This is a genomic window from Flavobacterium sp., assembly GCF_035292545.1.
Lineage (GTDB): Bacteria > Bacteroidota > Bacteroidia > Flavobacteriales > Flavobacteriaceae > Flavobacterium.
In genome coordinates this window covers 1-57,671 of the sequence record NZ_DATDPV010000022.1, presented here as the reverse complement: position 1 = coordinate 57,671, position 57,671 = coordinate 1, and the positions used below count along the sequence as shown (strand labels likewise).

General features: G+C 34.1%; 46 protein-coding genes and 3 tRNA genes (1 of these 49 running past the window's edge). 28 read left to right on the top strand and 21 right to left on the bottom strand.

The window, feature by feature from the left end:
* Positions 1 to 670 carry the 3' portion of a GntG family PLP-dependent aldolase gene (locus VI621_RS03860; protein ID WP_324217059.1) on the top strand. 365 nt of this gene lie to the left of the window's left edge, so 670 of the gene's 1,035 nt are visible here — the last part of the coding sequence; its start codon lies off the left edge, out of view; it ends in the stop codon at positions 668 to 670.
* Positions 671 to 728: 58 nt separating this feature from the next.
* Here the strand turns inward: VI621_RS03860 and VI621_RS03855 are convergent, their stop codons facing one another.
* Positions 729 to 1,049: a YbaB/EbfC family nucleoid-associated protein gene (locus VI621_RS03855; RefSeq protein WP_324217058.1), complete on the bottom strand. Its 321-nt coding sequence runs from the start codon at positions 1,047 to 1,049 to the stop codon at positions 729 to 731.
* Positions 1,050 to 1,188: 139 nt separating this feature from the next.
* Here VI621_RS03855 and VI621_RS03850 point away from each other — a divergent pair, with 139 nt between their 5' ends.
* Together VI621_RS03850 and VI621_RS03845 are read left to right on the top strand one after the other, a co-directional pair.
* On the top strand, positions 1,189 to 3,249 hold the full coding sequence (locus VI621_RS03850) for a S9 family peptidase (protein WP_324217057.1): 2,061 nt from the start codon (positions 1,189 to 1,191) through the stop codon (positions 3,247 to 3,249).
* Between the two features lie 79 nt (positions 3,250 to 3,328).
* A complete protein-coding gene (locus VI621_RS03845) occupies positions 3,329 to 4,369 on the top strand; it encodes a cysteine synthase family protein (protein WP_324217056.1) in 1,041 nt (346 codons plus the stop codon).
* A 139-nt stretch (positions 4,370 to 4,508) separates the two neighbouring features.
* On the opposite strand, the gene VI621_RS03840 is transcribed toward VI621_RS03845, so the two are convergent.
* Positions 4,509 to 5,219: a YebC/PmpR family DNA-binding transcriptional regulator gene (locus VI621_RS03840; RefSeq protein ID WP_324217055.1), complete on the bottom strand. Its 711-nt coding sequence runs from the start codon at positions 5,217 to 5,219 to the stop codon at positions 4,509 to 4,511.
* 57 nt (positions 5,220 to 5,276) lie between these two features.
* Positions 5,277 to 6,359 carry a glycine cleavage system aminomethyltransferase GcvT gene (gcvT, locus tag VI621_RS03835; RefSeq protein WP_324217054.1) on the bottom strand — a complete coding sequence of 361 codons (1,083 nt, stop codon included), beginning with the start codon at positions 6,357 to 6,359 and terminating at the stop codon, positions 5,277 to 5,279.
* Positions 6,360 to 6,560: 201 nt separating this feature from the next.
* Here gcvT and VI621_RS03830 point away from each other — a divergent pair, with 201 nt between their 5' ends.
* A complete protein-coding gene (locus VI621_RS03830) occupies positions 6,561 to 7,409 on the top strand; it encodes an NAD(P)H-hydrate dehydratase (protein ID WP_324217053.1) in 849 nt (282 codons plus the stop codon).
* Positions 7,410 to 7,441: 32 nt separating this feature from the next.
* On the opposite strand, the gene VI621_RS03825 is transcribed toward VI621_RS03830, so the two are convergent.
* Positions 7,442 to 8,797 (bottom strand): TlpA disulfide reductase family protein, encoded by a 1,356-nt coding sequence (locus tag VI621_RS03825; RefSeq protein WP_324217052.1) that lies wholly within the window; start codon positions 8,795 to 8,797, stop codon positions 7,442 to 7,444.
* 127 nt (positions 8,798 to 8,924) lie between these two features.
* Here VI621_RS03825 and hutH point away from each other — a divergent pair, with 127 nt between their 5' ends.
* Complete coding sequence (hutH, locus tag VI621_RS03820) at positions 8,925 to 10,433, top strand: histidine ammonia-lyase (RefSeq protein WP_324217051.1); 1,509 nt, start codon at positions 8,925 to 8,927, stop codon at positions 10,431 to 10,433.
* A 135-nt stretch (positions 10,434 to 10,568) separates the two neighbouring features.
* Here hutH and rimK read toward each other — a convergent pair whose 3' ends face one another.
* Positions 10,569 to 11,942 carry a 30S ribosomal protein S6--L-glutamate ligase gene (rimK, locus tag VI621_RS03815; RefSeq protein WP_324217050.1) on the bottom strand — a complete coding sequence of 458 codons (1,374 nt, stop codon included), beginning with the start codon at positions 11,940 to 11,942 and terminating at the stop codon, positions 10,569 to 10,571.
* A gap of 93 nt (positions 11,943 to 12,035) precedes the next feature.
* Positions 12,036 to 14,588 (bottom strand): ATP-dependent Clp protease ATP-binding subunit, encoded by a 2,553-nt coding sequence (locus tag VI621_RS03810; protein ID WP_324217049.1) that lies wholly within the window; start codon positions 14,586 to 14,588, stop codon positions 12,036 to 12,038.
* A 261-nt stretch (positions 14,589 to 14,849) separates the two neighbouring features.
* Between VI621_RS03810 and gyrA the strand changes: the two genes are divergently transcribed.
* Complete coding sequence (gene gyrA, locus VI621_RS03805; RefSeq protein ID WP_324217048.1) at positions 14,850 to 17,468, top strand: DNA gyrase subunit A; 2,619 nt, start codon at positions 14,850 to 14,852, stop codon at positions 17,466 to 17,468.
* Positions 17,469 to 17,519: 51 nt separating this feature from the next.
* Complete coding sequence (locus VI621_RS03800; RefSeq protein ID WP_324217047.1) at positions 17,520 to 18,791, top strand: tetratricopeptide repeat protein; 1,272 nt, start codon at positions 17,520 to 17,522, stop codon at positions 18,789 to 18,791.
* A gap of 47 nt (positions 18,792 to 18,838) precedes the next feature.
* On the opposite strand, the gene VI621_RS03795 is transcribed toward VI621_RS03800, so the two are convergent.
* Both VI621_RS03795 and VI621_RS03790 read right to left on the bottom strand, forming a co-directional pair.
* Positions 18,839 to 19,600, bottom strand: a complete 762-nt coding sequence (locus VI621_RS03795; RefSeq protein WP_324217046.1) for a C40 family peptidase — start codon at positions 19,598 to 19,600, stop codon at positions 18,839 to 18,841.
* 70 nt (positions 19,601 to 19,670) lie between these two features.
* Positions 19,671 to 20,849 (bottom strand): acetyl-CoA C-acyltransferase, encoded by a 1,179-nt coding sequence (locus VI621_RS03790; RefSeq protein ID WP_324217045.1) that lies wholly within the window; start codon positions 20,847 to 20,849, stop codon positions 19,671 to 19,673.
* Positions 20,850 to 21,159: 310 nt separating this feature from the next.
* On the opposite strand from VI621_RS03790, the gene VI621_RS03785 reads away from it, so the two are divergent.
* The 4 genes from VI621_RS03785 (at position 21,160) to VI621_RS03770 (ending at position 22,220) form a co-directional block, all read left to right on the top strand.
* Positions 21,160 to 21,246 (top strand) — tRNA-Ser (locus VI621_RS03785).
* A gap of 15 nt (positions 21,247 to 21,261) precedes the next feature.
* Positions 21,262 to 21,336: transfer RNA gene (locus VI621_RS03780), tRNA-Pro, on the top strand.
* A 16-nt stretch (positions 21,337 to 21,352) separates the two neighbouring features.
* Positions 21,353 to 21,426: transfer RNA gene (locus tag VI621_RS03775), tRNA-Arg, on the top strand.
* Positions 21,427 to 21,509: 83 nt separating this feature from the next.
* Positions 21,510 to 22,220 (top strand): M15 family metallopeptidase, encoded by a 711-nt coding sequence (locus VI621_RS03770; protein WP_324217044.1) that lies wholly within the window; start codon positions 21,510 to 21,512, stop codon positions 22,218 to 22,220.
* On the opposite strand, the gene VI621_RS03765 is transcribed toward VI621_RS03770, so the two are convergent.
* The 8 genes from VI621_RS03765 to tsaD all read right to left on the bottom strand — a co-directional run bounded on the left by VI621_RS03765 (position 22,217) and on the right by tsaD (position 30,031).
* Positions 22,217 to 22,786: a hypothetical protein gene (locus tag VI621_RS03765; protein WP_324217043.1), complete on the bottom strand. Its 570-nt coding sequence runs from the start codon at positions 22,784 to 22,786 to the stop codon at positions 22,217 to 22,219. The two genes, VI621_RS03770 and VI621_RS03765, sit on opposite strands and share 4 nt — an antisense overlap.
* Positions 22,787 to 22,790: 4 nt before the next feature.
* The gene (locus VI621_RS03760; protein WP_324217042.1) at positions 22,791 to 23,975 is read right to left on the bottom strand and encodes a class I SAM-dependent methyltransferase; all 1,185 of its coding nucleotides are present in this window, start codon (positions 23,973 to 23,975) and stop codon (positions 22,791 to 22,793) included.
* A 79-nt stretch (positions 23,976 to 24,054) separates the two neighbouring features.
* Positions 24,055 to 25,002: a zinc metalloprotease gene (locus VI621_RS03755; RefSeq protein WP_324217041.1), complete on the bottom strand. Its 948-nt coding sequence runs from the start codon at positions 25,000 to 25,002 to the stop codon at positions 24,055 to 24,057.
* 229 nt (positions 25,003 to 25,231) lie between these two features.
* Positions 25,232 to 26,179: a zinc metalloprotease gene (locus tag VI621_RS03750; protein ID WP_324217040.1), complete on the bottom strand. Its 948-nt coding sequence runs from the start codon at positions 26,177 to 26,179 to the stop codon at positions 25,232 to 25,234.
* Positions 26,180 to 26,495: 316 nt separating this feature from the next.
* The gene (locus VI621_RS03745; RefSeq protein WP_324217039.1) at positions 26,496 to 27,446 is read right to left on the bottom strand and encodes a zinc metalloprotease; all 951 of its coding nucleotides are present in this window, start codon (positions 27,444 to 27,446) and stop codon (positions 26,496 to 26,498) included.
* A gap of 185 nt (positions 27,447 to 27,631) precedes the next feature.
* Positions 27,632 to 28,273, bottom strand: a complete 642-nt coding sequence (locus tag VI621_RS03740) for a DUF4159 domain-containing protein (protein ID WP_324217038.1) — start codon at positions 28,271 to 28,273, stop codon at positions 27,632 to 27,634.
* 26 nt (positions 28,274 to 28,299) lie between these two features.
* Complete coding sequence (locus VI621_RS03735; RefSeq protein WP_324217037.1) at positions 28,300 to 29,004, bottom strand: 16S rRNA (uracil(1498)-N(3))-methyltransferase; 705 nt, start codon at positions 29,002 to 29,004, stop codon at positions 28,300 to 28,302.
* Between the two features lie 4 nt (positions 29,005 to 29,008).
* Positions 29,009 to 30,031: a tRNA (adenosine(37)-N6)-threonylcarbamoyltransferase complex transferase subunit TsaD gene (gene tsaD, locus VI621_RS03730; RefSeq protein WP_324217036.1), complete on the bottom strand. Its 1,023-nt coding sequence runs from the start codon at positions 30,029 to 30,031 to the stop codon at positions 29,009 to 29,011.
* Between the two features lie 112 nt (positions 30,032 to 30,143).
* On the opposite strand from tsaD, the gene VI621_RS03725 reads away from it, so the two are divergent.
* From VI621_RS03725 to VI621_RS03705, 5 genes are all read left to right on the top strand, one after another.
* Positions 30,144 to 34,571: a translocation/assembly module TamB domain-containing protein gene (locus tag VI621_RS03725; protein WP_324217092.1), complete on the top strand. Its 4,428-nt coding sequence runs from the start codon at positions 30,144 to 30,146 to the stop codon at positions 34,569 to 34,571.
* Positions 34,572 to 34,762: 191 nt separating this feature from the next.
* Positions 34,763 to 35,749 carry a 6-phosphofructokinase gene (gene pfkA / locus VI621_RS03720; RefSeq protein WP_324217035.1) on the top strand — a complete coding sequence of 329 codons (987 nt, stop codon included), beginning with the start codon at positions 34,763 to 34,765 and terminating at the stop codon, positions 35,747 to 35,749.
* Positions 35,750 to 35,792: 43 nt separating this feature from the next.
* On the top strand, positions 35,793 to 36,797 hold the full coding sequence (gene gap, locus VI621_RS03715; RefSeq protein WP_324217034.1) for a type I glyceraldehyde-3-phosphate dehydrogenase: 1,005 nt from the start codon (positions 35,793 to 35,795) through the stop codon (positions 36,795 to 36,797).
* A gap of 214 nt (positions 36,798 to 37,011) precedes the next feature.
* Positions 37,012 to 37,863 carry a BadF/BadG/BcrA/BcrD ATPase family protein gene (locus VI621_RS03710; protein ID WP_324217033.1) on the top strand — a complete coding sequence of 284 codons (852 nt, stop codon included), beginning with the start codon at positions 37,012 to 37,014 and terminating at the stop codon, positions 37,861 to 37,863.
* Complete coding sequence (locus tag VI621_RS03705; RefSeq protein WP_324217032.1) at positions 37,863 to 38,231, top strand: methylglyoxal synthase; 369 nt, start codon at positions 37,863 to 37,865, stop codon at positions 38,229 to 38,231. Before VI621_RS03710 ends, VI621_RS03705 begins: the two co-directional genes overlap by 1 nt.
* Positions 38,232 to 38,246: 15 nt before the next feature.
* On the opposite strand, the gene VI621_RS03700 is transcribed toward VI621_RS03705, so the two are convergent.
* Together VI621_RS03700 and VI621_RS03695 are read right to left on the bottom strand one after the other, a co-directional pair.
* Positions 38,247 to 38,627 carry a RidA family protein gene (locus VI621_RS03700; RefSeq protein WP_324217031.1) on the bottom strand — a complete coding sequence of 127 codons (381 nt, stop codon included), beginning with the start codon at positions 38,625 to 38,627 and terminating at the stop codon, positions 38,247 to 38,249.
* A 27-nt stretch (positions 38,628 to 38,654) separates the two neighbouring features.
* Complete coding sequence (locus VI621_RS03695; protein WP_324217030.1) at positions 38,655 to 41,318, bottom strand: putative LPS assembly protein LptD; 2,664 nt, start codon at positions 41,316 to 41,318, stop codon at positions 38,655 to 38,657.
* A 133-nt stretch (positions 41,319 to 41,451) separates the two neighbouring features.
* On the opposite strand from VI621_RS03695, the gene VI621_RS03690 reads away from it, so the two are divergent.
* The 9 genes from VI621_RS03690 to VI621_RS03650 all read left to right on the top strand — a co-directional run bounded on the left by VI621_RS03690 (position 41,452) and on the right by VI621_RS03650 (position 51,643).
* Entirely contained in the window at positions 41,452 to 42,612 is a 1,161-nt protein-coding gene (locus VI621_RS03690; protein WP_324217029.1) for an N-acetylmuramoyl-L-alanine amidase, read from the top strand.
* A gap of 51 nt (positions 42,613 to 42,663) precedes the next feature.
* Positions 42,664 to 43,629, top strand: a complete 966-nt coding sequence (locus VI621_RS03685; protein ID WP_324217028.1) for an MlaD family protein — start codon at positions 42,664 to 42,666, stop codon at positions 43,627 to 43,629.
* A 6-nt stretch (positions 43,630 to 43,635) separates the two neighbouring features.
* Entirely contained in the window at positions 43,636 to 44,964 is a 1,329-nt protein-coding gene (locus VI621_RS03680) for a (Fe-S)-binding protein (protein WP_324217027.1), read from the top strand.
* A 12-nt stretch (positions 44,965 to 44,976) separates the two neighbouring features.
* Complete coding sequence (locus VI621_RS03675) at positions 44,977 to 45,423, top strand: LNS2 domain-containing protein (protein WP_324217026.1); 447 nt, start codon at positions 44,977 to 44,979, stop codon at positions 45,421 to 45,423.
* A 65-nt stretch (positions 45,424 to 45,488) separates the two neighbouring features.
* Entirely contained in the window at positions 45,489 to 46,280 is a 792-nt protein-coding gene (locus tag VI621_RS03670; RefSeq protein WP_324217025.1) for a (Fe-S)-binding protein, read from the top strand.
* Positions 46,281 to 46,467: 187 nt separating this feature from the next.
* Positions 46,468 to 46,950 (top strand): ABC transporter ATPase, encoded by a 483-nt coding sequence (locus VI621_RS03665; protein WP_324217024.1) that lies wholly within the window; start codon positions 46,468 to 46,470, stop codon positions 46,948 to 46,950.
* A gap of 14 nt (positions 46,951 to 46,964) precedes the next feature.
* Positions 46,965 to 49,961, top strand: a complete 2,997-nt coding sequence (locus VI621_RS03660; protein ID WP_324217023.1) for a glycoside hydrolase family 3 N-terminal domain-containing protein — start codon at positions 46,965 to 46,967, stop codon at positions 49,959 to 49,961.
* A 123-nt stretch (positions 49,962 to 50,084) separates the two neighbouring features.
* Complete coding sequence (bshA, locus tag VI621_RS03655) at positions 50,085 to 51,218, top strand: N-acetyl-alpha-D-glucosaminyl L-malate synthase BshA (protein ID WP_324217022.1); 1,134 nt, start codon at positions 50,085 to 50,087, stop codon at positions 51,216 to 51,218.
* Positions 51,215 to 51,643, top strand: a complete 429-nt coding sequence (locus VI621_RS03650) for a protease complex subunit PrcB family protein (RefSeq protein WP_324217021.1) — start codon at positions 51,215 to 51,217, stop codon at positions 51,641 to 51,643. Before bshA ends, VI621_RS03650 begins: the two co-directional genes overlap by 4 nt.
* A gap of 49 nt (positions 51,644 to 51,692) precedes the next feature.
* Here VI621_RS03650 and VI621_RS03645 read toward each other — a convergent pair whose 3' ends face one another.
* From VI621_RS03645 to VI621_RS03635, 3 genes are all read right to left on the bottom strand, one after another.
* The gene (locus VI621_RS03645; RefSeq protein WP_324217091.1) at positions 51,693 to 52,217 is read right to left on the bottom strand and encodes an outer membrane beta-barrel protein; all 525 of its coding nucleotides are present in this window, start codon (positions 52,215 to 52,217) and stop codon (positions 51,693 to 51,695) included.
* A 170-nt stretch (positions 52,218 to 52,387) separates the two neighbouring features.
* Positions 52,388 to 53,188: a hypothetical protein gene (locus VI621_RS03640; protein ID WP_324217020.1), complete on the bottom strand. Its 801-nt coding sequence runs from the start codon at positions 53,186 to 53,188 to the stop codon at positions 52,388 to 52,390.
* Positions 53,189 to 53,232: 44 nt separating this feature from the next.
* Positions 53,233 to 54,060, bottom strand: a complete 828-nt coding sequence (locus tag VI621_RS03635; RefSeq protein ID WP_324217019.1) for a UDP-2,3-diacylglucosamine diphosphatase — start codon at positions 54,058 to 54,060, stop codon at positions 53,233 to 53,235.
* Positions 54,061 to 54,246: 186 nt separating this feature from the next.
* Between VI621_RS03635 and aroC the strand changes: the two genes are divergently transcribed.
* The 3 genes from aroC to VI621_RS03620 form a co-directional block, all read left to right on the top strand.
* Entirely contained in the window at positions 54,247 to 55,308 is a 1,062-nt protein-coding gene (gene aroC / locus VI621_RS03630; protein ID WP_324217018.1) for a chorismate synthase, read from the top strand.
* Between the two features lie 23 nt (positions 55,309 to 55,331).
* Complete coding sequence (locus VI621_RS03625) at positions 55,332 to 56,612, top strand: dicarboxylate/amino acid:cation symporter (protein ID WP_324217017.1); 1,281 nt, start codon at positions 55,332 to 55,334, stop codon at positions 56,610 to 56,612.
* A 157-nt stretch (positions 56,613 to 56,769) separates the two neighbouring features.
* A partial coding sequence (locus VI621_RS03620) for a fibronectin type III domain-containing protein (protein ID WP_324217016.1) occupies positions 56,770 to 57,671 on the top strand: 902 nt, incomplete at its 3' end.

The following is a 57,671-nucleotide window of genomic DNA, read 5'->3' as shown; positions in this document are numbered from 1 at the left end:
GCCGGAATTTTATCATAGTCCGCTGACGAGTTTGGTTTGTGTAGAAAACACGACCAATAAAGGCGGTGGCGCTTGTTATGATTTTGAGGAATTTAAAAAAATCAGACAGGTTTGCGATCATCATAATTTGAAATTCCATTTGGATGGTGCCCGAATTTGGAATGCTTTGGTAGCTACCAATGATGATCCTGCGGCGTATGGAAAAGTATTTCATACCATTTCGGTTTGTTTATCCAAAGGTTTGGGTGCTCCGATTGGTTCTGTTTTACTATCGGACAAAGCTACGATTAACAGGGCTTTGAGAATCAGAAAGATTCTTGGAGGCGGCATGCGTCAGGTAGGTTATTTGGCTGCGGCAGGACTTTATGCTTTGGACCATAATATCGAAAGATTAGCGGAAGACCACAGACGTGCCAAAGAATTAGGAGCCGTTCTTGCAAAACTAAACTGGATTGAGAAAGTAGAACCGGTGGAAACCAATATTTTGATTTTTTCGGTAAAAAAAGGTTTAAATGAGCATTTGCTTATTGAAAAACTCAAAGAAAGAAACATTCATATCAGTTCTATGGGGCAGGGCAAACTAAGAATTGTGACCCATTTGGATTATAGAGAAGTGATGCATAGTTATGTTTTGGATACTTTGGAAAGAATTGTTGTCAAAACGAATTAAGCCAATAATGAAAAACCCTTTCAGAATTTTAAAAGCTGAAAGGGTTTTTATAAAATTTTTATTTGAACATGTCTTCCATTCCCGGAATACTTGGCAAATCTACTTTTGTAACCGCATCCAATTCTGCCTGATTTACAGCGGTAGCTTTTTCGATGGCTTTGTTCATCACTAAAATCAAATAATCTTCCAATTGGTCTTTGTCTTCCAATAAAGTATCGTCAATGGTGATTGATTTAATTTTGTTGTTAGCCGTCACCGTTACTTTTAATAAACTGTCACTGCTTTGTTCGTCTATTAAAACGGTATCTAATCTTTTTTTAGTTTCCTCTATTTTTTGTTGGGTCTCTCTTAGTTTACCCATCATTCCCATTAAATCCATGATCTGTATTTTTAATTATTGAAGTACAAATTTAAGGAATTACAGTTGTAAAAACTAGTAAGAAATATATTAAAAAGCAGTCATTTTGGTTTTCATTGTCTTATTTTTGTATATTCATTATCTAAAGATTAGTCCAAAAATGACAGAAAATATACAACCGCCAGTTGCTAAAACAATACTTAAAGAATTAGAGAAATTCGGTCATACGAGAATCGACAATTACTTTTGGCTGAATGATAGAGAAAATCCGGAAGTGATTGATTATCTGAATAAAGAGAATGACTATTATAAAAAAATGACTGCCCATACTAAAGATTTGCAAGCAGCATTATTTGAAGAAATGAAGAGCAGAATTAAGGAAGATGACGAATCCGTTCCTTACTTATATAATGGTTATTACTACAACACTCGTTTTGAAACCGGAAAAGATTATCCTATTTATTCCCGTAAAAAAGGAAGCCTTACTGCAAAAGAAGAAATATTATTCAATTGTAATGATTTGTCCAAAGGGCATTCTTTTTTTCAATTGGGAGGCATGAGTATTAGTCCGGATAATAAATTTGCCACTTTCTCGATAGATACGATTGGAAGAAGAATTTATACGCTAAAAGTTAAGAACTTAGAAACGGATGCTATTTTAGATGATATCATCGAAAATGTCACCGGCACTGCAGTTTGGGCTAATGATAATAAAACTATTTTTTACTCTACTCAAGATGCCGTTACGTTGCGTTCGGATAAAATTTTCAAACACCAATTGGGTTCAAATCCAACAGCCGATGTTTTGGTTTATTTTGAAAAAGACGAAACCTTTAATGTTGAAATTGCGAAATCTAAATCCAGAAAATATTTGGCAATAGAGTCGGGAAGTACGCTGACCACTGAATATAGAATACTTGAAGCTGATAATCCGGATGGGAAATTCAGAATTTTCCAAAAAAGGGTTCGAGGATTAGAATACAGCATTAATCATTACGGTGACAGTTTTTATATTATGACCAATAAGGACAAAGCCGAGAATTTTAAATTGATGAAAACGCTTGAAACAGCAACATCAAAAGAGAATTGGGTAGAAATTATTGCGCACAGAGAAGATGTTTTGTTGGAAGATATCGAAATTTTCAAAGATTTTCTGGTTGTTGAAGAACGTTCCAATGGTTTGAATAAAATTAGAATTATGCCCTGGAGTGGAAGAGGAGAATATTATTTGCCTTTTGAAAGTGAAACCTATACCGCCAGCACGGGAGCTAATGTAGATTTTGAGACCGATATTTTACGTTACAGCTACCAATCGATGACGACCCCTTCTTCTGTTATCGATTTCAATATGAGAACTAAAGAGAAAGAAATCAAAAAAGAGCAACAGGTTCTTGGAGGCAAATTTGACAAAAATAATTATACCGAAGAACGTGTTTGGGCAACGGCAGCCGATGGAACCAAAATTCCGATTTCTATGGTGTATAGAAAAGGATTAAAGAAAGACGGTAGCAATCCCTTGCTTCAATATGCTTATGGATCGTATGGCTATTCTATGGACGCCACTTTTTCTTCCACACGATTGAGTTTATTGGATAGAGGATTTATTTTTGCCATTGCCCATATTCGTGGCGGCGAAGATTTAGGAAGAAATTGGTATGAGCATGGAAAATTATTAAAAAAGAAAAACACCTTCACCGATTTTATTGATTGTTCCAAATTTTTAATTGCGGAGAAATACACATCACCGGAACATTTATATGCCGAAGGCGGTTCTGCAGGGGGATTATTAATGGGAGCTGTTGTAAATATGGCGCCTGAATTATACCATGGAATAATTGCCCAAGTTGCTTTTGTAGATGTTGTAACGACGATGTTAGACGATACAATACCATTAACGACTGGAGAATATGACGAATGGGGAAATCCAAATGTTAAAAAATATTATGAATATATGAAATCGTATTCGCCTTACGACAATGTGAAATCACAAGATTATCCTAATATGTATGTGTCAACAGGTCTACATGATTCTCAGGTACAGTACTGGGAACCAGCTAAATGGGTAGCTAAATTGCGTACTTTGAAAACCGATAATAATCTTTTATTACTGGATACGAACATGGATGCAGGACACGGTGGAGCTTCCGGAAGGTTTGAAGCACTGAAAGAATTAGCTAAGGAATTTAGTTTTTTGTTAGATTTAGAAGGAATTAAAAAGTAATTAAAAAAATTTTACTTAAATTTGCCCGTATTTGAGGTTAATAAATATTAAAATTTTTACCTTGATTAACTATTTTTTTATGAAAGAAGAAATAAAAGCCTATAATAATGTCTTGGAATTAATAGGGAATACACCACTTATTAAGCTCAATAAGGTTACCGAAAATTTAGTAGGTAATTTTTATGCAAAGGTTGAAGCCTTTAATCCCGGACATTCCACTAAAGATAGAATTGCATTATTCATAATCGAAGAAGCAGAAAAAAGAGGGATACTTACTCCCGGCGACACCATTATTGAAACAACATCTGGTAACACAGGTTTTAGTTTAGCAATGGTTAGCATTATCAAAGGATATAACTGCATTTTGGCAGTTAGTTCAAAATCATCAAAAGACAAAATTGATATGCTTCGCAGTCTTGGCGCAAAAGTTTATGTTTGCCCGGCTCACGTATCTGCTGATGATGAACGTTCCTACTATAATGTTGCCAAACGTTTGCATGAAGAAACCAAAGGTTCAGTTTATATAAATCAATATTTCAATGATTTAAATATTGAAGCTCATTATAAATCAACTGGTCCGGAAATTTGGGAACAAACGTCAGGTAAAATTACACATCTTATATGCTGTAGTGGAACAGGAGGAACCATTTCTGGAACTGCTAAGTATTTGAAAGAGCAAAATCCAAATATTAGAATTCTTGGTGTTGATGCTTTTGGTTCGGTATTAAAAAAATACCATGAAACCAAAGAATTCGATAATGATGAGATTTATCCATACCGAATCGAAGGATTAGGAAAAAATCTGATCCCAACCGCTACAGATTTTGATTTAATAGACAAATTCATCAAAGTTACTGATGAGGAAAGTGCTCACGCCACAAGAGAAATTGCTAAACGAGAAGGTTTATTTGTAGGGTATACTTCAGGAGCAGTTTTACAAGCCATCAAACAATATGCTGAAGAAGGAGAATTTGACAAAAACAGTAATGTAATTGCGATTTTTCCAGATCATGGTTCACGTTATATGAGTAAAGTATTTAGTGATGACTGGATGAATGAACAAGGTTTCTTTGATAGCATCAACGAAGAAGAAGCTCAAAAAATTGAATTTATAAAATAGATTGTTCTATTTTTGAGATATAAAAAAACTCCAGATATTCTGGAGTTTTTTGTTTTTTATGATTTTGTCATTGCGACGAAGGAGGAATCTCTCCATTGTAGGAATGACAAGTTATATTGGAGCAAAAGAATATTGTAATTTATTCTTCCATGGTATGATACACGTTCATTACGTCATCATCTTCTTCTATTTTTTCAATTAATTTCTCCACATCAGCCATTTCCGCTTCAGTCAGTTTTTTGGTAATTTGAGGAATTCTTTCAAAACCGGAAGAAAGGATTTCCAAACCTCGGTGTTCTAATTCTTTTTGAATGGTTCCAAAACTTCCAAAAGGGGCATAGATTAAAATTCCATCTTCATCTTCAAAAACTTCTTCTGCACCAAAATCGATTAATTCCAATTCTAATTCTTCGGGATCAATATTTCCTCTTGGAATTCTGAAATTACAAGTATGGTCAAACATAAATTCAACCGAACCTTGTGTTCCCATAGTTCCGTTACATTTATTAAAATAACTTCTAACATTGGCAACAGTTCTGTTGTTATTGTCGGTAGCCGTTTCGACAAGAATCGCAATTCCGTGTGGCGCGTAGCCTTCAAACAAAACTTCTTTATAGTTTGCCGTATCTTTATCAGTCGCTTTCTTAATCGCACGTTCTACGTTTTCTTTTGGCATATTCGCTGCCTTGGAATTCTGAATAACGGCTCTTAATCTGGAATTCGCTTCTGGATTTGGACCACCTTCCTTAACGGCCATTACAATATCTTTACCAATTCTGGTAAAGGCTTTGGCCATTGCCGACCAACGTTTCATTTTTCTACCTTTTCGGAACTCAAATGCTCTTCCCATTTCTAATTTTTTTTAACGGTGTAAAAATATAATTATTTTACTTTTTTTCAAATACTATTATTTCTTGTAAAATGGTAATTTTACTACTTTCGCAGGAACATCATTTTTTCTGATTCTGATGAAAATTTCACTATCAACAGTCGATAAATCTGTTGGAACATAACCTAAACCAATTCCTTTATTCATGGATGGCGACATTGTTCCTGAAGTTACAATTCCGATAACGTTTCCGTCCTTGTCAACGATTTCATAATCGTGACGAGGAACTGCACGTTCTTGCATTTCGAAAGCCACTAATTTTTTAGAAACTCCTTCTTCTTTTTGTTTTTTCAGGTTAGCTGAATTAGTAAATTCTTTGTCAAATTTCGTAATCCAACCCAAACCAGCTTCTAATGGCGAAGTAGTATCGTTAATGTCATTTCCGTATAAACAGAAGCCCATTTCTAAACGCAAAGTATCACGCGCGGCTAAACCAATTGGCTTAATTCCGAAAGAAGCACCTGCTTCAAATATTTTGTTCCAAATTAATTCGGCATCTTCATTTTTGAAATAAATCTCAAATCCTCCAGAACCAGTATATCCGGTAGCCGAAACAGTAACGTCTTTCACACCGGCAAAATCACCAATTTGAAAAGAGTAATAAGGCATATTGATTAAGTCAATTGAAGTCAATGATTGCATGGCTTCTGCTGCTTTTGGTCCTTGGATGGCCAATAAAGAATAAGCATCCGAACGATTTTCCATTTCTACACCCAAATCATTGTGAGATGAAATCCAATTCCAGTCTTTTTCGATGTTAGAAGCATTCACCACCAACATATAATTATTGTCAGCTATTTTATAAACGATTAAATCGTCCACAATTCCACCGTCATTATTTGGTAAACAAGAATATTGTGCCTTTCCGTCTACTAATTTAGAAGCATCATTTGAGGTAACTTTTTGGATTAAAGCCAAAGCATTTTCACCTTTCAAAAAGAATTCCCCCATGTGAGAAACATCAAAAACACCTACACCATTACGAACCGTTTCGTGCTCAATGTTTACTCCTTCATATAAAACAGGCATATTGTAGCCTGCAAACGGAACCATTTTTGCTCCTAAACTTTCGTGAACGTGCGTTAATGCTGTATTTTTCATTTTGTGTTGTATATAAATTTGAAGTCGCTAATATATTGATTTTTTACGGAGTGGCAAAGAGACAAAGAGGCTAAATTCTCTCGTTTATAAGGTATATGCAATGAATTTATATTTTCAATTTCTCTTTTAAATTATTGCTTTTTCAATTCTATTGTTATCTCAATAATTCGTAAATTTAGAGTTGACAAAAAAATAATTCTTATGAGTAATCATTGCCAGATTGACAAACACGAAATCATAAAAAGATACAAACCTATTGATAAGTATACACACAAAGGAATTCAGGGGCATGCGCTTATTATTGGCGGGAGTTATGGAAAAATCGGATCGGTGGTGTTGGCTTCAAAAGCATGCTTGAAATCCGGTTGCGGTTTAGTGACGGCTTTTATTCCCAAATGTGGCTATGAAATTGTGCAAATTTCAGTTCCTGAAGTGATGGTCATTACAGATGATTTTTTGGAACATATTACAGACATAAATTTTGATTTAAAATTACAAGCCATAGGAATTGGAATAGGAATGGGGCAGCATCCGGATACCCAACATGCCTTTTTTAATTTTTTAAAAATGAATGATTTACCATTAGTTATAGATGCTGATGCGCTAAATATTCTTTCTCAAAATAAAGAATGGTTATCAATATTGCCTAAAAAAACAATTCTTACACCACATTTAAAAGAATTAGAAAGATTGATTGGTAATTGGGATTCGGAGGTGGAAAAATTTGAAAAAGTAAAAGAATTATCTATTGAACATAATCTGGTTATAGTTATAAAAGGAGCGCCAACACTTATTATTGATGGTGCAACTGTTTATGAAAATACTACAGGAAATCAGGCTTTGGCAACAGCCGGAAGCGGAGATGTTTTGACAGGAATTATTACGAGTCTTGTCGCACAATCCTATGAACCGATTGATGCGGCGATATTGGGCGTTTACTTACACGGATTAACCGCCGATATTGCTTTCCCCGAAATGAGTTATCAATCCTTTATTGCTTCGGATATTATTGCGACTTTAGGAGAAGCGTATTTGCATATTATTGCATAAAAAAGCCCTTCAATTGAAGGGCTTTTAGTAAATTATATTTTCATATTATTGAATAAATCCACCAATTTTGGATCTGATGGGCGAGGTGCATCGGCGCTGATAATATCACCATTTGGGCCAATAAGAATGAATCTCGGAATTCCATCAATTGCATATTCTTTTACAAATTGTGAATTCCAGTCTTTATCAGCAAACAACTGAATTCCGCCTAATTGTTTTTCGGTGACAAATTTGTTCCATTTTTCGTGGTCTTTCAGTGCGTCAATAGAAATACTTACGAACTCGATATTTTTTCCATGATATTGTTCTTCTACTTTTTTAAGAGATGGAATTTCTTTGCGACAAGGTCCGCACCAAGTAGCCCAAACATCTACATAAACGTACTTTCCTTTGAGGCTTTCTAACGATGTTTTACCTCCTTTATGGTTTTCATAATCAAATTTTGGAGAAGGTTTTCCAATTGCTAAAGTTTTGATTTTACTAAACTTTAGAGTCAAATTTTCTTTGAATTTAGTATCAGTGGAAAGAAGGATTAACTCGTTGTATAATTTTTCGGCATCAATATTTCCGGCGCTAACTTCATAGGATAAATTTTGAACCAATGCATTTTTAATATTCTGGCTTTTAATAGTTTTAATTAATGGAAGAGCGAATTTTGCTGTCAGTTCCTCTTCATTAGCTAATTGAGCTTCAATATTTTTATTGAATTTAGCATTTACAATTTGCTTATAGGTATTCGAAAATAAATAGTCAGCATCATCATCTAGATTGATTTTGTCATCAAATTTCGGAAAACTTTCAGAGGCTTTAAAACCTTCAATTTTAGCATAATGAGTATGGTAACTCGGGTAGTTCAGAAGATAAAGCTGCTCTAAATATGTAATGTTCTTAGCTTCTTTTTCTTTAAAATTGTTATCAGAAAATTTAGTTTTATCATAAAGAGCCAAAATAGAACTTTTGATTTCATTGATCTTTTTTAAGAATTCAATTTCATCTAATTTATAGAGTGCTTCATTTGTGATTGCTGCAGTTACTTTTGTTTTTTCAACAATATATTGATTTTCAATACTTCCTTTTCCGGCAAATTTCAGTGTTGTATTAAAGTCTTTATCATCGGCTGTAAGGACTAATTTTGTTCCATTTGACAAATAAAGTGAGGTTCTGTTTTTGGCAGTTCCAATGGTATAAGTTCCTATGTAATCTATTGGGAAGGTTTCAGAGAAAGTTCCGTCGGCATTTAAAGTGATTTCTTTTTCGAAAGATTCGCCTTTAATTCTGATTTTCCCATCTTCCGTATTAGTGATTTTTCCTGAAAGTGTAATCGTTTCTTTAGGAGTTGTAAATGAAGCTAAAACAAGAACAAGTAATAGATAAATTGTGTTTTTCATGGGTTGGTTTTAATAGTTATTCAAAAGTAAGTAATTTTTCAAAGTGTTATTATTATTTTAAATATTATTAACAAACCTTGTTTATTAACTCGTATTTACGGAATTTTGGGCAACAAAAAATAAGAACATGGATAATTCCCATTATATCAGTACCGATGTACTGACTTTAGAAGTTTTACAAGAAATCATCTCCCATCATAAAGAACTGGCGCTATCAGAAGAAGCAAAAGTTAACATCCAAAAATGCCGAGAATATTTAGATAAAAAAATGCAATCGCATGGTAAACCCATTTATGGCATAAATACTGGCTTCGGGTCACTTTGTAATGTGCAAATTTCGAATGAAAATCTTTCGCAATTACAGGAAAATCTGGTAAAATCGCACGCTTGCGGAACCGGTGAAGAAGTTCCTCAGGACATTGTAAAAATGATGTTGCTATTGAAAATACAGTCGTTGAGTTATGGCTATTCAGGAGTACAACTTGTCACAGTTGAGCGGTTGATTGATTTTTATAATAATGATATTTTACCTGTAATTTATACGCAAGGTTCTCTTGGTGCTTCCGGTGATTTGGCTCCATTGGCACATTTATCCTTGCCGCTTTTAGGAGAAGGCGATGTGTATTTTAATGGTGAGAAAGTACATTCGAAAGTTGTTTTAGAGCATTTTGGATGGAAAGTTATCGTTTTGCAGTCAAAAGAAGGTTTGGCATTATTAAACGGAACCCAATTTATGAGTGCTTATGGTGCATACATTTTGATTAAAGCTTGTAAGTATTCTTATTTAGCCGATTTAATCGGAACGATTTCATTGGAAGGATTTGATGGACGTCAGGAACCCTTCAACGAATTGATTCATTTTATTCGTCCCCATAAAGGACAAATTGTGACTGCCAATCGTGTGAATGAATTCTTAGAAGGAAGTCAAATTATAGCTCAGGAAAAAGCGCATGTGCAGGATCCTTATTCTTTCCGTTGCATTCCGCAAGTACACGGAGCTTCGAAAGATGCGATTGATTATGTAAAAAAAGTATTTAAGACCGAAATTAACTCGGTAACAGATAATCCAAATATATTTATTGAAAGCGACCAAATCATTTCCGGTGGGAATTTTCACGGACAGCCTTTGGCCATTTCATTAGATTTTCTTGCGATTGCTTTGGCAGAATTAGGAAGTATTTCCGAAAGAAGAACCTATCAGTTGATTTCAGGATTGCGCAATCTTCCAGCCTTTTTGGTTGATAATCCAGGATTGAATTCTGGTTTTATGATTCCACAATATACAGCGGCAAGTATTGCCAGTCAGAATAAACAGTTAGCAACGCCTGCGAGTATAGATAGTATTGTTTCCTCAAACGGCCAGGAAGATCATGTAAGTATGGGGGCCAATGCGGCTACGAAAGCGTTACGCATCATGGATAATTTAGAACGAATTCTGGCAATTGAATTAATGAATGCTTCGCAAGCCATTGAATTTAGAAAACCTTTACAATCAAGTGAGTTTATAGAAATGTTCCTGAAATCGTATCGTGAAGAAGTTCCTTTTGTAAAAGAAGACCGAATTTTACATTATGATATTGTGAAAACTGTAGATTTTTTGAATAGTTTTCAGATAGAAGAAGATTTGTTTAATTAATTAAAACCAATTAGAAGTTAATTTTACAAAAAAAGGGTTGAAGTTTTTAAGCTTCAACCCTTTTTTGATTTAAAATTAAAATGAACCATGTAACATTAAAACAAGGTCAGAATAAGGTTCATTTTATAGTTCTATTTAAATTTTATATTTGAAATTCTTTTCGATAGCTTTAATCATTTCACCAGCAATATCTTTATTTGTAGCACCTTCAATTCCTTCTAGACCTGGAGAGGAATTCACTTCTAAGAGTAATGGTCCTTTAGAAGAACGGATAATATCTACTCCGGCGACTTTTAAATCCATCGCTTTGGTTGCTTTAATTGCAATTCTTTTTTCCTCAGCTGTTACTTTTATAACTGAAGCTGTTCCTCCTAAATGAATATTGGCCCTAAATTCTCCTGGTAAAGCTTCTCTTTGGATTGCCGCAACAACTTTTCCATCGATTACAAAACAACGGATGTCTTTCCCGTTGGCTTCTTTAATGAATTCCTGAACTAAAATATTAGCATTCAGACTTTTAAAAGCATTAATAACACTTTCTGCTGCCTTTTTTGTTTCTGCCAAAACGACACCTTTACCTTGTGTTCCTTCCAAAAGTTTTACGATTAGAGGAGATCCACCAACCATTTTTATCAAATCATCGGTATCCAAAGGAGAATTCGCAAATCCTGTTGTTGGTATTTCTACACCATGATTCAATAATAATTGTAAGGAATACAGTTTGTCACGCGATTGGGTTATAGCTGAAGCGGAATTTAAACAATATACTTTTAATGCTTCAAACTGGCGTGTCAAGGCACAGCCATAAAAAGTAATGCTTGGGCGAATTCTCGGAATGATAGCATCGAAATTATCTAAAACCCTTCCTCCACGGTAATGAATTTCAGGTTTTGTGGCATCCAATTTCATGTAACATTCCTTGATGTTCAAAAAGTGCATCTCATGACCACGAATAGCACCGGCTTCCATAATTCGTTTGTTACTGTACAATTCCGGATTACTGGCCAAGACTCCAATTCGTAACCCTTTTTTATTTTCTTCAGAATTTTGATAAAGGGTTTTCAAATTTTCTATTGATGGCTGGCCTAAAAGATATTTTTTCTCAGGATCTACAAGTACTCTTCCGCTCATGGCTTCACGACCCAATAACATTCGGAAACCCATTGAATCTCGATTGGTCAAGGTCATTTCGATGGTCCAATTCGCATTTCCAATATCTAATGTAGTCTGAATTACATAACGTTGTTCTCTAAATCCACTGGAACTTTTGACGATTCTTTTATCAACCAAAGGGGCTTCGCAATGAATAACGGTTTTTAGGTTATTTTGAATTGGATTGATATCAAATTTCACCCAATTTGCGTCATTTTTAATGAAAGGAGCTATATTAATAGCATGCAGTGCAGAAGTCTTGGCACCAGAATCTACACGGGCTTTGATGGTTGGAATTCCTAATTCAGGGAAAGAGCACCATTCTTCACTTCCGAGGATAACTTTATCTTGTAACATATAATTGTATTGATTGAAACTATGATCTAAATTACTCTTTTTTTTGAAAAGGATATAAATTTGAACGGAATTGTTTTAAGAAAGAAAAACCTACTAATTAGTAGGCTTTTCTTCTTTTTTAATAGTGACAGTTAATTCTTGCGAAGTGTCGTCTAAATCCATAAAAATTTCATCTCCTGTTGCAATTTTTGAGGTGATAATCTCTTCTGCCAAAGCATCTTCAACATATTTTTGAATCGCTCTTTTTAATGGTCTAGCACCAAATTGTTTGTCGAAACCTTTCTCGGCGATATAGGCTTTTGCTTCATCAGAAAGACTCAGATTATATCCTAATTCTTTTACACGAGCATACAATTTTTTTAATTCGATTTCGATAATTAAATCAATATCGTGTTTTTCCAAGGCATTAAATACAATTACGTCATCAATTCTGTTTAGGAATTCAGGAGCAAAGGCTTTTTTCAATGCATTTTCAATGATACTTTTTGAGTTATCATCTGCTTGAGAAATTTTTGCCGCAGTTCCAAAACCAACTCCCTGACCAAAATCTTTCAACTGACGTGCCCCAATATTGGATGTCATGATGATAATTGTATTTTTAAAATCGATTTTTCGACCTAAACTATCTGTTAAATATCCGTCATCTAAAACTTGAAGCATCATATTGAAAACATCAGGATGTGCTTTTTCTATCTCATCAAGTAGCACAACACAATAAGGTTTTCTACGAACTTTCTCTGTTAATTGTCCGCCTTCTTCGTATCCAACATATCCCGGAGGTGCTCCAACTAAACGGGAAATAGCAAATTTTTCCATATATTCACTCATGTCAATACGTACCAACGCATCTTCTGAATCGAATAATTCTTGTGCCAATACTTTTGCCAATTGCGTTTTTCCAACCCCGGTTTGTCCCAAGAAAATAAACGAACCAATTGGTCGGTTTGGATCTTTCAATCCGGCGCGATTTCTTTGAATGGAACGGGCAATTTTCATTACTGCTTCATCTTGACCAATTACCTTGCCTTGAATAAGTTCAGGTAGTTTGGCTAATTTGTTACTTTCAGTTTGAGCAATACGATTTACAGGAATTCCGGTCATCATAGAAACCACATCAGCAACGTTATCTTCGGTAACTTGAATCCTGTTGCTTTTAGCATCTTCTTCCCATTGTTCCTGAGCGATGGCTAAATCTTTTTCGATGCGTTTTTCGTCATCACGAAGTTTTGCCGCTTCTTCATATTTCTGTTTTTTGACAACAGTATTTTTCAATTCTCGCACTTCTTCCAATTGACGTTCTAAATCCAAAACCTGAATTGGAACATCAATGTTTATAATGTGAACACGAGATCCTGCCTCGTCTAAAGCATCAATAGCTTTGTCTGGAAGAAAACGTTCTGACATGTAGCGATTCGTTAATTTCACACAAGCTTCAATAGCTTCCGGAGTATAAGTTACATTGTGATGGTCTTCGTATTTGTTCTTGATGTTGTTCAAAATGGTAATCGTTTCTTCAACAGATGTTGGCTCTACAATTACTTTTTGAAAACGTCTTTCCAATGCACCGTCTTTTTCAATATATTGACGGTATTCGTCTAGCGTTGTTGCTCCAATACACTGGATTTCGCCTCTTGCCAATGCAGGTTTAAACATATTGGAAGCATCCAAAGAACCTGTTGCGCCACCGGCACCAACAATAGTGTGAATTTCATCAATAAAGAGAATAATATCGTCATTCTTTTCTAATTCGTTCATCACGGCCTTCATGCGTTCCTCAAACTGTCCGCGGTATTTTGTTCCGGCAACTAAACTCGCCAAATCAAGGGTTACGACACGTTTATTGAATAAAATTCGAGAGACTTTCTTTTGGATTATTCGCAATGCCAAACCTTCGGCAATAGCGGATTTACCAACTCCTGGTTCTCCAATTAGTAGGGGATTGTTCTTTTTACGGCGACTCAAAATTTGAGAAACCCGTTCGATTTCTTTTTCACGACCCACTACAGGATCGAGTTTTCCTTCTTCGGCCATTTCGGTTAAATCGCGTCCAAAATTATCAAGAACCGGAGTTTTTGATTTTTTGTTGGATTTATTGCCGGGACTGTTAAAATTACCTTCTTTAAGACTGTCATCTTGTCCGGAATCTTCGTTATAAGAGTCGGACGCTCTTGGTAAATTTTCCAAGAATTCTTCTTCGTTGTTATTTGGCGTCATATTTAGATATTGTTCTTTAGCTGTGTCGTAATCAATTTTTAGTTTATTTAACAGCTTGGTTGTGGGATCGTTTTCGTTTCTAAGAATGCATAACAAAAGATGGGCAGTACTGATTAAAGTACTTTGAAAAACTTTGGCTTCAAGAAAAGTGGTTTTTAGCGCTCTTTCCGCTTGACGGGTAAGATGTAAATTTTTCTTTTCGTTGTTAATTTCAATGTTTGGATTGGCTGGGCTTAGAATTTCTACTTTTCGACGTAAAAAATCCAGGTCAATAGAAAGATTATTCAATATATCTATTGCTTTACCGTTGCCATCTCTCAAAATACCGAGCATAAGATGTTCCGTTCCAATAAAGTCGTGACCTAAACGTAAGGCTTCTTCTTTGCTGTAAGTTATAACATCTTTTACTCTTGGTGAAAAATTATCATCCATAATAAATATAATTGGTATTGTAAATTTAGTGAATAAAAAAGCAAATGCAAAAATTGTACCTGATAGAAGTACTGTCAGCTAAGTGACAAAAAATATTTAAGAATATAAGTTAAATGTTAATTAATTTATCAACTGAAAAGGATTTAAAATTTGTTAATAAATCGAGTAAATTTATAGATAAATATACGCTAAAAATAATTGAGAAAGGTTATATTAGCAGGATTTTTTAAAACAATATAATTTTTAATATAACTATATAATATGTCTGACGGAGAAAAGTTAATTCCTATTAACATTGAAGATGAAATGAAATCAGCTTACATCGATTACTCGATGTCAGTAATTGTATCAAGAGCACTTCCAGATGTTAGAGACGGTTTGAAACCAGTACATCGAAGAGTACTTTATGGTATGTATGATTTAGGAGTTTTTTCTAATAAAGCCCATAAAAAATCTGCAAGAATTGTTGGAGAAGTTTTAGGTAAGTACCATCCACACGGCGATACATCAGTTTATGATGCTATGGTTCGTATGGCACAAGAATGGAGTTTACGTTATTTGTTAGTTGACGGTCAGGGTAACTTTGGTTCTGTAGATGGCGATAGTCCTGCTGCGATGCGTTATACGGAAGCCAGAATGCGTAAAATTTCTGAAGAAATAATGGCTGATATCGAAAAAGAGACTGTAGATTTTCAGTTGAATTTTGATGATACTTTATATGAGCCAAAAGTAATGCCGACCCGTGTTCCAACTTTATTAATAAATGGAGCAACCGGAATTGCCGTTGGTATGGCAACCAATATGCCGCCTCATAACCTTACCGAAGTAATCAACGGAACGTTGGCTTACATGGATAATAATGATATTGAAATTGACGAATTGATGAACCATATTAAAGCACCGGATTTTCCAACTGGTGGTATAATATATGGATATGAAGGCGTTCGTGAAGCATTTAAAACCGGTAGAGGACGTATTGTAATGCGCGCCAAAGTTGGTTTTGAAGAAGTAGATGGCAGAGAATGCATTATTGTAACCGAAATTCCATACCAGGTCAATAAAGCAGACATGATTAAGCGTACTGCGGATTTGGTTAATGATAAAAAAATAGAAGGAATAGCGAATATTCGTGACGAATCGGATAGAAATGGTATGCGTATCGTTTATATCCTGAAACGCGATGCTACACCGAATGTCGTTTTAAATACGCTTTATAAATTTACACAATTACAATCTTCATTCAGTGTAAATAATATTGCATTGGTAAAAGGTCGTCCGCAAATGTTGAATCTAAAAGAAATGATTCACTATTTTGTAGAGCACCGTCATGATGTTGTAACGCGTAGAACAAAATTCGAATTACGTAAAGCCGAAGAAAGAGCGCATATTCTTGAAGGATTAATTATTGCTTCAGATAATATTGATGAAGTAATTGCCTTAATCAAAGCTTCAAAAAGCACCGAAGAAGCAAGAGAGAAATTAATCGAAAGATTCAAATTATCAGATATTCAGTCTCGTGCCATTGTTGAAATGCGTTTGCGTCAATTGACAGGTCTTGAACAAGACAAGTTGAGGAATGAATATGATGAAATCATGAAGTTGATAGAGCATTTAAGAGCTTTATTGGCCGATGTTAACTTAAGAATTGCTTTGATTAAAGAAGAACTTACAGAAATTCGTGAAAAATATGGCGATGAACGTCGTTCTATAATTGAATATTCCGGTGGAGATGTAAGTATTGAAGATTTAATTGCCGATGAGAATGTGGTAATTACCATTTCTCACGCAGGTTACATCAAACGTACAAACCTTACTGAATACAAAACACAAAATAGAGGAGGAGTTGGACAAAAAAGTGCCGGAACAAGAGATCAGGATTTCTTGGAGCATATGTTTGTGGCAACAAATCACCAATATATGATGTTCTTCACTCAAAAAGGAAAATGTTTCTGGATGCGTGTTTATGAAATACCGGAAGGAAGCAAAACCGCAAAAGGGAGAGCAATCCAAAATTTGGTAAATATTGAAAGTGACGATAAAGTAAAAGCCTTTATTTGTACACAAGATCTAAAAGATCAAGAGTACATTAAAAGCCACAACCTTATTATGGTGACTAAAAAAGGTCAGGTGAAGAAAACATCTTTAGAGAAATATTCTAAACCAAGGGTAAATGGTGTTGCTGCAATTACCATTAAAGAAGGCGATGAACTATTGGAAGCAAAATTAACTAATGGGGAAAGTCAAATTATATTAGCCGTAAAATCAGGTAAATTGGTTCGTTTTGAAGAAACTAAAACCCGTCCGATGGGAAGAACAGCTTCCGGAGTTCGTGGAATTACCCTTAAAGATGATACCGATGAAGTAATTGGCATGGTTACTGTAAACGATATGAACAGCGAAATTTTAGTCGTTGCCGAAAATGGTTACGGAAAACGTTCAAGCCTTGACGAATACAGAATTACAAATCGTGGTGGTAAAGGAGTTAAAACTTTAAATATTACCGAGAAAACAGGTAAACTGATTTCGATAAATGCGGTTACCGATGCGGATGATTTGATGATTATCAACAAATCTGGATTAACTATCAGAATGGCTGTCGAAGACTTAAGAGTTATGGGACGCGCCACACAAGGCGTGAAACTAATCAACATCAAAGGAAATGATTCGATTGCAGCGGTTACTAAAGTAATGAAAGATGATGTAGCAGAAACTGTTGTTGATGAAGATGGAAATGTTATCGAAGACGACTCAATAGAACGAGTGAAACCAGTCTTAGAAGTACTTGAAGATGAAGGTACAGATGAAGAAGACGAAGATGATGATTCAGAAGAAGAGGAAGAGTCTGAAGACGAAGGCGACGATTCTGATGATGAAGCATAAAAAATAAGAACACAGAAATCCAAGTTAAATATTAATTAAACAGAATTTAAAATGAAAAGTAAATATGTAATCCTTGCGTCAGCAATTCTGATTTCGGTTAGCACTTTTGCTCAAAAAGATCAGCTTAAAGCAGCGGAAAAAGCCATGAAAGGCGGAAATTCAGCAGAAGCAAAAAATATTTTGCAACAAGCGGAACCTTTGATTGCAAATGCAACTGATAATGAAAAAGCACAATATTTCTTCTTAAAGGGAAATGCGTTATTAGATTTGGCAACCAAAAATATCGATGCTTCAAAAAATCAAACTGATGCCGCAAAAGCCTATCTGGATTTGATAGCTATAGAAAAAACTTCGGGAAAGTCAAAATTTACTGGCCAAGCTCAAAATGCTATTAATGATATCAAAGGAAGATTGCTTAATAGTGCTATCGAAGAAGGAACGAAAAAAAATTATTTGGTTGCTTCAAAACAATTGCGTGCAGTTTATGATTTAGATAAAAAAGATTTAGAGAAATTGTATTATGCAGCAAGTTATGCTGTAAATGGTGGTGATTTTGATACTGCTTTAGCCTATTACGATGAATTGAAAAATGCAAACTATTCTGGTGAAGGGGTTGTTTATTATGCTACTAATAAAGAAACTAAAAAAGAAGAATCTTTCAATACAAAACAAGAAAGAGACCTTTATTTGAAAGTATCACATGATAATCCACGTGATGAAAAAATTCCTTCAAAAAGAGGCGAGATCTATAAAAACATCGCTTTAATATTAGTGGAGAAAGGCAAAGTGGACGAAGCAAAATTGGCAATTCAAGAAGCAAGAAAAGCAAATCCAGAAGACGCATCATTAATTGCTACTGAGGCCAATTTGTATTTAAAAGCGGGAGACATGGCAACTTATAAAAAATTAATTTCTGAGGTATTAGAAAAAAACCCTAATAATGCAGATTTGATTTTTAACTTAGGCGTTATAAGTTATAACAACAAAGAACTTATTGATGCTGAAAAATATTATTTGAAAGCTATCGAAGTTGATCCTAAGTACAGTAATGCCTATTTGAATTTAGCTATTTTGAAATTGGATGCTGAAAAAACTTTAATTGACCAAATGAATAAATTGGGAAATACTCCAGCTGAAAATAAAAAATACGAAGTTCTTAAAAAGAAAAGAGAAGATGTGTTTAAAAGTGCAATCCCTTATTTAGAAAAAGTAGTGGAATTTGACGAAAAAAATGCAGAAGCATCAAGAACATTATTAAATGTTTATAATGCACTTGAAATGACTGACAAAGCAAAAGCTTTGAAAGCGAAAATCAACAAGTAAAAAATAGTCATATAAAAAAATCCCGTTCAGTAATGAACGGGATTTTTTTATATAATTTTTTTGATGACTCTTAGTTTATGTGTATGCCTGTTGACTTCAGCATTATAAATCCCTAAGTGATCCAGTCTGTCAATTCGAACTTTCCCGCTGGCATGAATAATATAATTATCCTCCATGATAATTCCAACATGAATTATTTTGCCTTCCTCATTATCAAAAAAGGCTAAATCGCCCGGTTCACTTTCTTCAATAAAACTTAGAGCTTCGCCTTGTGCAGACTGTTGCGAGGCATCTCGCAATAATTTATAGCCATTCAGTTTATAAACCATTTGTGTAAAACCCGAACAATCAATTCCAAAAGGCGTTTTTCCACCCCATAAATAGGGCGCGTTCAAATACATAAAAGCAGTATTAATAAGATTTGATTTGGGCTTTATTCCGCTGATTTTCATGCCTTCAAAATCATAATTATTGATATTGACGGTACTATGATTTAAAAACGAAAGTTCGGCGCCAAGAGGAATAGGAATTAATAAATTGTTGGAAGCTGTAATATATTCAATTAAATCAGAATTTAAAATTATAGCATCCTGAGACAATTGACTGTAATCCGATTCTGAAATGGGTTGAAATTGTTTTGAATCAATCCAGCCTTCATAATCATCATAATGCAGTTTAACTTTAGACCATTGCTTTAACTGTTCAATAACTTCAAAATGCTCACCAAATAAGACTTGAGAAACGATTTCGCTTCTGTCATTAGGTTCAAATCTCAAAGGAATAATAGCTAAATTACAAATTCCGAACATCTATTTAAATTAGGAGTTAAGAGTTATGAGTTATAAATTTTGCAGCTTATAACTCATAACTTATAATTATTTAAGCTCTTTCAATCACAATGGCAGAAGCACCACCACCACCATTACATATTGCGGCAGCTCCAATTTTTCCATTGTTTTGTTCCAGAACATTCATTAATGTAATAATGATTCTAACTCCGGAACATCCTAGAGGATGACCTAAAGAAACTGCACCACCATTAACATTTACTTTATCGTTATCTAAACCCAATATTTTTGAATTGGCTAAACCAACAACTGCGAACGCTTCATTAAATTCAAAGAAATCTACATCACTGATAGAAAGTCCAACTTTATCTAATGCTTTTGGTAATGCTTTAGATGGAGTTGTGGTGAACCATTTTGGCTCTTGGGCTGCATCAGCATAACTTTTAATATAAGCCAAAGGTTTTAAGCCCAATGACAATGCTTTTTCTTCGCTCATTAAAATTACAGCAGCAGCACCATCATTAATTGTGGAAGCATTTGCGGCAGTAACCGTTCCGTCTTTTGTAAAAACAGCATTCAATGAAGGGATTTTATCTAATTTCACATTCGTGAATTCTTCATCTCTGGTTACCATAATTGGATCTCCTTTTCTTTGAGGAACTGCAACAGGAACTACTTCATTGTCAAATTTTCCAGCTTCCCAGGCTTTTGCAGAACGCTCATACGATTGAATTGCGAACTTATCTTGTTCTTCTCTTGAAAAACCATATTCGCTTGCGCATAAGTCGGCACACACGCCCATAGCGCTATTGTCGTAAGCATCGGTCAATCCGTCTTTTTGCATTCCGTCAACCATTGAAGCCGGACCGAATTTCGTTCCATTTCTCAAATGCATATAATGTGGAATCAGACTCATGTTTTCCATTCCGCCTGCAACAACGATTTCCGCATCGCCAGCCATAATAGCCTGTGCACCTTGCATTACCGCTTTCATTCCTGAAGCACAAACTTTATTTACGGTTGTAGCGATAACTGAATTTGGAAGTCCTGCAAATAAAGCAGCCTGACGAGCAGGAGCCTGACCAACACCAGCTTGAACCACGTTACCCATAATAACTTCGTCAACTAAATTTGGATCTAAATTTATTTTGCTCAAAGCACCTTTAATAGCAACTGCTCCTAATTGTGGCGCTGATACTGTAGATAATCCTCCCATAAAACTTCCAATCGGAGTTCTTGCAGCAGATACGATAACAACTTTTTTATTCATGATAGGTTTGTATGTTTGTTTTAAGTTGCGAATTTAATCATTTTGTGTAAATACTAAATTACAATTTTGATAATATTATATCTTTTATGATGGTAAATTTTGAAGTTTGAATTATTTACAGGGTCATTTATTAGCAATGTACCACAAAAATTAATTTTGATACAATTTTTTAAAATAGCTATATGTTTGATTGTGAATGATTTTTATTTAAGAATAAAAAAAACATTAAAAAAACACCATAATTACTTGTGAAATATAGAATAGTGCGTTACATTTGCAACCGCTTAAAGGGATTACACGTTCTTAAGTTGGAGAGTTGCCTGAGTGGCCGAAAGGACATGTTTGCTAAACATGCGTATGGGAAACTGTACCGAGGGTTCGAATCCCTCACTCTCCGCTTTTTTTTTGCACACGGGGTGTAGCGTAGCTCGGTTATCGCGCCTGCTTTGGGAGCAGGAGGCCGCAGGTTCGAATCCTGCCACCCCGACAACAATTGAGATTATGGAGGCATAGCTCAGCTGGATAGAGCACCTGCCTTCTAAGCAGGCGGTCGAAGGTTCGAATCCTTCTGCCTTCACAAAAACCGATACTTTAAGTAGTATCGGTTTTTTTGTTTTAAATTATTTACTTAATTTGTCAGGAATTATTTAAATTAAGAATATGTCTGCTTCTATAAAATTTCTTTTGATTGGTATTGTGGTGCTTTTAATCTCTTGTAAAGCGAAAGTAATTAGTCCTTCAGCAAAAACCGTATCAAAAGACAATAGTGTTGTGATTGCGGATGAAAAACCTGTTTTATCTTCCATAAGCTTAGCAGAAATAAACGACACCACTTTCGTTAATCTGAAAAATTACAGTCAGGATTTTATATATGACATGAAATATGCCACTGTCGATAATTTTTTAAAAGCAAAGGTCTATGATTGTGCGGAATGTTATCTGCGATTGAAAACTGTAAAAGCGATGATTAAAGCCAATGATAAATTCATAAAAAAAGGCTATAAAATCAAAATTTTTGATTGTTATCGACCTTTAGATATCCAAAAAAGAATGTGGAAAATTGTTTCTAACCCTGAATATGTTGCCAATCCAAGTAAAGGTTCTATTCATAACAGAGGCGGAGCGATTGATATCACTTTGGTTGATAAAAAAGGAAAAGAACTTGATATGGGAACTTCTTTTGATCATTTTGGCGTAGAAGCGAGCCATAATTATTCTAATTTACCGGATGAAGTTATAACTAACAGAAAATTACTGAAAAATATAATGCTTAAAAGTAATTTTAAATCATTTGATTCAGAATGGTGGCATTACAATTTAAAAAACGCAAAAGTTGATAAAGTGTCAAATTTTAAATGGAAATGCGATTAATTGATGATGCAATGCAAGGTATTCATGAAATAATTTCCAGGTTCATAAACCTGACCATCCATTTCTGAAATCAGTTCTTTTTTGAAGATATAATCAATTGTTTCGGTGGTATATTTTATTCTCATAAAAGATACTGGCGAGCTTTTTAAATCTTCGAAAGTATCTTTCATAAATAAAAATACACCTGTTGTTATTATGTTATTAAAGCTTTTGTCATCTCTAACTGAAGTGCCACAATTATTCTGATCAATATGAATTAGGGTAATGATTTTGCCATTTTCCAATTGCAAATAAATTTTAGAATTTTTGTCCAGACAATTTGCCTTTATAAAATCTTTACTTTTTTGAATAGTCTGAACATTCAAAGTCGGTAATCCATCGGTTAAAACCAATGAGAAAAAAAGATAGCTTGAATTTCCTGCAAAATTATGCTCATTGACGATATAATCCTTGGTTGCTTTATAAGTTCCGATGCTGTCATTTACATTCGCACTTAAATCGCAAGGTTTTTGCGCAAATAAATTTAGGTTTAAGAATAATAGGGTGATAAAAATTAAATGCTTCATTGTTCTATTTTATTTTGGTGCAAATTAAAACTATTTTATGATTATTCATATCAGTTGTAAAAAAACAATAGGTACTGCCACCATCTTTTATTTTCCATTTTTTTCTAATAATTTCTACATTATCCGGGAAATTTCTCGTGGTAACATTTGCTTTTTTGTTTTCAAGAAACAGTTTCATTTCTGTTTTATTATAAGGAATTGCATTTTGAATTTCAAAAATCCTGCCCGGTAAATCAATAATTTCGTCAGAAGTATACAAATGAGAATGCGGATGCAGTTTGTCAATTTTATAATGAATGCTAATTTCGTCAAAGCCGCCTGATTTCATAATGGCGCTATTGGGTTCAAAAAGATATTTTTTTGGCAGACTAAATGTTGGCGTATTTGAATTTGTTTTTAATTCAAAATCAAAAGTGACTGATTTTTCATTTAAAATATTAATCGTTTTGATCAAAGGATTTCCAATAAAATTTTTCGATAATTCCCAAAGTAATTCTTTTACTTCATTGTCAACCGCAATAACATGAATGCATTTCACATTGGACAATTCTAATAATCCGGCAGATATATCAAGAATTGGCGCAGTTTTGATGAGAATGTTATCAGCATGGGTGAAGTAAAAATTCAGAAGTTCAGGAACATTAGGTAAACAATCCTTAAGCATAAAAACTTTGCCTTTAGCATCATTTCGCCTGGAAGGATCAATATAGATCCAATCGAATTTTTCGTTTAATGATTTCAAAGCATCCAAACTATCTCCTGCAAAACATTGTATGTTCCCCGCTTTTAAGACTTCAAAATTATGTCTGACTAATTCAGATAAATCGGTGTTGATTTCACAATGAATCACTTGATTTATTTTTTTTGAAAAGTAAAAATCATCCACGCCAAAACCACCGGTTAAGTCTATGAGGCTTTCACCGGAAACTAATGTTGATTTATAGTACGCGGTTTTTTCTGAAGAAGTCTGTTCGACAGAAATTTTACTTGGATAAATTATGTTTTGGGTTTCAAAAAAAGTAGGCAATTTTTCCCTGGCTTTGGTTTTGGCAGCTATTTGATTTAGAACCTCAATCCAATCTACCTCCGGAAAAGGATTTTTCTGCAAGGCTAATTTTGAAATATCATTTCCGACATTTTCAGTAATAAAATATTGAAGTGCGGTATTCAGTATATTTTTATCTAACATCAATTTTATTTTTCACAAAGGTATTAAAACAAAAAAACTCGCTAACAAGTAGCGAGTTTTATATTTTATGAACTAGAATTTATTGACCGAAAGAATATCTTGCTCCACCTGCAACAAAGATAGCTGCCATTCTTGATTTTTGACCGTTAGAGAACATATACATTCCTCTATCGTCTGTGTAATCCATGTAATTCATAGTCATTTCTACTGGAGTTCCAGTACAAGTGCTGTAATGAGGATAAACTGGAGCACCATAGTTAGCAGTGTTATGAGTAGGTGTATCAGAAACTAAATCACTTCCACAAGTTGCATCTCCCCAAATGTGACGTAAGTTCATCCAGTGACCTACTTCGTGAGTAGCAGTTCTTCCTAAGTTGTAAGGATAAGCGCCAGATCCAGATAATCCAAAATATTTAGAATCAATTACAACTCCATCAGTTGCGCTAGATCCACCAGGAAATTGTGCATAACCTAAGATTCCGCCTCCTACTGTACAAGCCCACATGTTAAGTTTTGTAGTTGGTGAAGTAGGATCTAAACCTCCTTGTTTTGATTTTTTCATTGCATCTCTTGTTCCCCAAGATGTTTTAGTAGTCGATTTTCTATTTACCGTTTCTAAAACGAAATTGATACCAACATTTGCGGCAACTCCAGAGAATAAAGCAGGAGTATTGTTGAAATCTGAATTGGTTGCATTGAAATCTTGATTTAAGACATCAATTTGAGATTGAATTTGAGCTAAAGAAATATTTTCAGCTGCAGTTTTGTATAATACATTCACAACAACTGGAATTTCAATTTTTCCATTTACTAATCTTCCTTCTAGCATTGCTTTTTCTGTGAATGCTTCGATTTGATTCATTCTTATTGCTAAAGAAGGGTCTGCTTTCAATTGTGCTTCAAGAACTTCCTGAGATGCACAACCACGATGTGCAGCTGCTTCTGCTAAAGGTGCTGAAGAATTTTCGTCATTTTGACAAGAAAACAAAAATAATAAAGCTGCTGCTGATAAAAATAATTTTTTCATAAAGGGTGTTTTTATTTGGTTGGTTAATAATGCAATTCTATAACATTTATATTAATAAAAAAAATATAATTAGATATTTTTTTTGCGAAATAGATAATTTAGGTCTTAAATAGTTGTTATATTCTTCGGTATTGTTGGATAATAAAGACCATTTTTTTTTATCCAAAAAATAGGGCTTTAAAGTAATAAAACTCGTCATTAAGATTAATATCGAGTTTTATATTTTATATTATAATCTGAATGAAGCTCTAGAACCTCCTGAAAGGAAAATAGCACCCATTCTTGATTTTTGTCCATTAGAGAACATATACATCCCTCTGTCATCAGTATAGTCCATATAGTTCATGGTCATTTCTACCGGAGCTCCAGAACAGGTACTGTAATGAGGATAAGCAGGAACGCCATAATTTGAAGTATTGTGAGTAGGTGTATCAGAAACTAAATCACTTCCACAAGTTGCGTCACCCCAAATATGACGTAAGTTCATCCAGTGACCTACTTCGTGAGTTGCAGTTCTTCCTAAATTAAATGGATAAGTTGCTGTTCCGGTTGTTCCTAAATATTTAGAATCTATAGCAACACCATCTGTAGAAGATGATCCACCTGGAAATTGAGCGTATCCTAAAATTCCACCACCTATTGTACAAACCCATAAATTCAATTTAGTAGTCGGTGAAGTAGCAGCCAAACCTCCGTATGCAGATTTTTTCATAGCATCGCTTGTTCCCCAAGATGTTTTTGTAGTAGATTTTCTGTAAACCGCATCTAATACAAATGAAATACCTACGTTAGCTTTTACGCCTGAAAATAAAGCAGGAACTTTATAAAAATCTGTATTAGTTGCATTGAAATCCTTATTAAGGACATCAATTTGAGATTGAATTTGAGCTAAAGAAATATTTTCAGCAGTTGTTCTGTATAATACATTTACAACAACAGGGATTTGTATTTTTCCATTTACTAATCGACCTTCTTGCATTGCTTTTTCAGTAAATGCCTCAATTTCGTTCATTTTGATAGCCAATTCAGGATTTTGTCTCAATTGTTCTTCAAGAACTTCATGAGAAGCACAACCTCTTTCGGCTATTTTAGAAGTTTCGTTTGAAACTGCAGTTTCTTCATTATTACATGAAACTAAAAAAATAAGCATTGTTGCTGATAAAAGAATTTTTTTCATAATTAATAAGGGTTTGTTATAAAAACATTGGTTTGGATTAGTAATGTGCAATTATATAACAAAATAAACTAACTATAAAATAATTATTGATAAATAGTATGTTAATCTTGTATAAATGAATTTTAGTTACAAAATAATTAAAAACATTGATTATTTCATAAAATTGTATTCTGAAAAATTGATTTTTTGCGATTAATGTAATTGGCTGTTAAATTTTGAAATTCTTGTAAGATTTTTCAATATTAAAAAGGTCGTTTTTAGTTCATAAAAAAACTCGCTACCAGGAGCGAGTTTATGTTGTCTAATTTATTGATAATCATGGTTGTCCAAAAGAAAATCTGGCACCTCCCGAAACAAATATGGCTGCTATTCTTGATTTTTGCCCATTAGAGAACATGTACATTCCTCTATCATCTGTGTAATCCATGTAATTCATAGTCATTTCTACCGGAGTTCCAGAACATGTGCTATAATGAGGATAAGCAGGAACGCCATAATTAGCGGTATTGTGAGTTGGAGTATCAGAGACCAAATCGCTTCCGCAAGTCGCATCTCCCCAAATATGGCGTAAATTCATCCAGTGACCCACTTCGTGCGTTGCGGTTCTACCTAAGTTATAAGGATAACTGGCAGCTGAAGACAATCCGAAATATTTTGAATCAACTACAATTCCATCTGTTGCAGAAGGTCCGCCAGGGAATTGTGCGTAGCCTAAAATTCCTCCGCCAATGGTACAAGCCCAAATATTGAGCTTTGTAGTAGGCGAAGTTGGATCTAATCCGCCACGTGAAGTTTTTTTCATGGCATCTCTGGTGCCCCAAGATGTTTTTTTTGTAACTTTTCTGTTTACTGTTTCTAAAACGAACGAAATTCCAACATTTGCTTTCACACCTGAAAATAAAGATGGAACCTGATTAAAATCTGAATTGGTTGCATTGAAATCTTCATTTAATACATCGATTTGTGACTGAATTTGAGCTAAAGAAATATTTTCAGCAGTAGTTCTATATAAAACATTTACTACTACAGGAATTTCTATTTTCCCATTAACTAATCTGCCTTCTAGCATTGCTTTTTCAGTAAATGCTTCAATTTGGTTCATTTTGATAGCCAATTCAGGGTTTTGCTTCAATTGTTCTTGAAGCACTTCATGGGAAGCACAGCCTCTTTCGGTCAATTTTGAGGTTTCGTTTGGAGCTGTAGTTTCTTCATTATTACAAGAAACTAAAAATAACAACATTGTTGCTGAGAAAAGAATTTTTTTCATAATAAATTGGTTTTCTGGTTAATTACTGTGACAATAATATAACAATTTATATGAATAAAAAAAGAATATAGTTTAACTAGTTTGTATAATCGTTAAAATACATCTTAAAAATTTAAACTATTCTAAATTTAAATAAAAAAAATTCAATTTATCTTTTGATAATAATTTTGCAGTAAAAAAGTAAATTAATTATTGAAAATATAATTTATAATATTTGCGCCCATTTTCAAAGCTTTTTCTCTCACAACTAAAGGGTCATTGTGCACATCTGTATCTTCCCAGCCATCGCCTAAATCGGTTTCGAAAGTATAAAGTAAAACTAATCGTCCTTCAATAAAAATCCCAAAAGCTTGTGGGCGTTTGCCTTCATGCTCATGGATTTTCGGAATTCCGGCAGGAAAGGAGTAAGGTTTTTGAAAAATTGCATGGTTGGCAGGAATTTCCACCAAATTATTGTTAGGAAATATTTTCCTGATTTCTTTTTGGATGTATTGATCCATCCCATAATTATCATCTATATGAAGAAAACCGCCGGAAGTCATATAATTTCTTAAATTCATCACATCAGAATCATTAAAAACTACATTTCCGTGACCCGTCATATGCACAAATGGATAGGAAAACAAATCTGGGCTACTTGGTTCTACAACTGCATTTTTGGGTTTAATTATAGTTTTTATGTTCTGATTGCAAAATTTAATTAAATTGGGCAGAGAAGTAGGATTTGCATACCAATCACCACCACCACTATATTTCAACAATGCAATTTCTTGAGAGTTAACTGTAATAGTAATGATTAAACTAAAAACTAAATATATTTTTTTCATAGTACAAAACTTAGCTGAATACCTTATTATTCATTCACAAAAACCACACTGTGACAAGCTACAACCGCAGCAGTTTCAGTACGCAACCTTGTGTTTCCTAAAGATACAGGAATGTATTTATTCTCTAAGGCCAATGCGATTTCTTTATTGGAAAAATCTCCTTCCGGACCAATAAGCATAGTTACATTTTCGTTTGGTTTTAAAACATCTTTCAATGATTTTTTATTCGTTTCTTCACAATGTGCAATTAAAAGAAGGCCTTCATTTTTTATTTTCATAAAATCCTTGAAAGTCATGGGTTCGTTCAATTTTGGTAAAAAAACCTGAGTCGACTGCTTCATTGCCGACTGAATAATTTTATCAAAACGATCGTTTTTTACAAACTTTCTTTCGGAATGATCACAGATAATTGGCGTGATTTCAGAGACTCCGATTTCTGTTGCTTTTTCTAGAAACCATTCATATCGGTCATTCATTTTTGTTGGAGCAACTGCTAAATGCAAATGGTATTTTGGTGTTGCTGATTTTTCAAATGAAACGATTTTAACGGTACATTTTATATCGGAACCCAGAATAATTTCTGTTTTAAATAAAAAACCTAAACCATTGGTTACAAATAATATATCGCCACCTTTTTTACGCATTACTTTAATAATGTGTTTGCTTTCTTCTTTGTCAAAAGAAAAGCTCTCGGTAGTTTCGTTGATGTTTGGATTATAAAATAGTTGCATAATTTTAGAACTGGATTCGGGCTTTTGAAACTACAGAGGAAGTTTCAAAATTTTCTATTAAAAACTTTTGATAACCTACAATTCCAATCATGGCAGCATTATCGGTGGTGTATTCAAATTTTGGGATAAAGGCTTTCCAGCCGTATTTTTTTTCTGCCGCTTTCAATGTATTTCGAATCCCTGAATTAGCCGAAACACCTCCGCCAATGGCGATTTGTTTTATTCCGGTTTCTTTTACGGCTAATTTCAATTTATCCATCAAAATCTCAATAATCGTGTGTTGAATGGATGCACAAATATCATTCAGGTTTTCAGCAATAAAATCGGGATTTTCAAGAACCTTTTTTTGAACAAAATACAGAATTGCAGTTTTCAAACCTGAAAAACTGAAATCCAGTCCGGGGACTTTTGGCTTTGTAAATGCAAAAGCTTTCGGATTGCCCAATTGGGCGTATTTGTCAATTAAAGGTCCGCCAGGATAAGGCAGTCCGAGAATTTTTGCGCTTTTATCAAAGGCTTCACCAACGGCATCATCGGTAGTTTCGCCAATAATTTCCATACCAAAAAAGTCATTTACTTGTACAATTTGGGTATGTCCGCCCGAAATAGTCAAAGCCAAAAAGGGAAAAGTCGGTTTTTCATAACCTTCTTCCGCAATAAAATGAGCCAAAACATGGGCTTGCATATGATTTACAGCAATCAACGGGATATTTAAGGCCAATGACATTGATTTGGCAAAAGAACTTCCTACCAAAAGAGAGCCCATTAAACCCGGACCTTGAGTAAAAGCAATTGCTGACAACTGTTCTTTTTGTATATTTGCTTTGCGAAGAGCAGCATCAATTACCGGAACGATATTTTGTTGATGGGCACGCGAAGCCAATTCAGGCACAACACCACCAAATTGGGTGTGAATGAGTTGGTTAGCAACAACATTCGACAGTACTTTGTCGTTTTGTAATACCGCCGCAGCCGTATCGTCGCAAGAACTTTCTATCGCTAGTATAAAAACAGCCTGATTATGCATAAAAGGGCACGAATTTTGAATTATATTTGACAAATTTAAAACAATAAAAGGTATCAAAAAATTTAAAAAAATAGTATTTCGTTCCATACTTGGACTTATCCTACTTTTATTGGTGTTAGGCATCGCACTTTCTCTACCTGCTGTTCAGACGAGAATAGGTGAATATGTTACCGAAATAATCAACAAAGATTACGGAACAGATATAAAAGTGGATCGAATTTCTATTTCAATTTTTGGAGGTGTAAAACTTAAAAATGTGATGATTAAGGATCATCATAAAGATACTTTAATTTATTCTAATACAATTAATACCAATATACTAAGCTTCAAAAAATTATACAATGGTGATTTGCTTTTTGGGGATATCCGATTAGACGGTTTAATCCTAAATATAAAAACCCACAAAGGCGAAAAAGACACCAATATTGATAAATTTATTGCACTTTTTGATTCCGGGAAAGCGTCAACTAAAAAGTTTTTGATGAAGGCTAAAAATGTTTACGTTACTAACAGCCGTCTTCTGCTTATTGATGAAAATAGTGAAAATCCCAAGAATTTAGACCTTACTAAGCTTAATTCAGAATTGAGTAATTTCCAAATATATGGACCGGATGTGACGATAAACATAATGAAAATGAGTTTTAAGGATCATCATGGGATTTTTGTCGAAAACCTGAGTTCTAATTTTACATATACCAAGGAATTTATTAAATTAGAAAAACTAGATTTATTGACTAAAGAATCTTTTCTAAACGGTAATGTAGTGCTGAATTATAATAGATCAGATTTTGCTGATTTTAATAACAAGGTAATATTTGACATCAAAATAGATTCGGCTACATTAGCAACAAATGATATCCATCATTTTTATAAGGAATTAGAGAAAAACCAGCATTTTGAATTATCGTCTACCATCAAAGGAACTTTGAATGATCTCCATGCGACCAATCTGAGATTAGTGGATAGCAAGAATTCTCAAATTATTGGAGATGTAAATTTCAGAAACCTCTTTGGGAAAGAAGATCAGCATTTTTATATGAAAGGGGATTTCGATAAAGTTTCTTCCAATTATAAAAACCTTTCCACTTTATTGCCGAATATTTTAGGCAAAAAATTACCAAGTTCCTTAAGCAAATTAGGGCAATTTGACATTCGAGGTAAAACAGAAATCACAACGACTTCTATAGATGCCGATTTTTATATGTCGACAGCATTAGGAAACATTCAGTCGGATTTGGTAATGACCAATATCAATAACATTGATAATGCGTCCTATTCCGGGAATGTGATTTTAGAAAATTTTAATATCGGTGCATTCCTGGACAAACAGGATTTGGGAACCGTAAGTCTAAATCTAGACGTTGATGGAAAAGGTTTTAAAGAAAAATATCTGAATACTTCTTTTATGGGAGATATTTATAGAATCAAATACAAAGGATATAATTACACCAATATTGTGGTTAATGGGAATTTCAAAAACCCAATTTTCACTGGAAAACTTTATATAAATGATCCTAATTTATTCATGGATTTTGACGGTTTGGTTAATTTAGGAAAAAAAGAGGTCGATTATGATTTTCATGCTAAAATAGACTATGCCAATTTGGCTAAATTGAATCTCATTAAAACGGATTCACTTTCAGTTTTCAAAGGCGATATCAGCATGAAGATTACCGGTAACACTCTGGACGACATGCAAGGAGAAGTTTTTATCAATAAAACATCTTATCAAAACCAAAACAATACTTATCTTTTTGATGATTTTACCATAAAATCGAGCTTTGATAATGACAGAGTTCGTACCATTACGATTAATTCGCCTGATATTATAGAAGGAAAAGTAGTTGGGAAATTCCAATTTGCTCAATTGCAAAAAATGGTCGAAAATTCCTTAGGAAGCCTTTATGCTAATTATACGCCAAACAAGGTAAAGAAAGGGCAGTTTCTAAAATTTGAATTTGCCATTTACAATAAAATCATCGAAATATTTTATCCGGGAATTTCGGTTGGAGCAAATACAATGGTTCGTGGAAGTATCAATTCGGATAATGATGAGTTTAAATTCAATTTTGATTCACCAAAAATTGCTGCTTTCGAAAATTATTTTGACAAAATAAAAATCCAAATTGACAATAAAAATCCATTATACAATACTTATATCGAAATGGATAGCATTAAAACCAAATACTATAAAGTCTCCAATTTTAGTTTGATTAACGTGACAATGAACGACACGTTATTTTTAAGAACAGAATTTAAAGGAGGTAATAAAGCCGATGATTATTATAATCTGAACTTATACCACACCATAGACAAACAGAATAATAGTGTGGTTGGCATCCAAAAATCAGAAATAATGTTCAAAGATTATTTATGGTATTTAAATGAAAATGAGGATGATCTGAATAAAATTGTTTTCGATAAAAAATTGAAAAACTTTGCAATTGATGACATTGTGATGTCTCACGAAAATCAGAAAATTGAATTAAAAGGGATTTTAAAAGACACCAGTTATAAAGATTTAAATTTAAGCTTTACCAACATCGATTTAAATAAACTGACGCCATCGATTGAACAATTTAAGGTAAAAGGCAGCCTCAACGGACAAGTCAATTATAAGCAGGATAAAAACGTATATCAGCCAACTGCTTCTTTGACAGTCGATAGCCTGAATGTAAATAATAACCATTTAGGAAAACTCGAATTAGATATTAAAGGAGATGAGAGTTTCAAAAAGTTTTATGTTAATTCTACCATAGAAAATGATGCTGTGGAATCTTTTACCGCAAGAGGGGATTTTGCCATAGAAAATAAAGAAACGCTATTGAATCTTGATATGCGATTTAATAGATTCAATTTAGGGTCTTTAAGCCTTTTAGGAGGCGATGTGATTACTAATATCAAAGGTTTTGTATCAGGAGGTTCCACTATCGAAGGAACTGCTAAAAACCCGGATATAAACGGAAGATTGTTCCTTGATGAAGCAGGTCTGACCATTCCATACATGAATGTAAACTATGAATTGGAGAAAAATGCCATAGTTGATGTTACCGAAAGCCTGTTTATAATTAGAAATGCAACCTTAACAGATACGAAATACAATACCAAAGGGATTTTAGACGGGAGAATAAAACACCGTAAATTTTCAGAATGGGAATTGGATATAAAAATTAAAACTGACAGACTTTTGGCACTCGACACAAAAGACAGTGAAGATGCAGCCTATTACGGAACGGCTTTTATAGATGGAACTGCATCTATTACTGGACCTACAAACGGGTTATTTATAAAGGTTGATGCAAAGTCTGAAAAAGGAACTGCTATAAAAATTCCTATTAACGATGCCGATGCCGTAGGAACCAGCAGTTATATTCATTTTTTAACTACATTAGAAAAATACAATATTGGTAAAGGAATTGTTGACAAAACAAGAAATTATAATGGACTTGAATTAGAGTTCGATCTTGATATCAATCAAAATGCCGAAGTCGAAGTGATTTTAGACAGAAATTCAGGTCATGGGATAAAAGGAAGAGGAAGGGGTGGATTATTGTTAAAAATCAATACATTAGGAAAATTCAATATGTGGGGGGATTTTCAAGTATATGAAGGAACCTACAATTTCAAATATGGTGGTTTGATTGATAAAAAATTTGTAGTTAAAAAGTTTGGTTCAATAGTTTGGGAAGGTGATCCTATGAGAGCATTGCTTAATCTTGAAGCTGTTTATAAAACATCAGCAAATCCTGCTGTATTATTAGAAAATCCTTCTTTCAATAAAAAAGTACCAGTAGAAGTCGTTATCGGAGTTAGAGGAAGTCTGAGTAATCCGGAACTGGATTTTAATATTGATTTTCCAACCGTAAGTTCCATATTGAAATCGGAAATCCAATATAAATTAGATGATAAAGACACCAGACAAACACAAGCTTTATATTTATTATCTTCAGGTGGTTTTTTAAGTCCGGAGGGTATTCGCCAGTCTGATTTTGCAGGTAATTTATTCGAAAGAGCAAGCGGATTGTTTAAGGATATTTTTCAGGACGAAGAAGGTGTGTTTAATGTTGGATTAGATTATGTGTCAGCGGACAAAAGACCTGGTGCAGAAACCGATGGAAGATTCGGTGTTACAGTTTCAACTAAAATCAATGAAAGAATTACAATTAATGGTAAATTAGGAGTTCCTGTTGGAGGGATTAGTGAATCTGCTATCGTTGGAGATGTCGAAGTTCAATACAGAGTCAATGAAGACGGAACGCTTAATTTGAGAATGTTTAATCGCGAAAACGATATTAATTATATTGGACAAGGGATTGGTTATACCCAAGGCGTAGGTGTTTCTTATGAAGTTGATTTTGATACTTTTAAAGAATTACTCAATAAAATATTCAAAAATATTAAAATAGATAAGGAAGTAAAATCCGAGAATGTTGTTCCAGATTCAGATTTAGATCCAGATTATATCGATTTCCAAAAAAATTCTAAAAAAGAAAAGGAAAAACTAAAAGCAAATCAGGAAGCTATTCCGGAAGAAGAATAGAACAACAACCGTTATCTACATTCAAAAATTGCATATTCCGACTTTAGAACATCATAATTTCTAGAAATAATCATACGTTTTTAAAAAACTTATTAACGAAAACGTTTGAAATTTATTTTTTTATTAAATTATTATAAATTCCTCTTTTAAAGAGATTGAATTATGCTAAGTTTACATTTTAAAACACAAAAATGCCTAAAAAAATAAAAAAAATAGGAGTACTTACTTCTGGAGGAGATTCTCCGGGAATGAATGCGGCAATTAGGGCTGTAGTAAGAACATGCGCTTATCATGATATAGAATGTATAGGAATTTACCGTGGTTATCAAGGAATGATCGAAGGTGATTTCGAAGAAATGGGACCACGAAGCGTGAATAATATAGTTAATAAAGGAGGTACCATTCTAAAAACGGCACGTTCAAAAGAATTCATGACCATCGAAGGTCGTAAAAAAGCCCACGAGCATTTGGTTAAAGCAGGAGTAGATTCGTTAGTTATCATTGGTGGGGACGGAAGTTTTACCGGAGCAGAAATATTCAATAAAGAATTTGGTTTTCCGGTAATAGGAATCCCGGGAACGATCGATAACGATATTTTCGGAACCACACACACTATTGGTTATGATACGGCCTTAAATACTGTCGTTGAAGCAATCGATAAAATCAGAGATACTGCAAGTTCACACAATCGATTATTTTTTGTTGAAGTAATGGGCAGAGATGCCGGTCACATTGCCTTAAATGCCGGAATTGGCGCCGGAGCAGAAGAAATCCTTATTCCCGAAGAAAACTTAGGGTTAGATCGGTTATTGGAATCACTGCAAAAAAGTAAAACTTCAGGAAAATCTTCAAGTATAGTTGTGATTTCCGAAGGAGATAAGATAGGTAAAACCGTATTTGAATTAAAAGATTACGTCGAAGCCAATATGCCCGAATATGATGTCCGTGTTTCGGTCTTGGGACATATTCAGCGTGGCGGTTCTCCAACGTGTTTCGACAGGGTTTTGGCAAGTCGATTAGGTGTAAAAGCAGTCGAATCTTTACTGGAAGGAAAATCAAATTACATGGTAGGACTATTAAATGATAAAGTAGAGTTAACCCCATTAGAGCAAGCTATAAAAGGAAATTCAGAAATTGACCGGGAACTTTTAAGAGTTTCCGATATCATGTCAACATAATAAAATACAAACAGAAGTACGCCTCAAATAAATAAAATATAAAATGTCAAAAATAAAATTAGGAATAAACGGTTTCGGAAGAATTGGAAGAATTGTTTTCAGAGAAACCTATAAAAGAGATAATGTAGAAGTTGTCGCCATAAACGATTTATTAGATGTAAATCACCTGGCTTATTTATTAAAATACGATTCGGTTCACGGTAAGTTTTCAGAAAAAGTAGAAGTAATCGATGATAAACTTTTCGTAAACGGCAAACACATCCGCGTGACTTCCGAAAGAGATCCATCAACATTAAAATGGGATGAAGTAGGAGTAGACATCGTTGCAGAATGCACCGGTATTTTCACCACTTTAGAAACGGCTGATGCACACATCAAAGGCGGAGCAAAAAAAGTAGTAATTTCAGCGCCATCAGCAGATGCGCCAATGTTTGTTATGGGAGTAAACCACGACAAAGCAACCGCTTCAGACACCATTGTTTCTAATGCCTCTTGTACCACAAACTGCCTGGCTCCATTAGCAAAAGTACTTAACGATAATTTCGGAATCGTCGAAGGGCTAATGACTACCATTCACGCCACAACAGCCACACAATTAACCGTAGACGGACCATCTAAAAAAGATTTCCGCGGCGGAAGATCAGCGCTTTTAAACATTATTCCGGCTTCTACAGGCGCTGCAAAAGCAGTAACAAAAGTAATTCCTGAGCTAAAAGGGAAATTAACAGGAATGTCAATGAGAGTTCCCGTAGCCGATGTTTCTGTGGTAGATTTAACAGTAAAATTAGCAAAAGAAACCACCTATGAAGCCATCATGGAAGTGCTTAAAAATGCTTCCGAAACCAACTATAAAGGGATTATCGGTTACACCGAAGACGATGTAGTTTCTCAAGATTTCATCTCCGATCCAAGATCATCAATTGTAGATGCAAAAGCCGGAATCGGACTGAATTCCACTTTCTTCAAAATCGTATCTTGGTATGATAACGAAAGCGGCTATTCAAACAAATTAATCGATTTATCAGTTCACATTGCGGGCTTAAAATAATTTATACATTTGCAAAATCCCGTTAGTCATTAACGGGATTTTTTTATTTATATTTGTTTTTTTAGAAGCAAAAATTTTAGGCATTTTCAATGAATCATTTACCCGCTATCCGTTGCAATCTTTTTCCTTTTAAAAGCAAAAAGAAAAAGGATTTCCACTGTTATCGGGGCTAAAAAGCCATCATAAAACCTAAAATCTAAACCTTAAATTAGATATGAAATTATTAGTTGATAGCGGCTCCACAAAAGCCGATTGGATTTCAATAGACGAAAACGGTAAAGTCTTATTTACCACCCAAACATTAGGGTTAAACCCAGAAGTACTCAATAAAGAAGAAATAATATCTCGTCTGGATGATCGCTTTGATATTCTTCACAATAAAAATAATGTTTCCCATTTATTTTTCTACGGAGCAGGCTGCGGAACAGACCGTATGAAAACTTTCCTGACCGAAGTTTTTCAGGATTATTTCCCCAATGCAGCAGTAGTCGTTCACGAAGATACTTATGCCGCGGTTTATGCCACTACTCCAAAAAATGAGAAAGCCATAGTTTGTATCCTGGGAACGGGTTCCAATTGCAGTTATTTTGACGGAAACGTTTTGCATCAAAAAGTGCAGTCACTAGGCTATATTGCGATGGATGATTGCAGCGGAAACCAATTCGGAAGACAACTGATCCGTGGCTATTATTTTGGAAAAATGCCAAAAGAAATGGCTGCTAAATTCGAAAAAGAATTCGATTTAGAGGCAGATGTCATCAAACACAATCTTTATAAAGAACCCAATCCAAATGCGTATTTGGCGACTTTTGCCAAGTTTTTAATTCAACATAAAGACGAGGCATATTGCAAAAAAATAATTCTATCCGGTATGGAGGATTTTGTAGAAAATTACATCAAACAATACGAAAATTGCCACGAGGTTCCCGTTCATTTCATTGGTTCCATTGCTTTTTACCTAAAAGAGGAATTGAAACAAGTGTTAGACAAACATGGATTGCAACTCGGAAATGTGCTCCGTAGACCTATCGATGGGCTAATTCAATTTCACATACAAAACAAATAATGGAAATCGCAATAATTGCTCACGACGGAATGAAAGCGGATATGGTTCAGTTTTTAAACAAAAATAAATCCATACTCATTGCCGAAGGCATAAAACTAATCGCTACCGGAACTACGGGAAGCAAAGCAGAAAATGCGGGTTTTAAAGTAAAGAAAATGCTTTCCGGACCCTTGGGTGGCGATGCGCAAATTGCGGCTCGTGTGGCCGAAGGTAAAACAAAAATGGTGTTGTTCTTTAAAGATCCCTTATCAAGTCATGTGCATGAAGTGGATATCAATATGCTGATTCGGATTTGTGATGTTCACAATGTTCCTTTGGCAACCAATGAAGCTACCGCACAATTATTGTTGAATGCCATTGTTGTATAAAATAAAAAGATTTAACTATTTTATTGCAATCATTGTAATTTCTATGTTCACATTTTTGGGCAAACAAGCCACTTGAACCGTTTCACGTGCTGGAGCGGTTTTTTCGTTAAAATAACTGCCGTAAACCGTATTTATTTTTCCGAAATCATTCATGTCCATGATGAAAATAGAAGTTTTAACCACATCATCAAAAGTCATTTCAGCGGCTTCAAGAACGGCTTTCAGGTTTTCCATTACTTGTTTGGTTTCGGTTTCAATAGTATCTAAAACCAATGTTCCAGTTGCTGGATTTATAGCAATCTGACCCGAAGTATATAAAGTATTTCCAACTAATACCGCTTGGTTGTAAGGACCAATTGGAGCAGGAGCTTTGTCAGTAAAAATTATTTTTTTCATAGTATAATTTATTATAAAATCTTAAAATTATCTCAACTGTTTGTCCGGACTCGTTCTTTTTTCCCACTTAATATCACTAAGAACGCTGGATTTAATTCCGATAAAGAATCCCCAAAAGGCATAATCCCCAAAAGGCTGCCAGTTGAAATCCATTCTCCAGCTTAATAAATCCCGTTCGAAACGAAGTTGGGTAAACGTAACACCTTTTTGTACGAAATCGTAACCGGATGAAGCGCCTACTTTCCATTTTGGAGTCAAATCGACATTGGCAGAAATCATTATGGAATTTCCGGTAATTTTATTCTCCCTGTTGTTATTACTATAAGTTAAGGAGTAGGCAAGAGTCATATCCCAAGGTAATGTAGCTTTAAAGAATTCCGAAACTGCATCTTCACCATCATCTTCACCAAACTGGCTGTCTCGTCGGTCACTGAAATCTGTATTTGTACCAAACAAATCGTCACCTCGACCACCATTTCTTAAACCTTGCGTATTTTCTTTTTTATCGGTATCGTAATCTTTGCTTGACATAGAATAATTCAAGGTCATATTCGAACTGGTCATTCTAAACAAACTTCCTCCATTATTAATATTATAGGTATCGATTCGTCGTCCTGAATTATCAATCGCATAAGGATCTAAAGTCGTAGCGAAATTGATATTCATTTTTTCATTAAGTATTCTTGTTCCGCCACTAATCCGCAATGGTGACCAATGAAGAGAATCGACGGTTGCATTATAATCGGTATGAAAATTCAGATTATTTAAAAGCATTATTTTTTTAGGCTCAGTTTTAGTGGAATCTTTATCCGTTACTTTCGCTTCAAATGTATTGCTCAAATCAAAACTTACAATATTGGAATTTCCTCTTCCGGGTGCGCCAAAAATCCCATTTTCAAATCTGGTATATTCTTTAATTATAGTACCGCTTCCATCGGCTGCATAAGTATCATAGTATTTCTCGAAACTTGGGGTATAGCTATAGGAAACCCCTGGACGCATGACGTGTCTTATGGATTTAATTTTTTTGTCTTCACCAAAATTAAATGTTCCATAAATTGTTGTTCCTAAACTTGAATTAAAAGAATAAGTTCTAAAGGCATCAAAACCATTCACATCAGTATCAATAACTTCATTTTCAAATGCATCAAAATTTTTCTTTATGGTTTTTAGATACCAAACTTCATTATAATTTGCAGAAGCTGAGGCGCTAAAATATTTGAAAATCTTAAAATTCGTACTTAAAGGAATTGAATGTTGAAATCCTGCTTTTGCATCTCTAAACATTTGTGGTTTAAAGAATAAGGAATCCGTAGTTTTGATTCTATTTTCACCTTTCAATGAATATTGTAAATTGATGTTTTTTATAATTCCTTTTTTTATACCATCCTTTGGAGCAAATGGAAATATCCTGTCAACACTTAATTGTAATGACGGTAATGTCATATTAATTTCCTGAGTTTGGGTATTTTGCGAATGGGTTGCCGTTAATGACATATTCACTTGTGGGACAGAATTGAATGTTTTTGAATAGGATATCGAAGAACTTAACGTATTATTAAGCGTTGAACCAATGTTTACCTGATTGATAGATTGTTGAAAATATTTACTGCTCCCTAAATTTACAGAGGCTGAAAAACGGGAATTGGGATTTGATTTGCCGTCTTTAGAATGCGACCACTGAATATTATAAATATTGGTTTTTGAATAATCCGGATAACCTCTTTCACTGTTAATAAGGTTTTCGAAACGAAGATTAACATTTCCCCTGTACTTATAACGTTTGGCATAATTTGATTCTACACGCATTCCATAACTTCCGTTGGTATAATAATCACCAAGTAATGCTAAATCATAATTATCGCTTAAAGCAAAATAATACCCTCCATTTTGCAAAGAATAGCCTCTTAATCGGGTGTCATTGAAAGTGGGCATAATTATTCCCGACTGACTTTTTTCTGTCATAGGGAAAAAAGCAAAAGGTAATCCTATAGGAGTCGGTACGTCAGCAATAACCAGATTGGTTACGCCGACAACCACTTTTTTGCCTGGAACAAATTTTACCCGATTGGTTTGAAAATAATATTCGGGATTATCAATGTCTTTTGCCGTTGTAAAACGGGCACCTTTCATGAAATAGACCGAATCGTTTTCTTTTTTTGTGACTTCTGCTTTTATTCTAAATTCACCTTGTTCAGTTCTTGAGTTCCAAACTAAAGCTTTTTTTGTTTTGTAATTAAAACGAATAGAATCGGGTTCAATCACATTTGTACCTTGCTTAAAAACAGGCGCTTGTGTATATTTACCTGTAGAATCTTTTATCCTTCCGGCATAAATCTCACTTTTTTCATAATCCATTACAATGATTCCGGCTTTTAATTCAATGTCCAGATAATATAATTCGGCTTGATTGTATAAAGTAATCTGTTTCTTTTTCTGGTCAATTTTTTCATAATCAACTGCTTTACGCTTGATTTTGCCTTCCAATAATGCTTTCTTTGGTTTGATACTGTCTTTTTTTATAGTATCGGAGACTTTTAATAAATCTTTGGCGTTAACATTTAGGGTATCTTGCTGTTTTTCAGCAGGTACATTAATGGATTTAGGAGTCAATTCTTGCGAGTACGTCTTGGTAGTTCCTATTGTTAGGAAAAATGCTAATAAAACGATATTAAATAAGTTTGTATGCAAAGGTATAAATGCTATTTTTGTAAAATATGGCTTAGTTTTTGAAGCGTCAAACTTACATATTATTTTTCGTCAAAAATAAACAAATATTAAATTTATAACCATACGGTTTTAATTAAAATTAACTATTATATTTATGTATATATCAAATAAAATCAAAGCGGTCTTAATTTTGTTATTTTGCACCATTTCATTTTCTGGATTTAGCCAAAATAAAAATTTCAAGGTAACCTTAGATGCTGGCCATGGCGCACATGATTTTGGTGCTGTCTATCATGGGCATGTTGAAAAAAATATTGCGCTTGCTGTTGTTCTAAAAGTGGGCAAAATATTAGAAAGTCAGCCCAATATAGATGTCAATTACACCAGAAAAACAGATGTTTTTATAGATTTAATCGAAAGAGCTAAAATTGCCAATAGGGTAAATGCTAATATTTTTGTTTCAATACATTGTAATGCAAACAAAAATACAGTTGCAGAAGGTACAGAAACCTACGTGATGGGTATGACCAAAAACGCTTCGAATCTTGAAGCGGCCAAAAAGGAAAACTCGGTAATTACCTTAGAGAAAGACTACAAACAAAAATATGAAGGGTATGATCCAAATTCTCCTGAAACATTGATTGGAATGACTTTGATGCAAGAAGAATATCTTGAAAACAGTATTTCTTTGGCCAGTAAGGTTCAGGATAAATTTACGGATGATTTAGGTAAAAAAAACAGAGGGTTGAAACAAGCGCCATTTATGGTTTTGCATAAAGCTTATATGCCAAGGGTGTTAATCGAAATGGGTTTTATTTCTAATAAAGAGGAAGGAGCAATATTAGATTCTGAAGAAGGACAAAACGAGATAGCAAAAGCCATTGCCGATGCCATCGTAAGTTACAAAAAAGAGTACTTTGGTAATGGGGATTTTGATACTGAAGAAGAAAAACCGGCTCAAAAAATGATTGAAAAAGCGGTAAAAGACACACCGGTTCCGGTTAAAAAGGAAATTAAGATTAATTCTGAGGTTCCAAAACAAGAATCAAAAACAGAAACAAAGGGGACTATATTCAAAGTGCAACTTTCTGCCAGTAGCAAAAAAGTAGCTTTAATTCCGAGCAATTTCAAAGGGTTGAAAAACATATCCATAGCAGCCGATTCAAATATTTACAAATATATGTATGGTGAAACATCTGATTATGTCGAAGCCAAAAAATATTTGGAAGAAGCAAAATCAAAAGGATATAATTCTGCTTTTTTAATAGCTTTTGAAAACGGAAAGAAAATAAGTATTCAAGAAGCATTAAAATAATACTTCAAAGTTCAAAGAATTTAATTTAAATTTGCTCAAAATTCTACACCATTGAAAATTACTAGAGAAATTAAAACTGCCATATTAGTTATCGCTTCCATTTTATTATTTATTTGGGGATACAGTTTTTTAAAAGGCAAAGATTTATTTACAGATTATAAAACACTGTATGTTGAATACGACAATGTCGAAGGACTGGCGGCCTCAGCTCCGGTAACCATAAATGGACTCGTTGTTGGAAAAGTGACAAGTATTTCAATTCAAAATACTAATGGTAAATTAATTGTTGAACTCCAAATTAAAAGTGATTTTCCAATATCTAAATCTAGTATTGTAAATATTTACGAACCGGGATTAATAGGAGGAAAGCAAATTCAGATTATTCCTAATTATAGCGATAAAAATCTAGCAATATCTGGCGATACTTTAAGCGGTGGAGTCAAAAAAGGATTAACTGATCTTGTTGGGGAACAACTATCCCCTTTGCAACAAAAGTTGGAAAGAACAGTCGTTAGTGCTGATTCTTTACTGACAAACATAAATACAATTTTAGACGCTAAAACCAAAGAAAACTTCAAAAGCAGTATTGCGAATTTAAATAAGACTTTAGCTGAATTTAATACGGCTGGCGTAAGTTTAAATTCTATTTTAGATAATAACAAAGCAAAAATTGACGGCACACTGAATAACCTTAATAAAGTTTCTTCCGATTTTACAAAAATTTCTGATTCCTTGTCTAAAGCTAATTTAGGTCAAACCGCCAAAAAATTAGGCGAAACATTAGCTAAAGTCGATAAGATTATGCTCGATGTCCAATCCGGAAAAGGAACATTAGGAAAATTGATGAAAGATGAGGGTTTATATAATGATTTGAATAAAGCTTCGAAAGAATTGGAAATTTTATTGCAGGATGTAAGACTTAATCCTACTCGTTATATTAATGTATCTGTTTTCGGAAAGAAAAATAAGCCTTATGTCGCGCCAAAAAATGACACCATAACAAAAGCTAAAAACTAACCATTTATGAGCTATTTAGATAATATATTATTTGCAATTATTCTTGGTTTAGGTTTCGCCTTTTTTGCCATAAATTTCAAAAAAATTATTCGAAACATTAAATTGGGTCAGGATATTAACCGTTCTGATAATCCTTCAGCACGTTGGAAAAACATGGCTATGATTGCCCTTGGACAATCCAAAATGGTCAAAAGACCCATTACAGGAATACTTCATATAATTGTCTATATCGGGTTTGTAATCATTAATTTAGAATTATTAGAAATCATAATCGATGGCCTTTTCGGGACACATCGTGTTTTTGCTTTCATGGGTGGTTTTTATGATGTGTTAATTGGTTCATTTGAAATTTTGGCTTTTTTGGTTTTGTTTTCCGTTATCGTATTTTTGATAAGAAGAAACATCATCAAATTAAAAAGATTTATCCATTCAGATTTAAAAGGATGGCCAAAAAGTGATGCCAATTACATCTTGTATTTTGAAATTGTTTTAATGTCATTGTTCTTAATAATGAATGCATCCGATTATCATTTGCAATTATTAGGATTCGGTCATTATGAACGAGCAGGTGCATTTCCGATATCGCAATTTATTGAACCATTATTTAACGGAATGTCAGAAATTACCGTAATGATGATTGAAAGGGCCGTGTGGTGGTTACATATTACCGGAATTCTAATTTTCCTGAATTATCTTTATTTCTCGAAACATTTACACATTTTATTGGCTTTTCCAAACACCTATTTTGCAAATTTAAAGCCACAAGGGCAATTCAACAATTTAGAATCGGTTACTAAAGAGGTAAAATTAATGATGGATCCTAATATAGATCCTTTTGCAGCAGCGCCAGTGGATGAGAATGCAGTTCATTCAAAATTTGGAGCCAGCGATGTTCAGGATTTAAACTGGGTTCAGTTATTAAACGCTTACACTTGTACCGAATGCGGCCGTTGTACTTCCGTTTGTCCTGCAAATCAAACAGGTAAAAAATTATCCCCTCGTAAAATTATGATGGATACGAGAGACAGGCTGGAAGAAGTCGGAAAAAATATAGATGACAATAAAGGCATATTTATTCCGGATAACAAATCCTTATTAAACGACTACATCACTCCGGAAGAACTTTGGGCTTGTACCTCTTGTAATGCTTGTGTTGAGGAATGTCCGGTAAACATTGATCCGCTTTCAATCATTATTGATATGCGCCGTTATTTAGTAATGGAGCAAAGTGCTGCGCCAATGCCTTTAAACGCAATGATGACCAATATCGAAAATAATGGAGCGCCTTGGCAATACAATCAACAAGACCGATTGAATTGGAAAGACGAACAATAAAATAATAATGCAATGAAGATTGAAGATTTAGATAAAAAATTAGTTGCCGCAACAGAAAACGGAGAAGCAATTAGCCCTATTCTTCCTGATGGAATAAAAAATTACCTGATTGATATTGACGGAACCATTTGTGATGATATTCCCAATGAAGAACCTGAAAGAATGGCTACTGCCGAGGTTTATCCGGATGCATTAATAACATTGAATAAATGGTATGATGAAGGTCACATCATTTTCTTTTTTACATCCAGAACCGAAGCCCACAGAGAAATTACAGAAGCCTGGTTAAAAAAACATGGTTTCAAATACCATGGAATGCTGATGGGAAAACCTCGTGGAGGAAATTACCATTGGATTGATAATCACTTGGTAAAAGCAACGCGTTACAGAGGAAAATTTACAGATTTGGTAAATAAAGAGGTTACCATTCAAGTTTTTGACGACGGGAAACACGAGTAAATAAGTATAGAAGTAAACTTTGCATCTTTGCACCTTTGCGACTTTGCATCTTATAAAAAAAAAATATGTCAGAAAGTTTAGTAGTGCCAACAATGGCAGAAATGATGGCACAAGGCAAACAACCGGAAGTTTTATTTTGGGTTGGGTGCGCAGGAAGTTTTGATGACAGAGCCAAAAAAATTACCAAAGCATTTGTGCGAATTCTAAATCGTGCCAATGTTCCTTTTGCAGTTCTTGGTACCGAAGAAAGCTGTACCGGAGATCCGGCAAAACGTGCAGGGAATGAGTTTTTGTTTCAAATGCAGGCAATGATGAATATAGAAGTGCTGAATGCCTATGAAGCAAAGAAAATAGTTACCGCTTGTCCACATTGTTTCAATACATTAAAAAATGAGTATCCTGAATTAGGCGGGAAATATGAAGTTGTACACCATACGGAATTTTTGAAATCTTTGTTAGATGACGGCCGATTAACGATTGAAGGAGGACAATTTAAAGGAAAAAGAATCACTTTTCACGATCCTTGTTATTTAGGAAGAGCCAACGGCGTTTATGAAGCTCCGAGGGAATTAATCCGAAAATTAGATGCAGAGTTAGTCGAAATGAAGCGTTCTCGCGCTAACGGATTATGCTGTGGTGCCGGTGGTGCACAAATGTTCAAAGACGCTGAACCTGGAAATAAGGAAATCAATATCGAAAGAACAGAAGATGCGCTTGAAACCAAATCTGAAATTATTGCTGCAGGATGCCCATTCTGTAATACTATGATGACTGATGGTGTAAAAAATAAAGAAAAAGAAGGTGAAGTTAAAGTCATGGATATTGCAGAATTAATTGCGAACGCTCAGGATTTATAGATTCCTGGTAAATAAATATTTAAAGGGTTAAAGCCATATATAGGTTTTAACCCTTTTTCTTATAAAAATAAGATTGCTATTTCCGGTTATTAAATTTCATTTAGATCCTGTTTCAATAAATAAATTATAAATGCTTTATGAGGAATTATAATTCTAAAAAGGTATTTTTGTAAAATATACAATAATTATGTTAGTAGATTTTAATACACTTCCTGATGAATCAAAAATTTGGATTTATCAATCCAATAGAAAATTCTCAGATGAGGAAATTACAGAAATAGAAAAGGCCTTAGAAGAATTTGTAACCAATTGGGCTGCCCACGGAACAAGCCTTGAAGCTTCTTTCCAACTAAAATACAATCGATTTATAATTCTTGCCGTAAATCAGGAAACACAAGCTGCCACGGGTTGTTCCATTGATGCTTCGGTACAGTTTATTCAAAGTTTAGAACAAAAATATACGGTCGATTTATTGGATAAAATGAATGTGACTTTCAAATTAGGAGAACACATTGCCCACAAAACTTTGATTGATTTCAAAAAAATGGCAAAAGACAAAGCCGTTACAGAAAACACAATAGTTTTTAATAATCTTATTAATACTCTTGGGGAATGGCACGAATATTGGGAAGTTCCGGCAATTGAAAGCTGGCACAGTCGCTTTTTTTAAACAAAAACTCATTCATGAAATCAATTATAACCAAACTATTTTTTGTTGGAAGCTTAATCTTGTTAGCTGCCGGTTGTTCTGGTACAAAAAAAACTGTACCTGTAATTGCACCCAAAATAGTTGTAGTAACAAAAACATTTGAAAATCCATTTTTTAAAGAATCCTATAACCAAAAAAAATGGGTTGACAGCGTTTATAATCAAATGACTTCTAACGAAAGAGTTGGACAACTTTTCATGGTTGCCGCGTATTCAAATAAAGATACCACTCATATTAACTCTATAGATAAACTCATAAATGAGTATAAAATTGGGGGATTAATTTTCTTTCAGGGTGGGCCATTGCGTCAGGCTAATTTAACAAACCGTTATCAAGCCAAATCAAAACTGCCGCTTTTCATAGGAATTGATGCTGAATGGGGTTTGAGTATGCGTTTAGATTCCACGTATCGCTTTCCTTTTAATATGACTCTTGGTGCGATTCGAGATACAAAATTGATTGAAAAAGTGGGTGCTAAAATGGGACAGGAAAGCAAAAGAATGGGAATCCATTTCAATTTCGCCCCCGTTTTAGATATTAATACCAATCCACGTAATCCAATTATAGGGTTCCGTTCTTTTGGCGAGAACAAAGAAAACGTGACCGATGACGCCATTGCTTTAATGAAAGGGGTTCAAAGTCAAGGCGTATTTTCTACAGGAAAACATTTTCCAGGTCATGGAGATACCGAAACGGATTCACATCATTCCTTACCAATGGTCAATTTTTCGAAAGAACGACTGGATGAAGTGGAGTTGTATCCCTACAAAAAAATGTTTCAGGAAGGACTGGTTTCAGTAATGGTTGCCCATTTGAACGTCCCAAGTCTTGAGCCAAGAATAAATTATCCGAGTTCAATTTCTTATAATGTGGTGACCAATGTTCTTCAAAAACAATTGGCATTTGACGGTTTGATTTTTACAGATGCTTTGAATATGAAAGCGGCTAGTAATTTTAAAAGACCTGATAATACTTCATTAAGTCCGGGAGATATTGATTTTGAAGCATTTTTGGCAGGAAATGATATTTTGCTTTTTTCAGAAAATGTTCCTATGGCTATAGAAAAAATTTGTTCTGCCTATCAGGACAGTTTAATCTCGGAAGAAAGAATGTCGCATTCCGTTAAAAAGATTTTAAAATATAAATATTTTGCGGGTTTAAATAAATACAAACCTGTTGACACTTCAAATTTGATTAAGGAAATAACGCCAATATCAAATGACGCATTACAATATCAATTGTATGAAAATGCGGTTACAGTATTGAAGAATAAAAACGATATTTTACCTATTAGAAACTTAGAAAACAACAAAATTGCCTATGTAAAATTAGGTGACGATGTGAATAGTCCGTTTGTTTCCACTTTAAAAAAATATACGGATGTGACCGAAGTTTCAAACAAAAATATTGACAGTTTAAATGTTCATTTAAAAGATTTTAATACAGTAATTGTAGGTTTTCATAAATCGGATAAGGCTTGGAAAAAACACGATTTCAGCGAAAAAGAAATACTTTGGCTACAAGAAATTGCTAAAAATAATATTGTAATTCTGGATGTTTTCACGAAACCATACTCTTTGTTGCCTTTAAGTTCTTTTGATGAAATTGAAGCAGTTATTGTTTCATATCAAAATGCGGATATTGCTCAGATAGTTTCGGCAGAATTGATTTTCGGAGTCATTGAAGCCAAAGGAAAATTACCGGTTTCAATCAATAATAATTTCATTGTCAATGATGGATTATTTACAGAAAAAATAAATCGACTAGGTTTTACAGTGCCTGAAAACGTGGGGATGAACTCTAATGTTTTATCCCAAATTGACAAGATTGCAAATAAGGCTATCGCTAAAAAAATGACGCCTGGAATTCAGGTACTTGTGGCGAGAAAAGGAAAAGTGATTTATCAAAAATCCTTCGGTTATCATACTTATGACAATACTGTAAAAGTAACCAATTCTGATATTTATGATGTAGCTTCACTGACAAAGATTCTTTCTACTTTGCCTAATGTCATGCAGCAATATGATCAGGGAAAAATAAACATGGAAACTACTTTAGGATCGATGCTGCCTTCTTTTAATAATTCTGATAAAAAAGACATTAGTTTTAAAGATTTATTGTCCCATTATGCTGGGCTTCAGGCATGGATTCCATTTTATCAGTCAACATTGGACAGCATAAAAATGCCGTCGAATAAATACTATAGAAAAGTAGCCGATAGCCAGTTTTCGAAAAAAGTGGCGGACAGTCTTTATATCAGGAATGATTATCATGATACGATCATGAAAAAAATTATGGATAGTAAATTAATGACTAAAAAAGAATACAAATACAGTGATTTTACGTTTATCATTTTAAAAGATTATTTAGAAAAAACAACAGGAAAAAAACTAGATGTTTTAATTCAGGAGAATTTCTACAAATCACTCGGAATGAATAACACGACCTATAATCCTTTGGAAAAATTCAATAAATACATCATTACTCCAACAGAAAACGATACCTATTTCCGTCATCAAGTGATTCAGGGATATGTTCACGATATGGAAGCTGCTATGGAAGGCGGCGTTGGAGGTCATGCCGGAATTTTTTCCAATACAATGGATGTTGCAAAAATGATGCAGCTCTATCTTCAAAAGGGGAATTACGGTAATCAGCAATATTTTTCAGAAAAAACTTTTGCTGATTTTAATACCTGTTATTTTTGTGCCGAAGGGAATAGGAGAGGTATTGGTTTTGATAAGCCACAAATACCGGGGACTTCCGGACCGGCATGCAGTTGCGCTTCATTAATCAGTTTTGGGCATACAGGCTTTACAGGAACTATGGCTTGGGCTGATCCTGAAAACGAAATTGTTTATATATTTTTAGCCAACAGAACATTCCCAGGAACAAATCCTTCAAATACTTTGTCTAAGGAAAACATTCGTGAGGATATCCAAAGGGTGATTTATGATGCAATTATTAATTAGATTGCATCATAAAACAGTTTTTTATTATTCGAATTATTTGCTTTAGAAAATGAATTTTTTAACATAAGTTTTCCTAAAAAGCATTGCTATTTTTGGTAAATTCGTTTTTACTAAAAAACACAGATGAAAATAGCAATAGTTTGTTATCCTACCTTTGGCGGAAGTGGCGTTGTCGCTACAGAATTAGGTCTTGAATTAGCCAGAAGAGGTCACGAAATCCACTTTATTACTTATAGCCAACCCGTACGTTTGGCACTTTTGAATCCAAACGTGCATTACCACGAAGTTAACGTTCCGGAGTATCCCTTGTTTCATTATCAACCTTATGAATTGGCTTTATCGAGTAAATTGGTTGATATGGTCAAACTTTATAAAATCGAATTGTTACATGTGCATTATGCCATTCCGCATGCTTATGCAGGTTACATGGCTAAACAAATGCTGAAAGACGAAGGGATTGACATTCCAATGGTAACAACACTTCATGGAACCGATATTACCTTGGTGGGCAATCATCCATTTTATAAGCCGGCAGTGACTTTCAGTATTAATAAATCGGATGTGGTGACTTCGGTTTCCCAAAGTTTGAAAGATGAAACCTATAAATTATTCAATATTACAAAAGAGATTCACGTGATTCCAAATTTCATCGAATTGAATAATAACATCAAAGATCCTAATATTTCCTGTCACCGTTCCGTTATAGCTAAGGAAAACGAAAGAATCATTACCCATATCAGCAATTTCAGAAAAGTAAAACGCATTCCGGATATCATTACCATATTTAATAAAATTCAGCAAGAAATCCCAGCCAAATTGATGATGGTTGGTGATGGACCGGAAAAAGAAATTGCTGAGAATATGTGTCAAAAATTAGGTATTGCAGACAAAGTTATCTTTTTTGGAAACAGTAATGAAATCGATAAAATCTTGAGTTATACCGATTTATTCTTATTACCTTCTGAAACCGAAAGTTTTGGACTTGCCGCTTTAGAAGCTATGGCATGGAGTGTTCCCGTGATTTCGAGCAATTCGGGAGGTTTGCCAGAAGTCAATTTTGACGGAGTTTCAGGCTATTTAAGTGATGTGGGTAATACAGATGAAATGGCTGAAAATGCTTTAATGATTTTAAAGGATGATGCTGTTTTGGCTAAATTTAAAAAGAATGCTTTATCGGTTGCCGAAAAATTTGACATCAAAAATATATTACCTTTATACGAAGATTTATATCAAAAAACGATAAATAAACAGATATGAAAAAAGTAGCGCTATCATTACTGGCCTTAGCTTTATTTTCATGTGGAGCTTCCTCTACAAAAAACCCAGCAAAAAAGCCCTTGTTTGAGGTTCTGACACAACAAACTGATGGTGGCGGAAATATTCATTTTTATGAAATTGTTTCGGATAGCAGAGAATTTAGAATGTTGCAAAATGATGAAAATTTAAAAAGTAAAATTAAACCTGACGATATTAACACTTCGAATTTTATAATTCTAAATATGGGAGAGAAATCGGGGAAAGGCGGCTCAATTGAAGTGGTTGATGCAGAGGAAACCCCGGATAAAATAATTATAACGGTCAAAGAAAACGAACCTAAAGCTGACGGTAATACAACATCAGAGTATACCTATCCGTATAGCATCGTAAAAATAAATTCTAAAAAAGAAATCATTATAAAATAAAAAAACGCCACTATTGCTAGTGGCGTTTTATATATATAATTGCTAAATACTAGAATTGGTATCTAACTGAAAATGCAACGTCCGGTCCAAAATCTTCATTTACTTTATCAGTAAAATAAAATTCTGGTCTAAAGTCTAAAGATAACATTAATGGAATATCAAAGTCGTATTCGATACCGATATCTCCAGCTGCAAAAGCGTAAGTATAACTTTCGTCATATCTGTTATTGTCGTTATCATAGTAATCATAACTATTGTTAGCCAAACCACCACCAACACCAACATACCAGTTGAAACCACCATCAATATTCCAAACCCATTGGTATAAACCTGCCAATTTCACAGAACTCTCATCGGAATTATAGTTATTATTAAAATTTCTATCTCTATTTCTCCAACCTAAATCTAATTCTAAACGGTTGTTAGTAGACAATTTTCTTTGATAAGAAACTTCTGCACCAAAACCATCATTATCACCAATACGTAAACCTATTGCATTTTTTGAAATTTCTTGTGCTTGTGCGCTAAATGCTAATCCGATTAACATAATAGCTGATAAAATTATTTTTTTCATAAATTTTAATTTTTTGTTTCGACAAAGATACGATGAAAAGGAAATACGAATCAATTTAAAATGTTTCATAATTCACACTTTTTGTTCGCTGAAAATAGTTTTTACAGTTAAATAGCTTTTTTTTATGTTAAGATTAACAAAATAATCAGCAATAAATCATTAATTAATTGTTAGTCAACTTGGTAAGTGTCCAAAAATTCATCTTGTATTTGACTGCCTGATTGTGGTATTGGCAGTGTTACTCCATATTGTGACAAATCCTGTAGTTCATAGCTAATCGTGGTATTGGTATAAACCATTCCGATGTTTTTTGAATAATATTGTATAGAAACAACCACATCTTGTGGATTCATTATTGTGATTGTAAGCGGAATTGGAATATTAGGAATAGTTACGGTTGTGGAAATTTTTAAATTTAATGTTGTTTTTACTTTTTTAACATCGGTATAAACTTCACCGTCTGGAGATGTAAAACTAGGTAATGTTTCCATCGCAGTTGACTTCATTGTATAGGCTAAATTTAACGGATAACCTTGAAAGTCCTGGTTTATTACTCCGGAAATCGAACTCAATTGTTCGTTATTTGAAGCATTTTCTTTAAAAATTACAAAGTCATTTAAACTTAAATCAATTGGAAAAGTATCTCCTAAATTAAGCCCTGCTGTACCGCTTAATAATAATGAGCTACCTTCATTTCTGATGCCATTATTATTCATCGAATTAGAGAAAAATCCAAAAGGCTGATTCAGGGTTTTTAATTTTTTATAGGTTTTTGCATTGATAACGGTATCATTGGCAACATAAAGTGAGTCTCTTTCTGATACATTTACACCTATAACTTTATATGTCCAAAAATTTCCTGTCCCCAATGGTAAGTAATTAGTACTTCCACCAGTGTTGGAGTTGTCATCTGAGGAGCAAGAAGTAAGCACTGTAAACAATGCTAAAGCAATTAAGAGTTTGAATTTCATGGTTATAAAAATTAATTTTAGAACTGCTAATATAACAAAACTAATTAATCTTTAGAAAAAACCAATGAGGTCATCAATTGTTGGCTCAGTAAAGTTTCCATTTCAAAAAAATCTTCTTCCTCATTTTGAGTGTTTTCAGCATAGCGATATAATTTCCATCTTTTATTATTGTATTCTAATGCGGTTAAATTCTCAACCCAATCACCAGAATTCAAATACAGCGTTGTCCCGTTTTTATTCTCTTTTCGAATTATTTTCGGCTCATGAATATGACCACAAATAACGTAATCATACTTTTTTTCTATAGCCAAATCGGTGGCTGTTTTTTCGAAATCAGAAATGTGTTTCACCGCTTTTTTTACACTGGCTTTTATCGCTTTTGAAAAAGAATACGGCTCTTTACCAATTTTTTTCAAGCACCAATTGACAAATCGATTGACTAAAATTAAATAATCATAGCCAAAACCGCCTAGTTTCGCTATCCATTTCGAATGTTGAACCGAGGCGTCAAACACATCCCCATGAAAAATCCAGGCTTTCTTATCATCCAATTCTAAAACGATTTTATCCACCACCGAAAAATTTCCGATATTACTTTCGCTGAATTTCCGAAGCATTTCGTCATGATTTCCGGTAACATAGTACACTTTTGTTCCTTTGGAAGCAAAATCAATGATTTTTTTGATGACTTTCAGATGCAATGCCGGGAAAAAAGATTTTCTGAATTGCCAAATATCGATTATATCTCCATTCAAAATAAGCGTTTTAGGTTTTATGGAGGATAAATAGTGGAGCAGTTCTTTAGCATGACAACCATAAGTTCCTAAATGCACATCAGAAATAACCACTAGCTCTACTTTTCTTTTTTTCAATTTATTGTATTTTGAAGTTTTACAAATTAAGCGTGCTATTGTTAATTGAGTTTTATATAAAGGTTAATTTATCGGATTAGTATTATTTTTTCAAAGTCAATTAATTGTGAAATGTTTCGGTAACTTTTAAACTTTAAACTTTAAACTTTTAAACTTAAATCATACATTTGTTTCAAACTATTGAATATGGCTGGAAATAGCTTTGGAACACTTTTTAAAATCACCACTTTTGGAGAATCTCACGGAGAAGCTTTAGGAGGAATTATAGATGGATGTCCCGCAGGAATCCTTCTTGATTTTAAAGCCATTCAATTTGAAATGTCCCGAAGAAAACCAGGTCAGTCCGCTATCGTTTCCCAAAGAAAAGAAGAAGATGAAGTTCAATTTTTATCCGGAATCTTTGAAGGAAAAACTACAGGAACTCCAATAGGATTTATAATTCCAAACACCAATCAAAAATCAGAGGACTATTCTCATATAAAAGATTCCTATAGACCTAGTCATGCTGATTATGTCTATGAGCAAAAATATGGCATCCGTGATTATCGCGGCGGCGGAAGAAGCTCAGCACGTGAAACGGCAAGTAGGGTAGTGGCTGGTGCCATTGCAAAACAGGTCTTAAATAATATAAAAATTAATGCTTTTGTATCTTCTGTGGGCGATATTTTTATAGATAAACCGTATCAGGATTTAGATTTTTCAAAAACCGAAAGCAATCCAATTCGTTGTCCGGATGAAGCTACTGCTTTAAAAATGGAAGAATATATTCGGGAAATTCGAAAGCAAGGAGACACCGTTGGCGGAACCGTAACTTGCGTGTTACAAAATGTTCCTATTGGTCTGGGCGAACCAGTTTTTGATAAACTTCATGCCGAATTAGGCAAAGCCATGCTTTCTATAAACGCTGTAAAAGGTTTTGAATATGGAAGTGGTTTTTGCGGCGCTAAAATGAAGGGAAGCGAACACAATGATTTATATAATCCGGACGGAACCACAAAATCCAATCTTTCTGGCGGAATTCAAGGCGGAATTTCAAATGGAATGGACATTTATTTCCGGGTAGCCTTTAAGCCTGTAGCTACCATAATGCAAAAACAGGAAACACTGGACAATCAGGGAAATATGGTAGAAATGCAAGGCAAAGGACGACACGATCCTTGTGTGGTGCCTCGTGCGGTTCCCATTGTGGAAGCGATGGCAGCAATCGTTTTAGCGGATTTTTATCTTTTAAATAAAACCTATAAATAACAATAAAAACTAACTCCAAATAAATGAATACAATCGAACATAAAAAGCCGTCTTTACTGGGAAATCTTACTTTTCAAATTTTAATTGCTATGACACTGGGTGCAATTTTAGGTATTGTAATACACAATAATTGGCCGGCCGAAGCTGCAAAAGAATTCAGTACCTACATCAAAATTCTGGCTACGGTTTTTATTCGTTTGGTTCAAATGATTATTTCTCCATTGGTTTTTACCACTTTAGTGGTTGGTATTGCAAAACTGGGTGATATCAGTGCCGTTGGAAGAATTGGTGGAAAAGCATTGGGTTGGTTTTTTACTGCTTCCTTTATATCCTTATTAATAGGTATGTTTTGGGTTAATATCTTAGAACCTGGAGTTGGATTGAATTTATCAGATGTTGATTTATCTTCAGCTGCCGAAGTAACTGAGAAAACTCAACATTTTTCTGCTCAAAATTTCATCGAACACATTATCCCAAAAAGTATTGTGGAAGCAATGGCTGGCAATGAGATTTTACAAATTGTAATTTTTTCTATTTTCTTCGGACTTGCGGCAGCTTCAATAGGAAATCACGCAAAACCTGTAATTAATGCTTTAGACAAAACATCGCATATTATTCTGAAAATGGTAAATTATGTTATGAAATTTGCCCCAATTGGTGTTTTTGGAGCTATTGCGGGTGTTTTTGCCATTCGGGATTTGAATGATTTATTGCTTACTTATATCAAATTTTTCGGTTCCTTTTTAGTTGGAATATCTTCCCTTTGGGTCGTTTTATTGTTAGCCGGTTATTTATTTTTAGGAAAACGAATGGGTACTTTATTAAAACGAATCGTCAGCCCATTGATTATTGCCTTTGGAACAACCAGTAGCGAGGCCGTTTTTCCTAAATTAACTGAAGAATTGGAACGTTTCGGTGTAAAAGATAAAATTGTTTCCTTCATGTTACCGTTGGGTTATTCCTTTAATTTGGACGGAAGTATGATGTATATGACTTTTGCCAGTATTTTCATAGCGCAAGCCTATGGCGTTAATTTGGATATGGGAACACAAATGACCATGCTTTTGGTCTTGATGCTAACCAGTAAGGGAATCGCTGGTGTACCAAGAGCTAGCTTAGTGGTGGTTGCGGCAACTTGTGGGATGTTTGATATTCCAATTGAAGGGATTGCATTAATATTACCAATTGACCATTTTTGCGATATGTTCAGAAGTGCAACTAATGTTTTAGGAAATGCTTTAGCTACTTCAGTAGTTGGAAAATGGGAAAAAGAAGATGAGTTAGAACCAGTTTCTTTAGATTAAAAGATGACTTAAAAACCCCTTTTGTGATGGAACTATTTTGGTTTTTAAAATTTTAATGTCGTTTTTTTAAAAGATTGTTTAAAATTTTAATTTCATGAATTTATATAATTTTAATATATATATTTGTCTAAATCTTTAACTAAAAAAAACTCAATTTATGAAAAAATTATTACTTACTTATTTACTTATTTTAATAACTGGTTTTGTTGCCAATGCACAAACAGATTATTATCCTTTAATAACAGGTTTATCAACTTCTGGTAATGGCCGTGCTCCGCAAGGATCTCAAAGATACAACAGAAGCATTTGGCTTATTACAGCAGCTGAAATGACAGCTTCTGGTTTTGCAAATGGTTCAATAGTTAGTTCTTTAGGCTTTTACTATTTAACAGCTCAAAATATTCCGACAACAGGAAATATGACTGTTTATCTTCAAAACACAGCTGATGCTACAAATACCAAAAGTACAACTTGGGCAACTGCAATTACAGGTATGACAACTGCAAGTAATTCGAGTGTAACCATACCTGCAGTAACAGGAAACGTAGATTTTGTTTTTGCCGGAGGGTCAACATTTACATATACCGGAGGGGCATTGTATATTGCTTTTGATTATCAAAACATAGCAGGAACTTTATCAACATCAAATGTTGCAGCTTGTAATACAGATTTAACAGGTGGTTTAAAAGGAGCGATAAGTACTACTGTAAACCAAACAACAGTTGCGGCATCAAATTTTAGACCAGAAACAAGATTAGGAAAATCGGTTACTTGTGCTAGACCAGTGAATTTAAATGTAGTAAGTTCTACTCTTAATTCTGCTAATTTATCATGGACTAGTTCTGCTAATGTGGAGTTAGAATGGGGACCTTATAATTTTACTCAAGGATCTGGAACTACTATCACAAATGTTTCAAGCCCTTATACCTTATCTGGATTAGCTCCTAGTTCTGCATATGAATATTATGTTAGAACAAATTGTGGTGGTTCTTTCAGTGTATGGGCAGGACCTTACGCATTTCATATAATTTTTGAAGCTACATCTCCAACCTATAATAC

Coding starts and splice junctions, on each gene's coding strand:
- rimK (WP_324217050.1), bottom strand. CDS start 11,942: ATGTTACAAGATAAAGTTATCCTCGGAAGTGAAGAATGGTGCTCTTTC.
- VI621_RS03675 (WP_324217026.1), top strand. CDS start 44,977: ATGAAGATTGAAGATTTAGATAAAAAATTAGTTGCCGCAACAGAAAAC.
- VI621_RS03740 (WP_324217038.1), bottom strand. CDS start 28,273: ATGAAAAAAATATATTTAGTTTTTAGTTTAATCATTACTATTACAGTT.
- VI621_RS03710 (WP_324217033.1), top strand. CDS start 37,012: ATGAAATTATTAGTTGATAGCGGCTCCACAAAAGCCGATTGGATTTCA.
- VI621_RS03840 (WP_324217055.1), bottom strand. CDS start 5,219: ATGGGAAGAGCATTTGAGTTCCGAAAAGGTAGAAAAATGAAACGTTGG.
- gap (WP_324217034.1), top strand. CDS start 35,793: ATGTCAAAAATAAAATTAGGAATAAACGGTTTCGGAAGAATTGGAAGA.
- aroC (WP_324217018.1), top strand. CDS start 54,247: ATGGCTGGAAATAGCTTTGGAACACTTTTTAAAATCACCACTTTTGGA.
- gyrA (WP_324217048.1), top strand. CDS start 14,850: ATGTCTGACGGAGAAAAGTTAATTCCTATTAACATTGAAGATGAAATG.
- VI621_RS03690 (WP_324217029.1), top strand. CDS start 41,452: ATGTATATATCAAATAAAATCAAAGCGGTCTTAATTTTGTTATTTTGC.
- pfkA (WP_324217035.1), top strand. CDS start 34,763: ATGCCTAAAAAAATAAAAAAAATAGGAGTACTTACTTCTGGAGGAGAT.
- VI621_RS03770 (WP_324217044.1), top strand. CDS start 21,510: ATGTCTGCTTCTATAAAATTTCTTTTGATTGGTATTGTGGTGCTTTTA.
- VI621_RS03790 (WP_324217045.1), bottom strand. CDS start 20,849: ATGAATAAAAAAGTTGTTATCGTATCTGCTGCAAGAACTCCGATTGGA.
- VI621_RS03705 (WP_324217032.1), top strand. CDS start 37,863: ATGGAAATCGCAATAATTGCTCACGACGGAATGAAAGCGGATATGGTT.
- VI621_RS03755 (WP_324217041.1), bottom strand. CDS start 25,002: ATGAAAAAATTATTTTTATCAGCAGCAGCTTTATTATTTTTGTTTTCT.
- VI621_RS03735 (WP_324217037.1), bottom strand. CDS start 29,004: ATGCAACTATTTTATAATCCAAACATCAACGAAACTACCGAGAGCTTT.
- VI621_RS03760 (WP_324217042.1), bottom strand. CDS start 23,975: ATGTTAGATAAAAATATACTGAATACCGCACTTCAATATTTTATTACT.
- VI621_RS03850 (WP_324217057.1), top strand. CDS start 1,189: ATGACAGAAAATATACAACCGCCAGTTGCTAAAACAATACTTAAAGAA.
- VI621_RS03800 (WP_324217047.1), top strand. CDS start 17,520: ATGAAAAGTAAATATGTAATCCTTGCGTCAGCAATTCTGATTTCGGTT.
- tsaD (WP_324217036.1), bottom strand. CDS start 30,031: ATGCATAATCAGGCTGTTTTTATACTAGCGATAGAAAGTTCTTGCGAC.
- VI621_RS03700 (WP_324217031.1), bottom strand. CDS start 38,627: ATGAAAAAAATAATTTTTACTGACAAAGCTCCTGCTCCAATTGGTCCT.
- VI621_RS03765 (WP_324217043.1), bottom strand. CDS start 22,786: ATGAAGCATTTAATTTTTATCACCCTATTATTCTTAAACCTAAATTTA.
- VI621_RS03855 (WP_324217058.1), bottom strand. CDS start 1,049: ATGGATTTAATGGGAATGATGGGTAAACTAAGAGAGACCCAACAAAAA.
- VI621_RS03645 (WP_324217091.1), bottom strand. CDS start 52,217: ATGAAAAAAATAATTTTATCAGCTATTATGTTAATCGGATTAGCATTT.
- bshA (WP_324217022.1), top strand. CDS start 50,085: ATGAAAATAGCAATAGTTTGTTATCCTACCTTTGGCGGAAGTGGCGTT.
- hutH (WP_324217051.1), top strand. CDS start 8,925: ATGGATAATTCCCATTATATCAGTACCGATGTACTGACTTTAGAAGTT.
- VI621_RS03625 (WP_324217017.1), top strand. CDS start 55,332: ATGAATACAATCGAACATAAAAAGCCGTCTTTACTGGGAAATCTTACT.
- VI621_RS03810 (WP_324217049.1), bottom strand. CDS start 14,588: ATGGATGATAATTTTTCACCAAGAGTAAAAGATGTTATAACTTACAGC.
- VI621_RS03650 (WP_324217021.1), top strand. CDS start 51,215: ATGAAAAAAGTAGCGCTATCATTACTGGCCTTAGCTTTATTTTCATGT.
- VI621_RS03665 (WP_324217024.1), top strand. CDS start 46,468: ATGTTAGTAGATTTTAATACACTTCCTGATGAATCAAAAATTTGGATT.
- VI621_RS03825 (WP_324217052.1), bottom strand. CDS start 8,797: ATGAAAAACACAATTTATCTATTACTTGTTCTTGTTTTAGCTTCATTT.
- VI621_RS03680 (WP_324217027.1), top strand. CDS start 43,636: ATGAGCTATTTAGATAATATATTATTTGCAATTATTCTTGGTTTAGGT.
- VI621_RS03750 (WP_324217040.1), bottom strand. CDS start 26,179: ATGAAAAAAATTCTTTTATCAGCAACAATGCTTATTTTTTTAGTTTCA.
- VI621_RS03830 (WP_324217053.1), top strand. CDS start 6,561: ATGAGTAATCATTGCCAGATTGACAAACACGAAATCATAAAAAGATAC.
- VI621_RS03640 (WP_324217020.1), bottom strand. CDS start 53,188: ATGAAATTCAAACTCTTAATTGCTTTAGCATTGTTTACAGTGCTTACT.
- VI621_RS03660 (WP_324217023.1), top strand. CDS start 46,965: ATGAAATCAATTATAACCAAACTATTTTTTGTTGGAAGCTTAATCTTG.
- VI621_RS03845 (WP_324217056.1), top strand. CDS start 3,329: ATGAAAGAAGAAATAAAAGCCTATAATAATGTCTTGGAATTAATAGGG.
- VI621_RS03670 (WP_324217025.1), top strand. CDS start 45,489: ATGTCAGAAAGTTTAGTAGTGCCAACAATGGCAGAAATGATGGCACAA.
- VI621_RS03745 (WP_324217039.1), bottom strand. CDS start 27,446: ATGAAAAAAATTCTTTTCTCAGCAACAATGTTGTTATTTTTAGTTTCT.
- VI621_RS03795 (WP_324217046.1), bottom strand. CDS start 19,600: ATGTTCGGAATTTGTAATTTAGCTATTATTCCTTTGAGATTTGAACCT.
- gcvT (WP_324217054.1), bottom strand. CDS start 6,359: ATGAAAAATACAGCATTAACGCACGTTCACGAAAGTTTAGGAGCAAAA.